Here is a 56,897-nt window from a genome sequence, read left to right on the forward strand (position 1 = left end):
ACGTGCGACGATCATCGCGTCCTGCATGGCTTGGCGGTCTAGCGGAAAGCCCCAAGCCGGCCGAGCAATCGCGAAGATTGCCGACAGGTGAGAGAGATAGTTTCCAACTGTCTGAGGCTTGCGGCCCTCCGAGATCTCATGTGCGAACTGAACCAGCGAGTCGCTTGTGATCTCGGCGCAAGGACGGGAAGCAAGATCGAACCCTTTTATCGTCTCCAGAACCTGCGACTTGGTCTTGCCGACTGCAGTTCGACTTTCGCTCAGGTATCGGTCAATTGCATCGCCAAGCGTCGCTGTGGGGGTGGTCGCGCGTTCGAGGCCGCCGGGTGTGGAAAGCTCTCTTTCCTTCTTTGCGATCCACTGCTTCGCCGCTTGCTCGCGATCGAAAGTCTGGGTGAAGGTGTGGCGCTTTCCATCTCGACGGATGACGACCGCTGCGCGATATGCTATCGAGCCGTTTCCTCGGCGCCTTTCGGTGATGCTTCCCATGTGGTGTACACCATGAGCTAATCCTGTACACCATTTGGTGTACACCATGCGAAAAATGGCGCGCAACAGGGAATAATGATGCTCAATCGTGTAGTGGCGAAGGTCTCTTAAGTGGCTGAAAAAGAAAAGAATGTAGATCTTTCAGTGGCTTCGCGCCTATCCGTTGCACCGATGATGGATTGGACGGTCAGTTCTTTATTTGTCTTATGAAATCAATACATAAGACAATCTTAGTATGTTCCAAGTACCTAATTTTCTTTTGGTGCGGGTCTGATGTGAATAGAGGGTGATCAAGGGATCAGGGCTTGCCCCGAGGTTTGGCTGTCCGCACATACCGGGTCAAAATCTAGTCGGAAAAATTGCCCTCAGATGTGTGTTATCCCTATGTTCATGCCGTGTCGACGCGATCGATGGACGACCTGGTGCAGGCCAAGGGTGGCACCGTGGTGTCGAAGAGTCAGGTCAGCCGACTATGCGAAGAGATCAACGAGCGTGTTGACGCCTTTCTGACACGGCCGAGGAGGACGTCCTGGTCTTTATGACCTTCCCGTCCCAACATCGCACTAAGCTACACAGCACCAATCCGATCGAGCGGGTGAACGGCGAGATCAAGCGACGCACGGACGCCATCGATATCTTTCCGAACGATGCATCGATCCGACTCCTCGTCGGCGCGATTCTGATGGAGCGGACTGAGGAATGGACCGTCTAGCGCGCCAGATAAATGACACTGGAAAGGCTCGCGCCAGTCTGCAATGATCTCAATGTCAGCCTGCATGCAGCGCAGCGCGATTGACGAGCTCGGTCCGCTTGAAAGCGCAAGGTCCGCGTGGAGTCACACCACTTTCCGGAACATCACTCCGGAGACGAATTCGCCTTCCCGAACACAATCAATGATTGCTATCATGTTCGCAACTTACGGGGGATTTGATGCGTCTAGGTAGTATATCCATTCGAAACTTTCGGCGTCTAAGTGATGTGTCCGTTGATTTCGAAAACAAGGAAACTGTTTTTGTTGGCCCGAACAACAGCGGCAAGACTTCTGCGACGGCTGCCATTCGCAGCTTTCTCGGGAACCGGGAATTCAAGATTCATGACTTCTCTATTGTTGCAATTGCCTCTATCGACGCATTCGCTCCAGGGAACGAAACTAACTTACCCCAAATAGAACTTGATCTCTGGTTTCACATCGATCCGGACTCAATCGCGTTCGGTCGGGTCTTTGCCCTAGCAACGAGCCTTTCCGCTGATTTCTCGGAAATCGGGATGCGGTGCGTGTTCACCGTGGATGACGTGCCGGAACTCTGGGAGCATTACGATGCAGCTTTCCCGCCAAAGGAAGATGGCACACGCAAGCGTCCCTTGAGTTTCTTCCTTGGAATGGAAGGCAACTTGAAAAAGTATTTCGGCATCAAAGTGTCTTCGCTGGAAAAGCTTGAACAGGAACTCGTGGCAACGCCACTTTCCGCACAAGAAGGCAAGAAGATTCTGAATTCTCTGCTGCGTGTCGATTTCGTTGATGCCCAGCGGAATATTGACGATGAGAATGCCGCGAGAAGCAATAGGCTGTCAGACGCCTTTGCGACATATTACCGGAGAAACCTCGAGCAGGCGGAACTGGCCGAAGAAGCTATCTCGATCATTGAACAGAATAATGAAAATCTGACCAGGCACTACGACGAACGTTTCAGACCCCTGATGACGATGATCGGAGGCCTTGGCCTTCCCTCCGACAACGACCGCGCGATGAAGGTCGTTTCGACACTCAGTTCGGAGGTTGCGTTGCGCGGCAACACCGAACTCTTCTACGTCGATGCCAGCACCAGCCATGAGCTTCCCGAGGCATATAACGGACTGGGTTTCAAGAATCTGGTGTTCATGGCCATTCAGGTCGATCATTTTTATCGGCAATGGCTCACGACCGAAGACAACCGTCCGCTGTGCCAGATGATCTTTATCGAAGAACCGGAAGTGCATTTGCACGCTCAGGTTCAACAAACATTCATTCGCCAGATGTGGGACGTGCTCACCGCCGACTCACCAGAAGGCGAAAGCAAGCCTCAGCTCACAATCACGACCCACTCGTCGCACATCCTGGATACCGTGGATTTCTCAAAAATCCGCTACTTCCGCCGGTGCCAGATCAACGGTGAACAGGAGGGAGTGAGCTATCAGGGAACAACCGTGCACAGCCTTCGACAATTTCAACCTGAGCCACTCGAATTGGGCGGCGATTTGATTGAGCCAGAGGAAGCACTTTCTTTTCTCAAAAAATATCTGAGACTTACGCATTGCGACTTGTTCTTCTCCGATGCTGCCATACTTGTTGAGGGGTCTGCTGAAAAACTGCTTTTGCCGCGCATGATCGACATATCGGCACCGGAACTTAACAAGAAGTATCTGACAATTCTGGAGGTAGGTGGGGCTTATGGGATGCGCTTCGCCGGATTGTTGGAATTCCTCGAAATTCCCTATTTGGTCATCACCGACATCGATTCCGTTGATCCCGCGAGCAACCGGGCGAGTTGCGTCGCTACCCATCCGGGAGCCGTTTCGTCGAACGCGACTCTGGGATATTTCCTTGGAGAGACGGGAGTCGCCGCACTCTCCGGCAAAACCTTCGACGAGTGTCTGCAAGCTGAAGGTATGCGTTTTGTCGCCTATCAAAAGCCGGTAGAAGTTAAGCGTCAGGACAATACTCAAACCTTCCACGGGCGAACCCTTGAAGAAGCCTTTGTCTTCGAAAACCTCGATCACTTCCATGCCGATGGACTCAGTATTGGCATTGACTTGCCGGATGGTCGAGCCGAATTGCAGGAGGCCGTCTGGAGACGCATTAAGAGCGATACTTTCAAAAAAACCGAATTTGCTATGGATGTCCTTGCCTTCGAAATGCCGGCGGGCGAGGACGAAGAAGCGAATGCGGGAGAGAAGCAGGACTGGAATGTCCCCCACTACATCGACGAAGGTCTAAAATGGCTGGAGACACGTCTCTCCCAAAACCAGGGAGCCGGCGAATGACGGCAAGACTCAAGCCAACTGAGGCCGATAAGAAAATTGCTGAGTGCATCGCCAAGGAGATTTCATTTTCGGTTATCGCAGGCGCCGGGTCGGGCAAAACCACATCCCTCGTTGAAGCTCTGAAAGGAATTCAGAAGTCCCGTGGGAACGAGCTTCGGAAAAACGGTCAGCGCGTGGTGTGTATCACATACACAAACCGTGCCGTTGGAGTGATTTCGTCGCGTCTGGGTTTTGATGACCTTTTTTACGTTTCCACTCTGCACGGGTTTCTTTGGGCAGAAATAGCGCGCTTTCAGGATGCTATTCGGGAGGCCCTTCGTGATGCGATCATCCCGCAGCATATGGAAAAGGCCCGTGAGAAAGACAACGGCGGGGCGTCTCAGACCGCTCAAAAGGCGAGGAAAGACCTTGAGCGCCTGACCGCCCAACTTACCGCGCTAAACGCGAATAAACCGCCGGTATCCTACGAAGAAACCGTTGTCAGCGACTATTCTAAATGCGCCCTGAACCATGATGATGTTATTGACGTCGCGGCCTATCTGATCACGAACAAACCGCTCTTGCGCAAAGGCCTCGGGTTCAAATACCCCTTCATCTTCGTCGATGAAGCTCAAGACACCTTCCCGCAGGTCGTCGAGGCGCTCAATGCTGTGTGCGCAGGTGAAGGGTTGCCAATCGTCGGATATTTTGGCGATCCGATGCAGCAGATTTACGATAAGCGTGCCGGAGATTTCGCCGGTTCAAAAGGCTCCGAAAAGATTCCGAAGGAAGAGAATTTTCGAAGCTCAACCTCGGTGATCGATCTTCTCAACAACTTCAGAACTGATCTGAAGCAGGTTGCGGGTGGGAAGAACTCCGGTGTTAAGGGCAGCGTCTTGATTACGGTCGCGCAGGCTCCCGACCCTGCCGGTCCACGGAAAACCTATACCGCTGAACAACTCAATGAGGTAACGGCGAAGTTCGAGGAGGCCGTCGAACAATGGGGATGGACCGATATCTCTCCTGTAAAGAACCTTTTTCTGGCACGCCAGATGATCGCCCGGAGGCTCGGATTCGTCACACTGCACAAGCTCTTTACAGGTGACTATTCGTCGTCCAGATCCCAATCCGACTATGAGGACGGCACACACTATCTTCTCAAGCCCTTCGTCGACGGCATTTTTTCTTTGGTCGATGCATCCCGCAACAACGATCCTAAGAAGCTGATTGAAACACTCCGAAGAATAAGCCCTGCTTTTGACGACACGGGTGCGAACAAGAGCAAAACCCTGAAACAGATGCTCGAAGAAGCCTCAAAACACGCCGCTGCTTTGGCGAAAAAATGGGAAGGCAATACGGTCAAAGAAATTTTGGAATACTGTAGCGCGAACGCGCTTTATCCAATTTCGGACCGCCTTGCAGGTCAGTTGGCTCGCGCTCCCCGCGAAGCTTATGACTCCGGCAATGAGGATCACCAAAGGGAAAAAGGAGATTGGCTGGCTGATGAATTCTTCAAGCTGAAGGCTGACGAACTCGAAAAATACATCGACTTTCTGGATGAAAATTCTCCTTTCAGTACGCAGCACGGCTCGAAAGGCGAAGAGTATGAAAACGTGCTGGTCATGATCGACGATATCGAGGCAGCCTGGAATACCTACAGCTTTTCGAAAGTTCTGACCCCTGGTGTCGCGGGCAATCCGACCGATCGGCAGCAAGAACTCACTCAAAAGCTGGCTTATGTCTGTTTTTCTCGGGCGGAAGTGAACCTTAGGATCTTGATGTTTTCGAAAGACGCGGAAGCGGCCAAAGGAGAACTGATCGAGCGCGGTCTGTTCCAGGGTGGCCAGATTTCAATTTTGTAGATACCGGATGGATCTCAATGAATATTCACTTTTTTACATCGATCGTTTTCAGGGGGATTTGAAATCTATGCGCTTACTCGTGTCAGCCGATGTTCATCTGGGATCGCCGATCCGCTCGGTCGCGATGCGCAATCCGGATTTGGGCGATCATCTGAAACAGGCAAGTAGGAACTCGTTCATCCGCATTGTCGATCTGGCCATATCAGAAAATGTCGAAGTTCTGGTTCTCGCCGGCGACATCTTTGATAATGATCAACCGGACTTGAAGTCGCGGGCATTTCTGATCTCGCAGTTGGCACGCGCCGCCGAAGCGGGTGTTCCCACAGTCCTGATCCGTGGCAACCATGATGCCCTTCTCGATCATAGAGCTCACGGAGACCTTGGCCCGAATATTCATCTGCTGCACAAGAACGAGCCCAGCGTGGAAATCGGTGACGTGTGGTTCCACGGACTGTCGTTCGACACTGCGCATGTCTCAAAAAGCTTCCTGCCCGACTACCCGGCGCCGGTAACTGGCCAAAGAAATGTTGGATTGATGCACACGTCGCTCGATGGCTCGCCCGCACATGATCCCTATGCTCCGTGCTCCGAGCAAGATCTGCTTGCGTATGGCTATGATCTTTGGTGCCTCGGCCACATCCATACCCCCTTCGAGCGCACATCAGGCCCGGTTCTCGCTGTCATGCCGGGCATTCCGCAGCCTCGCCATTTCGGGGAACGTACCGGCGGCACGGTCGCAATTGTCGAGCTTGATGACGACATGCCAAAAATCCAACGGCATCACGTCGGATATCTGAGATTTACCGAATGCGCTCTGGATTTCAGCCAATCCTCAGATGTTCAGGAAGTGTTGAGCGCGCTTCGGTCTGCGCTCCAAGGGGCGCAGCATCCCGACTACCACACAGCAGTGCGTCTGCAGGTGTCTACAGGCCATCATACAGCTGAGATACTGACGGCCCTTGCGAACGAATTGCTCGATAACATCGAGCGCGTGTTTATCGACAAAATCAAAGTGGTTGTCCCCAAACAACAGATTGACGCAAAGGCGGATGACCTGGTGCGCCTGATGCGGGCCGAGCTCACCGAACCGGGCTTACAGCTGGCCACCAAAGAGATCCTCGAAGAACTTAGAAACGCATTGCCCCGTGAAATTGCCGGCGAATTGTCTGAAAACGCCTTGGATGACCTTTTGGAGGAGGCCATCACTGAAGTCACGCTGTCTCTGCACTCAGGAGCCGCGGAATGAGATTGAACCGGCTTGAGCTCCTTCGCTATGGCCGTTTTGACGGTGGCGAGATCGTGCTCCCGGCTCCAGCTGGGGGCCAACCTGATGTTACCGTAATCTATGGACCGAATGAATCGGGAAAATCTACGGCCTTTAACGGATTTCTGGAACTTCTCTTCGGTATGAAAGCAGGAGCCCACCCGTACGCTTTCAGGTTTGAACGCAATGACCTTTTGGTTGGAGCGGAGCTGGATATCCCTGGGCGCGGTGTGACGGTTTTGCGACGCAATGGAAAACGCATCCAGTCCCTGCTGGATCATCAGGATCGCCCGGTCGATGAAGCCATTCTCTCGAGTGCGCTCCATGGCCTTTCCATGGAGGGCTATGTCGAAAGGTTCTCACTCAACGACGAAGGACTCCGCAAAGGCGGTGAACGGATTGCCGAGGCAAAAGGCGACCTGGGCCAGCTTCTACATGCGGGTGTATCTGGCCTGACCAGTATGGCGGTGACATTGGAAGGCATGACAGCCCGCGCCGAAAAGTTTCATAAGAAGAGCGGCCGAGGTACGGCGCTCAAGACCGGCAAAGACCGCTTGAAAGAGATCAATCAGGCACTGCGAACGGAACGTCTCACGCCGGATCGGGAGCGCACTCTTAGGAAAGACAGAGAGACCGCGCAAAAGGCATTCGAACAGGCGGATACCGATGTCACTCGGGCCCGAAAACGGCAGGCAGCGGGAGCGGCGGCGCAGACTTGGTATGACAAATCGGCGGAAATTCGGAAAATCGACGAGTTTCTTGCCGGTTTTCCGGAAGGTCCGAATTTGAAGAAGGGCACGGCCGGGCAAGTCGCCACACTCGTGACAACCCTGTCGGAGAAAGCAGAGAGTATCGCAGGCGCCGATGACAGAATTGCGCGCCATGAAGCGGTCATTTCAGAAAATGAGGCTGACCCGGCTGCCGGTCATCTCGAAGCGGAACTCTCAGAGCTGGATCAAATCAGGATCGATGGGGCTTCCCTCACCTCCCGGGCGGACACGGCCAGATCGGATCTGGAAAGGCGCACCGGTGAGCGCGATGACGCGGCACGCCAGATAAAACAGATTCTGACAGCGTTGGCGGTAAGTGACGAGCCTACAGAGGCCTTGGTCCTGACGACCGAAGAACTGGAGACACTCGCGGATGCGGTACAGGCCTGTCAGACCAGTGCCGGCGAGCTGCGAGCGGCTTCAAGCGTGTTGAAGACCGCACGCGATCAGCTGGGGGATGCTCCAACCGAACCAAAGGACTTGTCTCACCTGCAGATCGCGTTTGACGCATGGCAAAAAGTTTCGGACGTGTCTGGCCTTGAACATAACCTCGCATCGGAACGTGCCAGGCTGGCTAAAGCAGTGTCGGGTCTGCCTGCTTCCTGGAAGACACTTATCGAGAACGGCCTGCCTGCCCGCGAAAGTCTCGATGAAATCCTCAGGGAATGGAACACTCTGGTTGCCAACATCCTTTCCGCCACAGAAGATTTGGAAGGTCGGGAAGCGGACTACAAGGCCGCGCGCGCGAAACGCGAAGCCGACGAAAGCGCTCCGGATTCCATTGACGCGGCAGCGACGGAAAAAACCCGTCGTCAGCGTGACACAGCCTGGCAATCTCATCGCGGGAGTCTCTCCGACGAAACCGCGGAGCGTTTTGAGGAGGCCATGCATGCTGATGATGGCGCCCGAACGAGTTATCTGATGGGCACGGAGGCACGCAAACAGCTTGCAAACTCACGCGCACAGGAATCCACCGCAAGAGCCGCACGCGACACGGCAAAAGACAAGCTCGAAACACTCACCGGACAACACGATGCTTTGACCGAGCGGGCGGGCTCACTTGCGATCGCCCTGGGCTTTCCCACCGATACGGGGCCGGCTGCGTTTGCTGCGAGACTTTCCAGCCTGACGGCAGCGGCTGAGATCGCAACTGAGGTCACGATTACGGAGAATGCCTTGGAGGACCGCGCCAAGCGCCGCAAGGCAGCCATTGACGAACTGCTGGCAGAAGCCCGCCTAGTAGCCATTGAAGGTGAAGAAAGTGACCTCCCCGAGCGGGTTGGAAAGGCTCTCACACTTCAGGAAAGTGTCCGTAGGACATGGGAGAACTGGCGTCGCGGGGAACGTAAAATTGCCGATTACCAGAAAGCCGTTTCCCAAGCCGAGACAGATCATAAGGTAGCCTTGAGCCGACTGGAAACGCTGACTTCGGCACTGCCTCTTCCCGATCGCTCGGCCAGCGGCCTGAAGGCAGCACTGCCCCAGCTGCGCACGCTGCAGCAGGGACACAGCAATCACAGGAGCCTAGCGGGGCGTGTTGAAGCCCTAGAACGCGCCGTTGCCACCTTGGCAAGCAGCGCCGCACGATTGGCGGAAATCCTGGAGGAGCCTTACAGTCCGAAAGACGATCCACTTCCCATCATCAACCGCGCTCGTGCGCGTGTGACCAAAACCGCTGAAGCGGATCGTGTTAGAAAACGAGAAGAAGACCTTCTCGCCCAGGAGGTCACAGGCCGAAAGCGTGCGATAGCTGCCCGCGACGAAGCGAAGACCCAGCTGGAAAACTTGTTTGAAGGACAAGACGGTGAGGATCTTTCGCCGACGGAGCGCGTGGGAATTCTGGCTGAACGCGACGAGTTGCGCGAAGACCGGGCCAGTGCGGACACGAGCCGCAATCAAGCGCGCGACGGCGTAGATCTAACGCTCTTTGACGAAGAGCTGACGCGATTGCCTGATGTAACGCGGGAAGCGGAACTCCAGCAATTGCTTGACGATGCGCAAAAGGCACGAGATACCGCTTTAAAGGAAATGACTGAAAAGGAACGCCTTTACGAGGAAGCTTTTCATGCCGCTGACAACAGCGATCTGATCACTGAACAGGCCACGATCCTCGAAGAGTTGCGAAACGGTGCAAGGCAGGCGGCGGTCGCAAGGCTCGGGATACTGGCTGCGCGGGGTGCCTTGAAGCGCTTGGCTGCCGAACGAAGCAGCGCGATGCTGAAAGACGTGGAAGAAGCTTTCGTCACGATGACATCCAAGGAATGGGAAAAAGTCGTTGTCTGGAGTGAAACCGAGGGCGAAAAGCTGGTCGGCATCAAACCTGGGGGCGCCCCCGTAAAGGTCGAAAACATGTCCACCGGAACCATGGGTCAATTATATTTTGCCCTGCGCTTGGCCGGTTACCGCAGCTTCGCGCGTGATCCGGGGCCCCTCCCGATGGTTCTCGACGATATTATGGAAACCTTCGACGATACCCGCGCATCTGCCGCATTGAATCTCTGTGCCGAGATCGGACGGAGCGGTCAGGCAATCATTTTCACGCACCATGCGCACCTTTTGGAGCTTTCTCGCAAGAGTATTCCGGGTGTGTCCGTCGTGGAGATGCCGCATTAGGATTCTGCTGTTCACTCTTTCACCTGAAGTCTGATGACAAAGAAACAGCCCTTCAAAAATATGGACCGCTTTGGTTGTCGGTAAAGACCAGGACGATTGTCGGAGGCGCTGCCGCGATTTTCTCGTTGTTGTTGAACGCCACGGTCTGGCCATGGCCTTTAGGCTAATGATGTCGGCGCAGAAAAAATGGCGCAAGCTTGATGGTCAGAACCGCCTGCCAGAGATCATTCAGTGGATTGAATTCCGCGATGGCCTGCGCCAGCTTCACGCCGCCGCCTGATTGGCCATCACCAACTTTCGCGCATATCTCGGGCCAAAACGAAAATCTCAAGTTATTCGACTGCCTCGATGAGTGCCCGTCCTCGGGGGAGGGGTTCTCTCATGCCCGGCGGAGAAGCCCGCCGGGCTGATAGGGTTTCTCGCCTGCAGGTGCCTGGCGAATTGGTTGTTGAAGCAGCTCAGGTTGCGGAGCTATCGGTTTCCTTTCCTTGCTCAATAGTGCCGTGACTGCGATACGCGTCGAGCATCAAACGCGTATATTCGACCGTGCTCTGGGTCACGGTGCCCAAACCGGGCCATGCGAATAAGGGATCCGACCAAATAACTTCCAACTCAATCTCGATCCCAAGCAGTGCAGCCACTTCGATTGCAGCGGTCGGCTCCTTGTCCTCGGGCCAGTAGTGATCCTCGAAGGAAACAACCACGTCGAGATCGTCATCAACCCATATTTCGGCCAGACTTGCTCCCATGCGCTCGCTGGCATTGGTCGCATCCTCGAACAGGGCAGCCCGGATCAAATGGGTCACCTGGTCACTGTTGAGGTCAAGCTTTGGCCGCGGATCCACAATTGACACGATGGGTTCAATCTCTTGCCTTTCGGCGCGGGATTGCACTGGCACTGGTTTTTCATCGTTCGGTCCCAGCCAGAAGGCTTCTGGAAAAATGTTGATTGGTGATGCGCCGCAGCCGGGGCAGTGCCATTGGTTGCCAGCGATCTGTGGACCGGTGATCTCTGCATTGCAGTGAAGGCAGTACCAGAGGTTTGATTCCTCCATCTCCAAGAACGGATGGCGGACCTTTCCCTCTGCATCCGGCTTTGTGGCGCGCCGCGGCCAATCAGAAAATCGTCGCGCCTTGATGCTTTTCATCAACGCCTGGGCAATTCCGATTGCCTCTGCAAGCAGCACTCGATCGTTCATCGGGCTGTTTTGGGCGTGCTCGATGTCGACCTCAACACGAGGGGCGGCCGAAGGGTTTTCTGACAGCATTATTCGCCAACCGACACCTTCCATACGAACGTCGCCAAGCATCGTGCTCAACTCGTATGGATGCCCTCGTACTTCGCCTCGAGTGATAGCATCGGGGCCCCCGAAGATATGGTCAAAATTCGCACCCTCGTAGGACGTGATCCGTTGCACGAAGGCCTTTATCGCGGCGACTTGTGTTTCGGATGGGGCCCACTCTCCTTTTGAGCTGCCCGTCAATGCGTTCCAATGAGAAAAGCCCATTCGAGCAGCAATAAAGTCTAGCGCCACGTGCTGCGGCTGCCCCGTCGCTCTGGCGTAACGCTTTGCCAGAAGTTTCAATGTCTTAAGCTTATCGTTCTCTGTCATGATCCATGTCCAAGCTGGATCCGACTAGGTGCCCGCTGCTAATCAGACCCGCCGATGGCATGAAGTCTGCTGTTCAAAGTCAAAATCGCTGCAAAGCTTCGCGTGGCGGGCACACCGGCCTGCGAGTAAGGCCGTGGTTAACCTGTGCTATTTTCGAGCGTAGGTCAAGACTGATGAAATTGAGGCGTGGGAAGCCGAGCAGCTGAACGCCGTTTGCTCAACAAGGTGGACTAGGATGCCGACCTTGTTGAAAAATGAATTTCTGCGCCGCACGCCGAACGACCGCTTCCGGGAGCTCCGCCGCCCAGCCTTGGCTGCTCGCGAAGGTCTTCAAGGGGCCGACTGCGGCCCCGCGCACCACTCTCATGAATGTCCGGTTCCGCCGTTCAGGTCTCTGAAACCTTACAGTCGGCAAACGGCCCCGAAGCCGTCATTGCCTTGAGTAGGACGGATGGCAGCTTTTGTTCACTGGACCCAATTACTCGATCAACATGTTTCGACCAAGATCGAACTGAGGTTTAATGAACGACAGCGCAATAGTGATCGCCAATGCGAACGGTCTGGAAGGAGCCGGATGCGCCTGTGAACTATCTATTCGGCGTATCGATGTGCTGATTGTTTGCCATGAGGTTCGCGCGCTCGGCAATCGCTGCGCAACGTTCGATGAGGTCGTCGAAACGCTCAGCGTCTTCAAGCAGGAGGCCATCGCCGACCATATGCGCGTAGTCAGCCGCGAGCGCGGTACGAGCCTCTCCGGTTGGGACCAGTTGCAGATTGCCATGAACCGCGGCTTCATAGTCCACGGGTGTTCCGTCGGTTGACTTCTCCGGAAAGAACATGCGCTTGTGCCGCGCCACTGCAGGGGCGAGGGCGCGGTCGGAAATAGCCACATCCGCGACGCCAGCATCGTCGAGGCGCACCAGGTCATGCCAGTGGCGCGCGAAGCGCTCCCCGCGGAGCCGTCCCTGTACGCAGAAGACATGGATCGCCGTGGCCTTCTCCCAAAAGGTCCGCTCTGCATGCATCACGCGCGGTGTCGCGGCCGGAAAGGTCACGCCTTCGATCAGCCCGTTCGCGTCGCAGGTGACGTCACGCAGGCTCGCCGGTTCGCCCGTCGACCTCGCACCGAATTCCAGCATGACGCTGGGGGCGACATAGCCGGAGCCAGAAGAGGCGGCCTCGTAATCGATGAATAACTTGTCGCCATCTGCCCGTGTCGAGGCCGATAGCCCTTGCGCTGCAATGGCGTCCTGGATCAAGGGCTGCGTCCTCTCGACGACCCATTTCGGCAATCGATCCCGGACAGCTTTCGACCAGCGCTTTTCCTCGCTGCGCGTGGTTGGCAGGGCTTCGGCGCGTTCTCCCACCAGATCAGGTGCGATTGCCCGTATGTCATAGGTCAGATCAACATCTTCAGAAAAGCGCTGGATCACCCCATAGGCTTTGGAAAGGGAGGTTCCGCCCTTGAATACGAGGTGCTCACCAAGCTCGGAACTGAAGAGGGTCTGAAGGGCCCAGACAACCCAGACGTCCTTTTCGAGCAGGTGCGCGGGCCGCCCGGAGCGATCTGCAGCGACGGCCAGGGCTTCCTTGCTGTCTGCAGGCGGCAACGACAGGAAGGGTTCAGACATGCGCCGCCTTTCCGACACTGCGTGCAAGCCAGGTCGGGAACTGCGGTACTGCGGTTACCAATTCGTCAAACGCCGCTGCGGGCAGTTTCTGCTTCAGCGATCTAAGAGCTGTCTCTGCCTGTTCCGGCCCGAGCCAGGCCAGGGCGCGAACAGCACTGCCAGCCGGCCTTTTCCCGAGGGCGAGTTGCCATCGGGGGGCGTGGCGCAGTTCCACGAGTTGTTTGCCCAATGAGAGTGTGCGGCTGCGACCCGAGGTCAGGTACACGGAGCGAACAGGCACTTGCGTGGTCAGGCCGAGTGCATTCGCTTCGGCGGCGCCGGTTGGAACGATGACTTCGCCACGTTGCGCCGCGAGAGCCTCCACCGCCTGTTCTACGGTCGGAGCGCGCGTTCCAAACCGGCTTTTGATCGGTCGCAGGTAAACGCCGCGCCCGGCACGGATCAACTGGCCGCGCTCGGCAAGGCGCGACAAGGCCTGATCCACACCGGCACGGCTGCCGAGGTGCAGCAGGCCCTTTGCGGCAAGTGGCGCTCCTTCCGGAAGTCCCTCTGCATGGGTCAATATCTGTTCTGCAAGGTGCTGCATGATCATTCTCCTGTCAGAAATATATGCAGGTTTCTGACAGAATTCAATCCGTGCTGTTGAGCGAGATGAAGAGGGTGGTGGCTTCGTGCCGTGGGTAGCAGGCTGGCCTTCGGCGATTTTCAGATGGAACACGCTTACCGAAGACCCTGCAGTTGCAGGCATTCCTTGACGGCTGCAGCCCGCCTCTTGTCCAGGTACTCGGCCAGATCATCGATATGGACGCCTTTGGCGCATTTCTGCGACGCTTCCATGCGGACGAGAGGAAGGGCGATGGAACCAGCCGAGACTTTGCGGATGAACTTGTCGGTACTCAGACCGAAAAAATCCCTGGCGACATCCTCCGCAGGAATGATCGGTCGCCCGGAATACATCGCTATCAAGAGAAATGCCGTGTTCATGATCTCGGAGTGAAACACGATCGCAGAGACGGGAGAAGAGCGCGCAGCCTGTTGTCGGGGAGACGGATAGCATAGAGCGCAGATCGGACGGGTACGTTGGGGCTGGGGGATCATCTGAAGCGCGTGAAGGGGCAGGAGCCCATGCCCCGGTGGTCGTGCGTAAGGCGTACCTCGGTGCGCAAACATCCTCGGGTGATCGAATGCGAGCATCTTCGGTGCATTCGGCATGATGCCTTTCACGCCTTTGGACCCTTCGACATCAGTTGCTCCAGAGTTGGCGGTGAGTCCGTGTCGTTCTGGATCAGTGTCTGGGACCAAAGGATCGAGGTCTCGTAGAAACTCCGACACACCGTCTCACCGTCCTGGTCGAACCAGTGTGTTGCCTCTGGCAGAAGCTCAAATGGCAAGGGGTGGTGCGCGAACGGATTGTGAAAGACCTCGATTTCAGCCGACCACGGCTCACTCCCTATCGGCCAAAGGTTGCGATATGCATCGCTGGTCACATCCAGGCAGAAAGGGATGCCCCTGAGAGCGCCTGGCGTCCTGTCAAAGAAGTTGCCAATCCGCATGTATCGCAGTCCACGCGGTGCGCCCTGACCCGATACCGCAACGCGGTTGAGCTTGGCCATCGAACACGCGTTCGAAAAGATAACTGCGGAGAGTTCGGCATGGCCCGCATCGGCAAACAGGCCGGCGGGAAATCTGGCCTTGCCCTTGAGGTGGGATGCCTTCGTCGGACGCGCAAACATGCGCCCGTCGATTTCAACCTCTTCCGCTCCCTCGCCATAGAGATATCCGATCAGTCCTTCCCGGCTCCAGATCATCGATGCTGGTGCCTGAAAGTCCGCAATCGCCAGGGCGAAGGGCTGATCTTTTACATGCGGCAACTGATCATAGTTGCGAGCAAGCTTGTTGCCGATCGTTTTGGCAAAGCGCAAAGCTCCGGCGCCGAAAAACGCCTCCTCCCGGTCGGCTGGCAAGGCGCTCGGCGGCGCGTTCACATGGTTGTAAGGATCTGCCGGGTTGGCCGTCACGGCTTCCACCCATGCCGAACCGCCAAGCCTGTTTTCGATGCGGAAGTCCGGGGACTCATGTGGTTGGGTTACGAGCAATCCCTGCTCGCGAAACGTCGCCAGCAGCTGCGCCTCCCACAACCGCGTGTGAAAGTTGTTCGTCTGGCAATCTCCTGCCCAGTTTCGATCTGGCTTTGGAAGCGCGAGATAGAGCTGGTTGAGCGTCCATGCCGCGGGTTCATGGGAGGGCAGCCTCAACATTGCGAACACGTCGCTCGCTGTCCTTCCTTCCAGATCATAGAGCGCGGGCCGTTGCATGACGCCCGGGGGAACAGGCTCAGGAGGTTCTCCGTCCTTCAGGAGAGGCAGCAAGCGGGCCCGGGCTTCCTCTTCAGAGGCATAGCCTTCACGCTCGGTCGTCACCGTCCAGACGCGATCGGTTCGCCGCCTCATGACCAGAAAACCATAGGATCGATCGTTCAAATCGTGCCTGAGGATGCCACATGAAAGACTGTCTTCGCTGAGCCAGGCGCCGACAGGGGGCCGATTTCCGAACCCATGCCCCCTAGGGAGGGACAGCGCATAGATGCTGAATTCCCATTGCGGTAGCGCTCTCAAAACTTCGTTCCGTCAATTCAATTGGGGGGCGCCGATCGAGCGTTTCAAGTCTGCTCCCACGACGTCCAGAGATATCCAGTTCTAGTCTTTAAAACCCCTGGTGAATAGCCGTGAGGGGAAAGCCTTCCCCTTGGTCGGCACTGGCGTTGCCGACGCACCCCCATCAGCGGGGAGACCCCGCAATGCCCCCTGAGAGTGAAAGTGCGGGCGGGTTTTCCGTGACGGGTTGAGGGCTGGAGGAGAGGCCTCCGGCGCCCGTCGCGGAGATCATTCCGATGGCCAGAGAGCATCGCGCAGCCCGCAAGAGCGGCCCGCGCACGAACCTTTATGACGACATCACCGACAAGATCATCGCCGAGCTGGAGGAAGGCCGGCTGCCCTGGGTCCAGCCCTGGGGGACGGCGGCGGCGCAGGCGTCGCTCGCCATGCCGCGCAACGCCAGCACGTGTCGGCAATATTCCGGGATCAATGTCCTGATCCTCTGGGGCGCCGTGATCCAGCAGGGCTATCCAACCCAGCACTGGCTGACCTTCCGCCAGGCGCAGTCGCTTGGCGGCAATGTCCGCAAGGGCGAGCGCGGCACGACCGTCGTCTATGCCGACCGTTTCACGCCCGAAGACGAGAAGCGCCGTGCTCGGGAGACCGGGGAGGATGCAAACAGCATCCCGTTCCTGAAGCGCTTCACCGTGTTCAATGCGGCGCAATGCGAGGGTTTACCCGACGATATCGCCGTCGAGGCGCCGCCACCGCCGCCCGGGCTGATTGAGCCGCGGGTCGAGGAACTGATCAAAGCGACCGGTATCGACTTCCGGATCGGTGGCAACCGCGCCTTCTATGTTCCCGCGCTCGATTACGTGCAGGTGCCACCTCTGCAGGCCTATTTCGAGCCGATCAATTGGCACAGGACTGCCCTGCACGAGATGGGGCACGCGACAGGACATGCCTCACGGTTGGGGCGGGACTTCTCGGGGAATTTCGGCACGAAGACATACGCCTTCGAGGAACTGATCGCCGAGATTTCGAGCGCGTTCTGTTGCGCCTCGCTCGGGATCGTCCCGACCGTGCGCCACGCAGATTACGTGGGCTCATGGCTGGAGGTGATGCGCGAGGATTCCCGCGCGATCGTCCGCGCCGCCTCGCAGGCCAGCAAGGCGGCCGACTGGCTGCTGGCCCATCTGCCCGACGACAGCACCGATGTTGAGCGGCAGACCCCGACGGAAGAGAGGGCCGCAGCATGATCCTTCTGACGGCGTCACAACGCGCGCAGCTTTTGGCCAATGGTCGCCAGGCTGACACCGACCACATTCCGGTCGTGAAGTTCTTCAATCCCTTCGGCGCCGGTGTCTGGCTCGCGACCGAGCTCGACGAGGACTGCGACATCATGTTTGGCCTGGCCGACATTGGCTACCCCGAGCTTGGCTTCTGGAGCCTCAACGAACTGCGCTCGATCCGGCTGCCCTTCGGCATGGGTATCGAGCGGGATCTGCTGTTCACGGGGGACGTCCCGATCTCGGTCTGGGGCGAGGCCGCCCGCGAAACCGGCAGCATTCGGGAGGCCGAGCGTGTGCTTTATCGCTCTGGCCGCCTGCCAGGCGGGACACATCCCGATACGGAGCCCCCACGTTCCTGAGATCTAAGCTCTTCAGCTTCGGCGCCGCTCTCTTCGAAGGAAGAGGGCGGCGCTTCTCCTCGTGACGCGGTGAAAGTTCGGCGCCCGGCCGACTGCCCGTCGGAGAACAGCACCATGACACGAAACATGAGAACATCCGCCATCGAACCGCAGCCGCTCCGGTTCTCCGCCCAGGAGCAGGCCGTGGTCTACGAGGCCCGGCAGATCCTGCTGCGCCACCTCAATCAGAACCCTGTCCTGACGTCCTGGCAGGCGGTGCTCGACTATTGCGCCCTCACCATCAGGGGCGAAGTGGAGCGCTTCCATGTCCTCTATCTCGACCGCAGGAACCGGCTGATCTCTGACGAATGCCTGGCCATCGGCACGGTCGATCATGTCCCGGTCTATCCCCGGGAGGTGCTGCGGCGCTGCCTGGTACTCAATGCCTCGGCGCTGATCATCGTCCATAATCATCCGGCCGGCGATCCCGAGCCGTCGGCTGCCGACCTCGCGATGACCAAGGAAATCCGGAACGCCTGTGCGTCCCTGGGGGTGATACTCCACGACCACATCATCACCGGGGCTGGCTGGGAGACCAGCTTGCGCGCCCGCGGCGACCTCTGATGGGTATTCGCGATCATCCTCGGCTCGGCCATGAGAGGGAAAGGAGGGTGGGGGTTTCGTGACGGGCTGGTTGCCGGAGAGAGAGGCTCCCCGGCGTCCGTCATGGAGATACTGACATGGCCACTGCCACTCAGAAGATCACCCTGTCGTCCTCGCGCGACATCCCTTTCAACAAGCTGGTGCTCAGCCAGTCCAACGTCCGACGGGTGAAGGCCGGCATCTCGGTCGAGGAGCTGGCCGAGTCCATCGCCCGCCGCGGGCTGATCCAGTCCCTGCATGTCCGGCCCGAGCTCGACGCCGAAGGGCAGGAAACCGGCCTCTTCGAGGTGCCGGCTGGCGGCCGCCGCTATCGTGCGCTGGAGCTTTTGGTTAAACAGAAGCGCCTTAACAAGACCGCGCCGGTGCCCTGTACCGTCTCGGACGCCGGAGACGACATCCTGATCGACGAGGTGTCTCTGGCGGAGAACATCGAGCGCGCGCCACTGCATCCGCTCGATCAGTTTCGCGCCTTCCAGGTCCTTCGTGAGAAGGGCATGAGCGAGGAGGAAATCGCCGCGGCTTTTTTCGTCGACGCCAGGGTGGTGAAGCAGCGTCTGCGCCTCGTTTCGGTCTCGCCGGCGCTGCTCGAGACCTATGCCGAGGACGGCATGACGCTGGAACAGCTCATGGCCTTCACCGTTTCTGACGACCACGCCCGCCAAGAACAGGTCTGGGCGGCGATCAAGGACAGCTGGCAGAAGGAGCCTTACACGATCCGGCGTATGCTGACCGAGACCACGGTGCGGGCCTCCGACAAGCGGGCTCTCTTCGTCGGCATTGAGGCCTATGAGGCGGCGGGCGGCTATGTGCTGCGCGATCTCTTCCAGCAGGACGATGGCGGCTGGCTTCAGGACCCGGTGCTACTCGACCGGCTGACGGGCGAGAAGCTGAAGGCCGAGGCGGAGACCATCGCCGCCGAGGGCTGGAAGTGGATCGAGGTCGCGGCGGATTTCCCCTACGGCCATACCAATGGCATGCGCCGTCTGGCCGGCACCACCATCGACCTGACTGACGACGAACGTGCCGAGCGTGAGAAGCTGCGGGACGAGTTCGACGCGCTGGAGGCGGAGTATGCCGAGGCTGACGAGTTCCCCGACGAGGTTGATGCCCGCCTCGGCGAGATCGAGGAAGCGCTGGACGCCTTGGAATCTCGGCCGCTGCGCTATGACGCCGATCAGATGGCCCGTGCCGGTGTCTTCGTCAGCATTCGCCACGACGGCCAGCTCGCCGTCGAACGCGGCTATGTCCGTGCTGACGACGAGACGGTGGAAGGTCAGGAAGGGCAGGGTGCCGATGGGTGTTCTCCCGAGGGCGGCGAGTCCGGTGGTGTGCAGCGCTCGGTCATCATGGTGGGTGGCACGGCGACGGAATCCGAGGAGGACGATGAGGTCGAAACCATCCGGCCGCTGCCCGATCGCCTCGTCAGCGAGCTGACCGCGCATCGCACGCTGGCGCTCCGCGATGCCGTGGCGGCCAACCCGCATGTCGCGATGACGGCGCTGCTGCATCGGCTGGTCACCGATTGCTTCCTGCCGCACTCCACAAGGGGGTGCCTTGAGGCCCATGTCCGGGAGGTTCATTTCCCGGCACAAGCCGACGACCTCGGCGAAAGCGTCTCGGCGAAGTCCATCCAGGATCGGCACGAACGCTGGGGCGATCATATCCCGGCCGACGATGCGGCGCTCTGGGACTGGCTGGCTGATCAGGACGATGACACCCGGATGGAGTTGCTCGCCCATTGCGTCAGCTTCGGCGTCAACGCCCTGCACGAGAAGCCCAACCCCTATGGCGGCATGGGCGTCAGCCAGCACGGGCTAGACGTGCGCCTGTCCCAGGCCGACCGGCTGGCGCGGGCGACGGGCCTCGACATGGTGGCGGTGGGCTGGCGGCCGACCGTCGGCAACTATCTCGGCCGCGTGACCAAGCCGCGGATCATCGAGGCGGTGCGCGAAGGCGCCGGCGAACGGGCGGCGCAGCTCATCGACCATCTGAAGAAGGGCGATATGGCCAAGGAGGCCGAGCGCCTGCTGGCTGAAACCGGCTGGCTTCCGGAGCCGCTGCGCATGGTCGATCCCGATGCCGATATCGCCATGGATGCCGGGGGCGACACAGAGGCGGATGATCTGCCTGAATTCCTTGCCGGCGATGGCGAGGATGAAGACGCCACGGAGGACGAGGAGCAGTCCATGGTCGCCGCCGAATGATGCTCAGGCGGGGTGGCCTTTGCTGCCCCGCCACATCCCTTCCGTTTCCGCAACTTGCCCGGTCCCCGTGACCGGGCTTTTTCTTTGGAAAACCCTGATGCCCGCGACGATCGATATCGACCGGATATTCCGTGAAAACCGCGCCAGTCCGCCATCCGAACGCACGCTGCCTTGGGAGGAAACCCGCGATGGCATCACTGTGGTCGTGGAGCCGAAGCCGCATTGGGCGGATGACATGCGCGCCTTTCGTCTCGAAGCCCCCGAATACTGCCGCTACACCGATTGGGCCGCGAATGGCAGTCATGCCCGGTTCTACTGTCATATCGATACCAGCGGCGATGAGGTGATGATGAAAGCGCGCGCGATGATCGCCCGCGAGATTGCCGATGGACTCTGGGACTGAAGGCCCGTCCACGTCTTACGATAGTCGCCACCGTCTTCCTGTCATGGGCCTCCATGGTTCCAGTTCCAGCATCACCACGGTGCCGGTCATTATGTTCGACATCGGTGTCCGCCCCCGTCCTCGAACACGCTCCTGATGCCAGCGCGGCGGCAAGGCTGGCCGGGCGAAGCATCTGCAATGGGGAGATCGGGCGCCTGTCGGATGCAAGACACCACCCCCGCTTCCATTCGCTAACCTTGGTCTGATCCGTCTCTTTGACATTCAACCCCGGAGGGGTCGGCTTACGCATACGTGCCGCCCTCGGGGATTCGGAAAAAGTCCGAACGCCCGAGGGTGAGTGCAGATCCGGTCAGACACGTCGGGCGCCTGTCGCGTGGGGGATGGTCCCCCGCCTCCAGAGACAGGAGCCAATCCCGATGTCCTATGCAGATGCCACCGCTTTCGCCGCCAGCCTAGCCATCACTCTGATGGTCGTGATCGTCGTGTTCCAGGCCGGGGATGGAACCCACGGCGCCATGCCGGCCGACGAATTCGATGGCGATGAGGACATGGTGAAGCTGGAACTGGATCCATGGGAGTAAGGCGCGACAGCGCCTCATCCCCGACGGCCCGAGCGCGGTAGCCCGCGCTTCGGGCCTTCAGCCTTGCGATGATCCCCATCGTCGGTAGCGGAACCGGGAACAAGCCCGGTCAGAGAGGAAGAGTGCGGGCCTTTCGGCCGTGACGGGTTGAGGGCTGGAGAGAGAGGCTCACCGGCGCCCGTCATGGAGTGATCCCGATGACCTATGCTCGTTCCGAAACCTTCCGCTCCATCGGCCAGATTCTGACGGCCGATGTTCTACCCGCGCTGTATCGGTCGCAAAAGCTGCCGCTGCGCATCTCTTGCCTCGGTGTCGCCAGCTATGACGCCAGTGACGCGGCGAACAGCTTTGACCGCGTGATCCCGCTTGGGGAATGCCCGTCACCGGATGAGGCCATCCAGGCCGCAGTCTTGCGCCTGTCGCGTGGTGAGATTTGCACGGGGCCGAATAGCTTTCCGTATTTTCTGCCGCGCATCATGCTCATTCAGGACCGAGATCAGCGCCTGGTCCTCGCCGGCGAAATCCGCGCCGGCATTATCCTCTGGCAACAGCCGGTCGCATCTGATGCCGAGGCCCGCAGAATCGTGACCAAGGCCAGTCGCGTGCGCGGTATGGCGTTCCGGGCCTTGGATCCCGGGGACGCGAGACGGCTGCGTTACCGCGCCGCTGCACTGGAGGCACGGTTGGTTGATCCCTTCTGGCGCGAGACCGCGGCCGATCTGCTCCGCCTGCCACGGGCCGCCTGAGCTTCACCTTTTCAATCCCCTTCGGCTCGGTTTCACGCTGGGCCATGCCCGGAGACCATCATGGCCGACTATTTCACGCACTTTTCTTGCCTGCTTGACGTGGGTACCTCCGAAAACGCTGCCCGCGCACTCGATCTCTACAACGCACTGGCGGATGACAATGCCGCCGAAGATCCGCCATCCGACGGCTTCCTGCTCTCCATCCAGCCAGAACATGGTGGCACTCAGCTCTGGATGCGTTATGACGTCACCGGCGATCCCGGGCATGTCATCCAGTTCGTCAAACGCTGCGCCACCGAGTTCGGTCTGAGGGGGCTATGGGGCCTTCAATACGCAAACAGTTGTTCTCGGCCGAGAATCGACGGGTTCGGCGGTGGCGCGCATGTCCTTGATCTTGCTACCGGCGAAACGGTGGACTGGATCTATACCGATGGCTGGATGTCCACTGTGCTGGACGGAGGCGACCCCTATGCCTGATATCATCGAAACCACCGTCTATCGGTTCGACGAGCTGTCCGATGCGGCGAGGGAGAAGGCTCGCGCCTGGTATCGCGAGGGCGGCTTCGATTATGACTGGTACGATGCCGTCTACGAGGATTTCCAGCGTATTGCCGAAATCCTCGGCCTAAACCTCAAGACCCGATCCGCCCGGCTCATGGGCGGTGGGACACGCCAGGATCCTTGCATCTGGTTCCGCGGCTTCTGGAGCCAGGGCGATGGCGCCTGCTTCGAAACCTTCTATGCCTACCGCAAGGGCGTGCCACAGCGGATCAGGGAATACGCCCCGCAGGATACCGAGGTGCACCGCATCGCCGATGCCCTGCAGGCGGTTCAGCGGCGTAATTTCTATCAGCTTGGCGCCGAAGCCACCCATCGCGGCCATTATTATCACGAATACTGTATGGCGATCTCGGTGGAGCGAGACAGCCCGACCTGGCAGGACATGACCGCCGATGCCGAGGAGACGATCATCGAGGCGCTGCGCGATCTGGCTCGATGGCTCTACTGCCAGCTTGAACGCGAATACGATTATCTGTCGTCGGATGACGTCGTCGATGAGACCATCATCGCCAACGGTTACACCTTCACTGAAGCCGGTTGCCGCTTCGGATGATCCCGAGAAGACACCGACAAGCGCCCCGCCGTCCGGTCGGGGCGCTTTTTTTATGCTGTGCTTTGAGAGTGAGAGGTGGGCCGAAAAGGGGCAGGTCCGGGTGGGTGAGAGAGAGCCGTCCGGGTCTTCCCGTTCCTGCTCTCCGAGGTTCCCCGACATGAATATCTCATCTCCCGTGACCGGTCCGGCTACCCAGCCGGCCCCCGTGATCCTGGCCGCCGCCCATCTCATTCTTCCCCATCTCGAACGCGGTCAACGCGTCGATACTGCGGACCTCCGCAGTGCCATGGAAACTGCTTTCGGTGCGTCCGACACCAGTGGTGCCTGGGACTGGAAACTCGCCTATGAGGCCGGTGAGGTCGCCACGGTGCTGTTCCTGCGCAAATACGGAAAGGCGCTTTTCCGCAAAGCTGGTCCTCCGCTTTCCCGGCTCGATCCGCTGGCGAAGATCGCCGGGTTGCTGCCGACGCAGACCCGCCGCTCCGAAGAAAGCCAGAGCTTCCAGCAGTTCAGCACGCCTCTGCCTCTCGGCCTTGCCGCGCTGGCGGCGGCCGCGATCACGCCGGACGATGTGGTGCTGGAACCTTCGGCGGGCACCGGCCTGATGGCGATCCTGGCGCAGGCTGCCGGCGGTTCGCTGATCCTCAACGAACTTGCCGAGACCCGCGCCGATCTTCTCTCTTCCCTCTTTCCGGCCTTTCCCGTCACCCGGTTCGACGCCGCCCAGATCGACGATCATCTGACCCCGGCGGCTGTGCCGTCCGTGGTGCTGATGAACCCGCCGTTCTCGGTCATGGCCAATGTCGAGGGACGGATGGCGGATGCTTCCCTTCGCCATGTTGCCTCGGCGCTGGCCCGGCTTGCTCCTGGCGGACGGCTGGTCACGATCTCCGGCGCGAACTTCGGACCGGAAGCACCAGCCTGGCGCGACGCCTTCGTGCGCCTGCAGGACCGCGGCCGCGTGGTTTTCACCGCGGCGATCGATGGCGCGGTCTTCGCCAGACATGGCACCCGCATCGACACGCGGCTGACGGTGATCGACAAACTGCCCGCCGACGATCCGTCAGTCTTCCCGGCCTCGGCAGGAACCGCACCCGACGTTGTCACGCTGCTCGGCTGGATCGAAAGCCAGATTCCGCTGCGCTTGCCGGTGTCGCTGCCGAAGGTCGCTTCTCCCGTGCCGGCAGCTGCGCCGAAGACCGTGCGCGGTTATCTCGCTCGCGCCACAGCGTCCCGACCCGCCGCCGCACCAGCGTCTGATCCCGAGGGGGTGGAGCTCGAGTATGAGACCGTGGACTGGGCGCCGCCCGAGGGCGCGCGCTTGTCGGACGCGATCTATGAGGAATATGCGCTGCAATCGCTGCGCATTCCCGGCGCCGCGCCGCACCCGACCAAGCTGGTGCAATCCGCCGCCATGGCCTCGGTCGCGCCGCCAAAACCGTCCTACCGGCCCATGCTGCCGTCCGACATCCGCACCCGTCTGTCGGACGCGCAGCTTGAAACGGTGATCTATGCCGGTGAAGCCCATGCCGATCACCTCGCCGGTGCCTGGGCCGTGGACGAGCATTTCGACAATTTGAGCGCCGCGCCCGAGGATGCTGCCGGCGCTGTCCGGTTCCGTCGCGGCTTCATGCTCGGTGACGGCACCGGCGCCGGCAAGGGCCGTCAGTCGGCCGGGATCATCCTCGACAACTGGCTGCGGGGTCGCCGCAAGGCGGTCTGGATCTCCAAATCCGACAAGCTGATCGAGGACGCGCAACGCGACTGGTCGGCGCTCGGCATGGAGCGACTGCTGGTCACACCTCTGTCACGCTTCCCGCAGGGAAAGCCGATCACGCTGTCGGAAGGCATCCTGTTTACCACCTATGCCACGCTGCGCTCCGATGACCGGGGCGAGAAGGTTTCCCGCGTCAAGCAGATCGTCGAATGGTTGGGCAGGGACTTCGATGGGGTCATCATTTTCGACGAAAGCCATGCCATGCAGAATGCAGGAGGCGGCAAGGGAGACCGCGGCGATATCGCCGCCTCGCAACAGGGACGGGCGGGCCTGCGGCTCCAGCACGCGCTGCCCGATGCGCGCGTGGTCTATGTCTCGGCGACCGGCGCCACCACGGTTCACAATCTCGCCTATGCGCAGCGCCTCGGTCTCTGGGGCGGCGAGGATTTTCCGTTCCAGACCCGCGCCGAGTTCGTCGAGGCGATCGAAGCCGGTGGCGTTGCGGCCATGGAGGTCTTGGCCCGCGATCTGCGATCTCTCGGCCTCTATACCGCCCGCTCGCTCTCCTATGATGGGGTGGAATACGAGTTGGTCGAGCATCAGCTCACCGATGAACAGCGGCGCATCTATGATGCTTACGCGGCCGCGTTCGCCGTCATTCACAACAATCTCGACGCGGCGATGGAGGCGGCCAATATCACCGGCAGTGAAGGCACGCTGAATCGTCAGGCCAAATCCGCCGCGCGGTCGGCCTTCGAGAGCACCAAGCAGCGTTTCTTCGGCCATCTGCTGACCTCGATGAAAACCCCGACGCTGATCCGCTCGATCGACGCCGATCTTGAGGCAGGCCATGCGGCCGTCATCCAGATCGTCTCGACCGGCGAGGCGCTGATGGAACGGCGGCTGGCGGAGATCCCGACCGAGGAATGGAATGACATTTCCGTCGATGTCACGCCGCGGGAATATGTCGGCTCGTATTTGCAGCATTCCTTCCCGGTGCAGCTCTACGAACCATTCACCGACAGCGAAGGCAATCTTTCCTCGCGACCCGTGTTCCTGGACAGACAGCCGGTCGAAAGCCGCGAAGCTGTCGCCCGACGCGAAGAGATGCTCGAACAGCTTGGATCGCTGCCGCCGGTCCCGGGCGCGCTCGACCAGATCGTGCAGCGTTTCGGCACGGATGTGGTGGCGGAGGTCACGGGGCGGTCCCGCGGCATCGTGCGCAAGGGCGATGGCGTATCGGCCCGCCTGGTCGTCGAGAACCGCGCGCCCTCCGCGAACCTTGCCGAGACCTCCGCCTTCATGGATGACCAGAAGCGCATCCTGGTCTTTTCGGACGCCGGGGGCACGGGGCGCAGCTATCACGCGGACCTTTTGGCGCGGAACCAGCGCCTGCGGGTGCATTACCTGCTGGAGCCGGGCTGGAAGGCCGATGCCGCCATTCAGGGGCTCGGGCGCACCAACCGTACCAATCAGGCGCAGCCGCCGCTGTTCCGACCCATCGCCACGGATGTCAAAGCCGAGAAGCGCTTCCTCTCGACCATCGCCCGCCGCCTCGATACGCTGAGTGCGATCACACGCGGCCAGCGCCAGACCGGCGGTCAGGGGCTGTTCCGTCCCGAGGACAATCTGGAATCCGCCTATGCCCGCGACGCGCTTCGCCAGCTCTATCTGCTGATCGTGCGCGGCAAGGTCGAGGGCTGCTCGCTCGAACGCTTTGAAACCGCCACCGGGTTGAAGCTGATGGACAGCAACGGTGTGAAGGACGAACTGCCGCCGATCACCACCTTCCTCAACCGTCTGCTGGCGCTGACCATCGAGTTGCAGGGCATCCTGTTCTCGGCCTTCGAGCAGCTTCTGCAGGCGCGGATCGACGGGGCGATTGCGTCTGGCACCTATGACATGGGGCTGGAAACGCTGAAGGCCGAAAGCTTCATCGTCACAGACCGGCAGGTGATCCACACGCATCCGGGCACCGGCGCGGAAACCCGGCTTCTCACGCTCACCGAGCGCAAGCGCAATCAGCCGGTCACGCTCGATGCAGCCCTGGCGGAACTGGATGATCCCCGCGCAAGATTGCTCATGAACGAGCGATCCGGTCGTGCCGCCGTGCAGATCCCCACCACCAGCGTGATGCTGGACGATGGCGAGATCGAGCGCCGCGTCCGGCTGATCCGGCCGATGGAAGCAATGAACCTGCCCATGCGGGCGATGGGCGAGACCCACTGGGTAGAGGCCGAGCGCGCTGCCTTCGCCTCGGCATGGCAGGCCGAGTTGGACGAAGTGCCGGAGTTCACCGACAGCATCCTGCATATGGTGACAGGGCTGCTTCTGCCGATCTGGAAACGCTTGCCGCAAGACTCCTCCCGCGTCTATCGGCTCCAGACCGATGAGGGCGAACGCATCATCGGTCGTCGTGTCTCGCCGGCATGGGCCGCCAATGCTTCGACCAGTGGCGTCACCAGCAGCCTGACGCCGGATGCCGCCTATGCCGCGTTGATCGAAGGCCGAACGATCCTTGATCTCACCGAGGGGCTGCAACTGCGCCGCGTCCGGGTCATGGGCGCCAACCGGATCGAACTGACCGGCTTTACTGACGCGATGCGCGGCCGGTTGCGGGCCTATGGCCTCTTCAGCGAGATCATCTCGTGGAAACTGCGCTTCTTCGTGCCCGTCGATGCAACGGGACCGGAGATCATCGGTAAATTGCTTGACCGCTTCCCGGTGGAGCGCATCGGTGAGCGGGAGGCCGCGTAATGGCGCGTCTCAACGCTTCCGAACTGGCGCAGCGTCTCGGCCGAGAGGCCGAGGCGGTGTGCCGCCACTATCTCTCGAATGGGCGCAAGCAGGGCAATTACTGGCAGGTTGGGGATGTACGGAACAGTCCCGGCCGCTCCATGTTCGTCCGTCTGACCGGGCCGGAATCGGGCAAGGGCGCGGCCGGCAAATGGACCGATGCGCAGAGCGGGGAACATGGCGATCTGCTCGACGTGATCGGCGAAAGCCTCGGCCTCATCGATTTCGCGGACATCGCCGAGGAAGCCCGCCGCTTCCTCAGCCTGCCGCATCCCGAACCGGAGCCACAGTGCCGCAAGTTCCGAACACCGCCGGTACCATCCGGATCGTCCGAAGCGGCACGCCGCCTCTGGCACATGACCCGGCCATTGATCGGCAGCCTCGCGGAGACGTATTTACGCGGACGCGGCATTACGGATTTACGCAGAACCGCAAATCTGCGTTTCCATCCGAGCTGCTACTGGCGACCCGAGGGGGATGGGCCGACAGAGGCATGGCCCGCCATGATTGCCGCGGTGACCGACCTCGATGGCAGGGTCACCGGCGCGCATCGCACCTGGCTCATCCGCGACGGCTCCGGGAAAGCGCCGGTCTATCCGCCGAGAAAGGCGATGGGAGACCTGCTCGGAAACGCCGTCCGATTTGGCGAGGCGCGGGATGTCATGGCAGCGGGTGAGGGGATTGAAACCATCCTCTCACTGCGGCAGGCATTGCCGAAGATGCCGATGGTCTCCGCACTTTCGGCCGGACATCTCTCCGCCATCCAGCTCTCCCCGCATCTGCGCAGGCTCTATATCGTCCGCGACAACGATCCGGCAGGCGATGCCGCACGGGACAGTCTGGTGGACCGGGCCATCGAGGCCGGGATCGAGGCCATCACGCTTTCGCCCATGCTGGGAGATTTCAACGACGATCTCGTCAGCTACGGACTGGAGGCGCTTCGGGCGCAGATCCGGGTGCAGATCGCCCCCGAGGACGTCAGCCGCTTCATGGCGCTTGCGTCATAGCCAGAGAGGGCCGTGATCGGGGATAACCGATCCCGCCATGGGCAAGGGGGTGTTGCACCTCGGCAAGGGGACCGCGCCTTGGCCTTCTTGAGAGGGCGAGCGGCCCACAAGCGCTCCGGCCCGGCAATGGCAGCGCCCAACTGATTTCCGTCGGCGGCGGAGCCGCCTTTACAGCGCGAAACAAATCAGCCGGGCTTTGCCATCAAGGCCCTCGCAAAGAGCTCGGGCTGCCAGACCGGAGCGCCCGTGGGCTTGTCGTCGCCATGAAGGCCGCGACGGTCGCGGTCCAGCCGAAGGACACATCCCATGTATGCCCATGACGAATTCGAACCCGATCACAGCACGTCTCCCACCGGCCATGTCATCGAAGCGCTCGAACTCTATGGCTACCGTCCCGCCGAGGGCGAGGCCGATCCTCGGATCACACCCGAGGACACCGCCATCCAGGGCGCGGTTGCTGACATCTTCGACGCCCTGATCTCCACCATGGCCGACACCAGCCTCGATTTTGACCTCGACGAGCTCCTGTGGTCCACCGTCAACACCTTCCACCGCGCCGTCGAGAGGAGCAAACGCAAACTCGATGATAACGAGCAGGCCCAGAAGCGCCTTCAGCGCGAACAGGACGGAAGCGAGGTGAAATCCGTCCAGCTGGAGACCCTGATCGGCATCGGCCAGAACCTGATCGAACGTCGCGACAGCATGGAGACTTTCCGCGATACCGCCGCCGACCTCTACCTGCGCAGCACAGGCACGCCCTGGTCACCGCGCTCCGGATCACGGGTCAACCATCGCCAGATGACCTCGGCCATGATCGACAGTCGCGACTTCATCGCCGCAAAGCGCAGGGCCGACAACGAGGTGCTTTTGCCAGCCGGGCCGAAGATCGCCTTCTCGGGCGGCGACACCACCGATCACCGCACGATCTGGGCCAGGCTCGATCAGGTCCATGCCAAACACCCCGACATGGTGCTCCTGCACGGAGGTTCGCCGAGAGGGGCGGAACGCATCGCGGCCACTTGGGCCGACAACCGCAAGGTCGCGCAGGTCGCCTTCAAGCCGGACTGGACGAGACACGCCAAGGCTGCGCCCTTCAAGCGCAACGACCGGATGCTCGATACCATGCCGATCGGGGTCATCGTCTTCCCCGGAACGGGTATCCAGGAAAACCTCGCCGACAAGGCCCGCAAGATGGGTATCCCGGTCTACCGCCTCGCGGAGGGCAGCGCGTGAGCGCTGCCTGCAATCCATCGATACCATGCCCGGCAGAACTCTCGCCATGCCGGGCGATTTCATGCTATGTTCGCCTTGCGCCATGGTGGTGGTGGAAGGCGCGACCGTTCCAAGTCAAACGGGAGACTCCACCGTGATCGTTCTCGGAATCCTTACATCTTTCGCGGCCATTGCGGGCCTGTGCTGGTTGGTGTTCAACCTCGCGGTCTTCGCCCTGCCGTTCCTCGTCGGACTTCATACCGGCATTTGGGCCTATGGAACCGGCGCAGGCTGGTTCGGTGCAATCCTCGTCGGCGGATTCGCCGCAGGGTTGACGCTTGCCATCGGTCAGGCGCTGATCATGCTCGTGCGCCCGCTCTGGGCGCGGTTTGTCATCGCGCTGATCTTCGTGGTGCCGGCGGTGCTCGCTGGCTTCCACGCAACCCTCGGGATCGCCAGGGCCATGATGCCCTCGGAGACCTGGCAGATGATCTTCGCCGTCATCGGCGCTGGCGCTGTAGGCGTTTCCGCCTTTCTCCGCATTGCCGGTTCGGCAGCCGAGCCTTCGGACAGCTCTCCCGTAAGCGCCTGACACTGCAGGCGATCCGATGAGGCGGGGCCTGATCAGTGCTGGACTGTCATCCCAATCCTCAGATTGCCGGTATGGGGCGGTGTGCGGATCGGCTTGAGGCCCGCGTCGCTGCCCGTGGCCGTGCGGAGGGAATGGCGGAGCGTTCGAGCGGCAAGTCGCACCCGTGATTGCGGGGGCACGTCGGGCGGGGCACCTGGAGAACGACGCGCATGGCCTGTCGCGGGTGAACAAACCCGCCGGTGGAAAGGCCGGTCAGGCTGATGAGCATCCACGGTTGCCATCGTCTCCGTTCTGACCCGTCCCATGTCCGCTCTATCCGGCCCTTTCAATGGCCTGATCTGGCCGAAGATCAGCTCGCCTCGACCGGCTTGGCGCAACAGCGCCGCCATAACTTTCTTCCCCTGGGCTGCGCCCATTCCGCGCGGAACAAGAAAGTTCTGCCTTTGCTGTCCAGCCCCCGGCACGCCGGGGGTGCGCCGCCGGTCGTCTCCGGCCTGTCGATCGCCATCGGGCCGCAATGGTGCGGACCCGGAAACGGAAAACGGAGACTTAAAATGGCAACCATCGGCACCTTCAAGAAGACCGGCAACGAATTCACCGGCGAAATCGTCACCCTCAGCGTCCAGGTCCAGGGCGTGCGCATCGTTCCCGACACCCGCGCCACCGGCGAGAACGCCCCCAGCCACCGGGTCCTGGTCGGCCGCGCCGAGATCGGCGCCGCCTGGTCCAAGCGGTCCAATGAGGGCCGCGACTATCTGGGCCTCAAGCTCGACGATCCGAGCTTCACCGCCCCGATCTACGCCAACCTCTTCGACGACGAGGACGGCGAGAGCTACGCTCTGATCTGGTCCCGCCCCAACGGTCGCCGCGGCGAATAACGCCGTCGCGAGGCCCCGGTCGAAAGGCCGGGGCCGACCGCCAAGCCGGGCAACCGAATCAGTTCCCGAAATATGCGACGCCAAAGCGAAAACGCGATGTAAACACGTCAGAATTTTGATGGTGAAATTCCGATAAGCGACTATAATAGTCGTAGTTCTGGCGTTTGCGCCGGGCCGGATGGGAGGTGATCTGCATGATCACCGCCCGACAATCACGGGCCGCGCGGGCGCTTCTTGGCTGGACACAGGAGCAGCTGGCGGATGAGGCCCGGGTATCTTTGACCGCGCTCAAGCGCCTCGAGTCCGAAAGCGGGCTCGAGGTCTATGAGACCACGCGCGATCAGGTCCGACGGGCTTTCGAGGCGAATGGCATTCTGCTCCTGAACTCCGACCAGGGGATAGGAGTGATGCATGTTCAGGCGAAGGCTGCCTCGAAGGCCTGACCTTTCCGGCAGGTTTTGCAGAGAGCCGAATTGCGCTATTGCCGTGCTCACAAAACTGTCAACTGGCTGTGCTAAGGATGTGCAGCAAATGCCGTGGGGATGCGCGTGACGATCAGCAGCTTGCAGGATGTACCGCCGCAGGGGGACGTGGTGACTGAGTATGACCGTCATCACATGGCGCAGTATATGCGTTTGCTCGATGCTGCAGGCGAGGGCGCGAGCTGGCAGGAGGCCGCGCAGATCATTCTAGGTCTCGATGCGCAGAAAGAGCCAGAGCGGGTGCGTCTGGTCCATGACGCACATCTTGAACGCGCGCGTTGGTTGAGCTCGGAAGGGTATCGGCAGTTGGCGGCGGGGCGAACCGCCTGAGGAGGTGATGCGCCGCGCGCATCACCTGATGCCTTGGGGCGGGCTTCCCAAGTGATTGATCTCTTGGAATCCTTTCTTGTGATCAACCCAGGGGAGAGGCGATGCCATGCAACCTGATCGCTCGAATTGGCGTGACCAGGCCGCCTACGACTATCTTGATGATCTGGCTGCGCCGGACCTCGGCTGGGAATGCCTGCGCCGCAATCCCGAATATCAGCATGACTACGCGAAGCTCGCAGGAGAACCCCCGGAGAGGGTTGATCTGATGGATCAGGTCGGCCGTCGATGGGGGTTGTGCTTTCCCGATCCGGCCCGGGCTGTCCGCTTCCGTTGCGGAGGTGTTCTGGTGTCCGGCGGTCGATACAGGTGTCGTGGTGCTCGTTGCCGCCCCCGAGGCACTGGCCGAAGAGTCAGACGCCCCCGGTAGTGAAATAGTTGCCCCGACGGGCAGGGCGTCCCCCATTGGCAAGCACCTGCGCCACAGGCTGCCGGACGGGACATACCTGCATCTCGTCGCTCCCCTGAGAGACCGTGGTCGGCTTGTGGCCACCGTTCCTCTCGGCCTCGAGGGGCTCGACCGCATCGAAGCAATCCAGCGGCTCCTTGCGGATCAGCATCGACGTCGATCCATCCCCCGCGACACCCGTCTGACCGCGCAGCAGAAAGCACGCCTGCGGCGTGTCCTTCAAGCCTCCGACGCCGCCTTCCATGGCGCGACCCAGAAGCAGATCGCCGAGGTCTTGTTCCAGACAGGTCGCATGGACCGCGATGAATGGCAGGTCTCCTCGGCCCGCTTTGCCGTCTCCAGCCTCCTTCGCGAGGGGCGTGACCTGATCGCCGGCGGCTATCGCAAGCTCCTGCGTCACCAGCGCCGCCTCTAGGTCGGCGATCCCGCGCTGCGGTGTGCGGATTTACCCCTGCTACCTTCCCACTGCATCTGACCGGACGCGCTTCGCCATCGTGACCGTCATCAGCCGCTGTTTCGCGGCACTGGTCACACACAGTAGGGAGACGCCCGATGTCCGCTATCTCAACCGAACTTCCCCCGCGCTATCTGCGCACCAAGGAAGCCGCCCAGTTCCTGAGCCTGTCGGCTCGGACGCTGGAGAAGCACCGGACCTATGGCACCGGTCCCGCCTACCACAAGCTGGGCGGACGCGTGGTCTATGCGATCGAGGACCTGCAGGCCTGGGTCGGACGCGGCGCTGTCACCTCGACTTCCGACCCGCGCGGGCAGGTGCTGCCAGCGAAGCGCCACACGCTCCCGAACCTCCCGCAGCCCGGCCGCTTCGTGCGCTGACCTGGGGGCGACACCTTCATGACCGATGGACGCAGACCCCGTTCCGAGCGTGGACAGCTCGATCTGTTCCGCGCGCTGCCCGGGGATTTCGCCCCAAGAGATGCGCAAGACCTCATGGCCTATCCCTTTTTCTCCCTCGCCAAATCCAAACGGGTCGCACCGATCGACTTTGCCGCTGGCAGCGTCAGCATACGGGTCGAAGCGGTTCCCGATCACGGTATGGCCACGATCTGGGATGCCGACATCCTGATCTGGGCGGCGAGCCAGATCGTCGAGGCGCGTGACGCGGGGCTGCGCACCTCCCGGCTGATGGGGGCCACCCCATATGAGATCCTCACCTATGTTGGTCGCGGAACCAGTGCACGGGATTACCAGCGCCTGAAGGCGGCGCTGGATCGTCTGCAGTCGACGACGATCTCCACCTCGATCCGGCAGCCTGCGGAAGGGCGTCGCCATCGCTTCTCCTGGATCAACGAATGGCAGGAGCGCAGCGACAGGGAAGGGCGCCCGGACGGCATCGAGCTGATCGTGCCCGACTGGTTCTACCGGGCCGTGCTCGACAATGCACTCGTCCTCACCATTGATCGGGCGTATTTCGACCTGACTGGCGGGCTCGACCGTTGGCTCTATCGCCTGGTGCGCAAGCATGGTGGCAGGCAACCGGAAGGTTGGCGTTTCGACTTCCATCATCTTCACCAGAAGTCCGGGGCGCTGTCCCCCTTCAAGCGCTTCGCCTTCGAGCTTCGCGACATCATCCGGCGGCAGCCGCTACCGGGTTATACGCTCTTTCTCGAGACAGAGGTTGGTGGCCGCAAGCTGCTGGCTTTCGAGCCTGCGCCGGGCTGTGGAAAACCTGTGAATGGGCTCGTGCTATCGGGAACCCGGGCTATCGTGCTATCGGGAACCGGAGGCTCGTGCTATCAGGAACCCAAACAGGGGGTAACGCACGGAAACGAAATCGGAAATCGCCCCCTTAACTTAGAGTCTAACAAAGAGTCTAACTTTGAAGAGCGCGCGCGTGATGTGGAAAACCTCATCCGTGCCACCGCAAAAAGCCTCAGCCAGGCCGGCAAGACGAAGGCCGCCGTCGCCCCATCGGTGCCGCGAACGGCTTCCGATCAGGGTGTCGCAGCAGCCTCCGATCATCCAGATGCGCCCCGCCTTCCTCTCGAATTGCCGGGAGATGGCGAATGATCATCGCCATGCTTAATCAGAAGGGTGGCGTCGGCAAGACGACGCTGGCGCTCCATATTGCTGGTGAATTGGCGATACAGGGCAAGCGTGTCACCCTGATCGATGCCGACCCGCAAGGCTCCGCCCTGGACTGGTCGCAGCAACGCGCCCGCGAAGGTCTGCCGCGGCTCTTCGGCACCCTCGGCCTGGCCCGTGACACCCTGCACCGCGAAGCCCCCGAACTTGCCCGCACAGTCGATCATGTCGTTATTGATGGCCCACCGCGTGTTGCGGGGCTCATGCGCTCAGCGCTGCTCACCGCCGATCTGGTGCTGATCCCGGTACAGCCCTCGCCATTCGATGGCTGGGCCTCTGCCGAGATGTTGTCCCTCCTTGCGGAGGCCCGCATATATCGGCCGGAACTTGTAGCTCGCTTCCTGCTCAACCGCTGTGGCGCGCGCACCGTCATCGCCCGGGACACCGCCGAGGCGCTGGCGGATCACAATCCTCCTGTGCTTGCCAGCACGATTGGTCAGCGCGTCGTCTTTGCAGATGCGGCGCAAACCGGTCGCCTCGCCAGTGACATTGACCGTCAATCGCCTGCTGCCCGAGAGATCGCGGCGCTGACGTCTGAAATCGGGCGCCTCGGTCTTGGGAAGGTGGCGGTATGACCGGGCGCAATGACAAGTGTGGTTTCGCCGCGCGGCCAGTCGATGCCGAGACCTGGATCAAGGCTGGCGAGGCGCCATCCGCACACGGTCGCGCGGCGGCGATCTATACGGCCCGGCTCACCATCGACATCACCCCGGACCTGCGCGGTCGCATCAAGGTCGCAGCTTTCAGCCGCGGCGTCACTGTCGCTGACATGCTGCGCGAGTTGCTCGGGCGCGAATATCCAGAACCCGAAGGAGAACCTCAATGACCGGCTTTGTGATTTCCGGCGTGACCGGAGACGGATCGTTCGACGCCCGTTTCCGCGGCGCGCTGACGCGCGTGGAACTGACCTGGGTGGAGAAGCGGATCGAGTTCTGGATCCGGTTCGGCGACGGGGCAGGGGAGCAAATACTCGACCAGAGACGCCGCATTGTCTTCTTCCGTCCCGGCTCAGTGTTTGCCTTCGTCCGCTGGGTGGCGAATGACTACGGAACCGTCGTCTCGCGCATCGACATCGTGCGGACGATGGCGCCCGGCCGTTCCTATCAGACGCTGCCCTTCGTGCGTCCCGGTGGCGAGATTTTGTTGAAGATCGAAGGCTGGCCCAAGGTCGAAGAGGTCCTGCGCCATATCGATGCAATCGAGAGTCTCGGCATCGATGCCGCCGACGTCGATCCCGATCACTGGCGCCATGTCGGCCACTGGATGAAGGCGGGCGAAGCGCCGCGACCCTATATGGCGGAACGCCATGCCGCATGGCTCCGGCGTCGGGAGATCGGAAAATGACCCGTGCCCGCTACATCATGGTGACGGTTGCGGCGCTCGCCGCCGTCATCGCCGGCAGCATTCCGACTGCGCCACGGCTGGTCTGGAACGCCTCGGCCAGTGTGCCGATTGGTTACTACACCATCGCGCCAGCGGACCGGCTCGAGGTGCCAGATCTGGTCGCGGTCATGCCGCCCGAACCCCTTGCGGTTTTCATGGTCGCGCGCGGCTATGTCGGTCGCGATGTGCCGATCCTGAAGCACGTCATCGGGCTGCCGGGACAACGGGTCTGCCGTGATGGCGCTGCGATCACCGTCGATGGCAGACACCTGGGGGAGGCGCGAGAGCGCGACAGCCAGGGCCGCGATCTTCCCGTCTGGCAGGGCTGCCGCACCATCGTAGAGGGCGAGGTCTTCCTGATGAACCCGGCGGTCTCTGACAGTTTCGATGGCCGCTACTTCGGTCCGTTCCCCACCTCGGCAGTGATCGGCCGGGCCAGTCCACTGTTCACCGACGAGGGTGGCGATGGCCGCCTCGTCTGGCACGCGCCGGAGCGGTGACGCGCGTCCATGGCGGGACGTGCCAGCGGCCTGCCTCCCATTCACCGCATGAGGAAGGAGCTTCCAATGCCACAGATCGGCCAATTCACACGCACCCCGTCCGGCTATTCCGGACAGCTTCGCACGCTCTCGCTCGACCTGGAACTGACCTTTGTTCCCACCGACAATGTCGATACCGAGAAGGCCCCTGCCTATCGTATCCACCTCGGTGACGAGGAGGGCCCGGAGGTTGGCGCGGGCTGGAAACACACCGGCGAAACCGCAGGGGCGTTCGTTTCGGTCCTGCTCGATGATCCGGTTTTCCGGCATCCGATCCGCGCCCGCCTGTTCCAGTCGGATGAGGAGGGCAGGGACTGGGGGCTGCACTGGACCCGCCCGAAGAAGCGCGATGAGCGGGACTGACGATGATCATGTCCTGCACCCGTCCCGCCTCGGGGAGAGGTGGCATCTGCCGCCGCATACTCCTTCTTCTTTCCGGCTTCCTCATCCCGGTCACCGCCACGCAGCCGCTCTTGGCGCAAACCGGTGTGCCCGAACACGCAATCGCCGCGCATCCCTACGCCGCCCAAGTCACCGAGGCATCGCAGCGCTTCGGCATTCCGACGACATGGATCATGGCCGTGATGCGGGCAGAGAGTGCGGGCGATCTGCGTGCGGTTTCTTCCGCTGGCGCGATGGGGTTGATGCAGGTCATGCCCGACACCTGGGCCGGGCTGCGCATCCGTCATGGACTTGGCCGAGACCCTTACGATCCGCGTGACAACATCCTCGCGGGCACGGCCTATCTGCGCGAGATGTGGGACCGCTATGGCAATGTCGTGGCGATGTTGGCGGCCTATAATGCCGGTCCGGCTCGCTACGACGAATACCGTTTGGCGGATCGTCCGTTACCCGCCGAGACGCGCGCCTATGTCGCTGCGCTTGCGCCCGTGTTGCTTGGCGAGCGGCCATCGGGCACCGCTATCACTGCAGCCCGGCAACTCGATTGGCGTGAGGCGGCGCTCTTCATCAGCCGCGAAGACGGCGCGTCTGCGACCGATCCTGTATTGCCTCACCGGACCGTCGGCGGCGCTGCTTCACCCGTCCCGGCGTCGCCCCAGACGGGCATCACCCCGCAGCCTGAAGGCCTCTTTGTCCAGCGGGAGACTGGTGAGGTCCGGCCATGACCCGCGCGACGACACTTCGCATTCCGTCGTGCTCTGGCGTGTCTTGGAGGGCGCGAGGGGTGGAGGCGGGCACCACGACCGAAGGATGGCAGGATAAAAGGGCGCACGGTGCGCGGCGGTTGGGCGGTTGTTTTTGTTCATGTTTTTGCTGCGTTCCGCACCGTGTGGCGCATGCGCGCACCGTGCGCTATCCGCCTAAGGTTTTGAAAATGATCGCTGTTTCGCACCGTGCGGGGATTTCCCATGCCCGATGATCGCGAGTTCCGCATCCGCCCGGGGCGTATCCGTTCGACACGGGCGCAGCAGGCCCGGCCCTTTGTCGCACAGGCCCTGGCTGCGGCGAAGAAGGCCGGTGGTGGTGTCTCGCGGGCCGGGCGCGTCACTCCGGGCAATCGGTCCCGTTTCGGGCGCGGTCAGCGCGCCAGCATTCAGGCCAACCGCCTCATCACCGCCCGCACGCGCGGCGCGGTGGTCAAGGCGCGTGTGGTGCGGCACAGCGGGACGTCCGCGCCTCTCGGAGCCCACCTCGATTACCTGCGCCGGGACGGCGTGACCCGGGACGGGGAGAAGGCCAGGCTCTTCGGTCCGGAAACGGAGGATGCCGAAGGCCGGGCCTTCGCCGGGCGGTGTCGCGATGACCGTCATCATTTCCGCTTCATCGTCTCGCCCGATGACGCGCCGGACATGTCCGACCTGCAATCCTTCACCCGCGATCTCGTCGGGCGGATGGAGCAGGATCTCGACACGTCGCTTGACTGGGTCGGCGTCGACCACTGGAACACCGCCTATCCGCATGTCCATCTGATCGTCCGGGGCGTGCGCGACGACGGCCAGGATCTCGTGATCTCGCGGGACTACATCAAGGAGGGGATGCGCGACAGGGTACGGGATCTCATCACCCAGGAACTGGGCCCGCGCAGCGATCTCGACATCCGCCGGACGCTTGAACGTCAGATCGGGGCCGAGCGCTGGACGCAGCTCGATCGTCAGTTGCTGCGGGATGCGGGGCGTTCGCGCATCCTCGACATGGCGCCGGATGCGGATCGGCAGCCGGATGCGCTTCACCAGCTGAAGGTCGGGCGTCTGCGCCGGCTGGAAGTGCTCGGCGTTGCTGACCAAATCGGCAAGGCACAATGGCATATCAGGGACGATGCCGAGGTGGTCCTGCGCGAAATGGGGGAGCGTGGCGACATCATCAAGCGGATGCATCGGGCTCTGACGGAACGCGGGATCGAGCGCGGGTCCTCAAGCTTTGTGCTTGCCGCGGAGAGGCTCGATGTTCCCGTCATCGGTCGTCTGGTCCAGCGGGGTCTCGATGACGAGCTGAAAGGGACGGCCTATGCCGTCGTCGATGGTGTCGATGGCCGGAGCCACCATATCCGTCTGCCTCATCTCGACGCTGCCGACGACAGCGCTCCCGGCTCGATCGTAGAACTCCGCACCTATGACGATGCGCGCGGCCAGCGTCGTGTCGCACTGGCGGCCCGGTCCGACCTGGACCTTGCCGCGCAGGTCTCCGCGTCGGGGGCCACCTGGCTCGACCGGCAGGCCATCGCGCGCGACCCGCTCGCTCTGTCGGACCGGGGCTTCGGTGCCGAGGTCCGGCAGGCCCTGGAAGCCCGGGCCGATCATCTGATCTCGGAGGGGCTCGCCGAGCGGCAGGGCGGCAGGGTGGTCTTGGCCCGGCGTCTGCTCGGAACCTTGCGCGACCGGGAGTTGCAGGCGGTTGGCACGCAGCTCTCGGCGGAAACCGGGTTACCGTTCAACAAGGCGGATCCGGGTGACTACGTCAGCGGCCTCTATCGCGAGCGTCTCACACTGGCTTCGGGCCGTTTTGCGATGATCGAGGGCTATGGCGCGGACGGCGCGCTCGGTTTCCAGCTCGTGCCCTGGTCCCCCTCCCTCGAAAAGCACCTCGACCGGGATGTCACCGGCGTCGCCCGCGGGGACGGCGGGGTCGATTGGGACTTCGGCCGCAAGCGCGGTCTTGGCCTCTGATCAAAACACAGGAAAGGAGCGACAGTCATGTCCGCAACAAAAATCCTCTGGGGGCAGATCTCCATCGTCTTCCTCATCATTCTGGCCACCACCTGGGGCGCGACGCAATACGTGGCCGCGAGCCTCGGCTATCAGGCACAGCTGGGCCCGCCCTGGTTCGTGCTGTTCGGGACGCCCGTCTACTATCCTCCCGCCATCTTCTGGTGGTGGTATTTCTATGAGGCCTACGCGCCACCGGTCTTTGCGACAGGTGGGATCATCGCCGCCTCGGGGGGCTTCATCGTGATCGGGGTGGCCATCGCTATGTCGGTCTGGCGCGCCCGCGAGGCCCGCAACGTCGCGACCTATGGATCAGCCCGATGGGCCGAGAAAGGCGAGGTGAAGGCGGCCGGTTTGCTTGACCCGGATGGTGTGGTCCTCGGTCGCTATGAGCGGCAATATCTGCGCCACGATGGGCCGGAGCATGTGCTCTGTTTTGCGCCGACACGATCCGGCAAGGGGGTAGGGCTCGTCGTACCCTCTCTTCTCACCTGGCCCGGCTCGGCCATCGTTCATGACATCAAGGGGGAGAACTGGCAGTTGACCGCCGGGTTCCGCGCCCGGCACGGTCGGGTCCGGCTGTTCGATCCGACCAATCCGAACTCTTCGGCCTACAACCCCCTGCTGGAAGTGCGCCGTGGTGAGTGGGAGGTTCGCGATGTCCAGAACATTGCAGATATTCTTGTCGACCCCGAGGGAAGTCTGGAGCGGCGGAACCACTGGGAGAAGACCAGCCACAGCTTGCTCGTCGGTGCGATCCTGCACGTCCTCTATGCCGAGAAGGACAAGACGCTGGCAGGTGTCGCCAATTTCCTGTCCGACCCGCGGCGTCCCGTGGAGTCCACACTCCGGGCGATGATGCGGACGTCGCATCTGGGCGAGAGGGGGCCGCATCCCGTGGTCGCCAGTGCCGCCCGTGAATTGCTCAACAAGTCCGAGAATGAACGCTCCGGTGTGCTTTCGACGGCGATGTCTTTCCTTGGCCTCTATCGAGACCCCGTGGTCGCACAGGTCACGCGCCGCTGCGACTGGCGGATCGGCGATATTGTCGGGGGCACGCGACCAGTCACGCTCTACCTCGTGGTGCCGCCTTCGGACATCAATCGCACCAAGCCGCTCATCCGACTGATCCTCAACCAGATCGGCCGACGCCTGACCGAGGATTTGCAGGGCAAGGACGACCGTCATCGGCTGCTTCTGATGCTCGATGAGTTCCCGGCGCTTGGCCGGTTGGATTTCTTCGAGAGCGCGCTGGCCTTCATGGCGGGCTACGGGCTGAAGAGCTTCCTCATCGCCCAGTCGCTGAACCAGATCGAGAAGGCCTACGGCCCAAACAACTCGATCCTCGACAACTGCCATGTCCGGGTGAGCTTCGCGACCAATGATGAGCGTACGGCCAAGCGGGTGTCCGACGCTCTCGGCACCGCCACCGAGATGAAGGCGATGAAGAACTACGCCGGGCACCGTCTGGCGCCCTGGCTCAGCCATCTCATGGTGTCCCGATCGGAAACTGCGCGGGCCTTGCTCACGCCCGGAGAAATCATGCAACTGCCGCCGTCCGACGAGATCGTCATGGTGGCTGGCACGCCGCCGATCCGGGCGACGAAAGCACGGTATTACGAAGATGCGCGGTTTACTGAGCGGGTCTTGCCGCCACCCGACCTAGTGGATGAAGGCGCGTCCGGGAAGGATGACTGGAGCAGTCTGGCCGTCCCAACGCAGGGCGACGAGCCGGAGCCAGTCTCCGAGACGGGATCGGAGGATGAGGACCCGACTGCGTCAGAGCGCCGTCTTCAGCCGGAGCTGGCGCAGACTCAGCCCGTTGACAGGCAGACACCTCTCGAGAACGAGTTTGAATTCGACCCACCAGAGGATGAAGAGGATGGCGCTGTCCGCAATCGCCGCATCATGCAGCAGATGCGAGGTGTCGCGCGTCAGGTTTCCCTCAATCCCGACGACGGGATGGAGCTTTGATCATGACCACCAGCCGCAAGAAGACGAAGATCTCGGTCTACCTCGATCCCGAGGTCATGCAGATGCTGGCAGACTTCGCCGCCCGGCGTGATCGATCCCAATCGATGGTGGCCGAGGCCGCGATCGCATCCTTCCTCTCTCCGGATGACGCAGAGCGCCGCGAGGCGGTTTTGGCCCGACGCCTGGATCAGATTGACAGGCGGATCACCCGGCTGGAACGCGATGTCGGGATCTCCGTCGAAAGCCTGGCAGTGTTCATCCGATTCTGGCTTGCGACGACACCGGCCCTGCCGGAACCCGCAGCCAAGGCGGCGCGGGCAAAGGCTGGGGAGCGCTACGAGGCGTTTATCTCAGCTCTCGGTCGGCGCCTGGCCCAGGGGCCGAAGTTGCGGCAGGAGGTATCGGAGGATGTGGAAGGGGGTGGGGGATGAGAAGACAGGTAGGCAAGCGGACGCCAGGTGCTTTTTGTCGTAGGCTGTGCAGATGTACACGGTCAACAAGCCCACGTCGGTCGGCCCTTCGGGAATTTTATTCTAGATCTATAGCGCTGCTTCGGGAATGGTCGTTTCTTCCATGCATTGCATTATGGGAATACTCCGCCCTGGCGACAGCCTCGTAGTGTGCGTCCCAGACCACATGTGTGCGGCTGGTGTCAGCTTATTTGCTTGGCGAGGGAGAATTATTTGTATTGAGGTGAATGATCGTTCCTGTTGATTGCTCTCAGAAGACAGTGTAGATTCCGTTATGCTCACTTGGGGCTGGCGCGCTGTAAGGTACAGGTCGGCGCAGCAGGTGGAAACCAACCCAGCGAACCTGATCCGGGCCCATTGGATCCTGGTTTGCGAGAGTTTTTGGACATTCATCGGTTTGCTCAATCAGCTGCGCGCTTTCCGACTCCTGCTATAGGGCCCACGGCTTGAATTTGGATTCGGAGGTACGCCAGAGGAATGAGCAAAATGAACCTGAACACTGATGTGCGGTCAGCCGAAGACTTCCCTGTCAAGCTCGAAAACCTGTCAAAAGGCGTCGACCGAATTCTGGAACGATGGACCGGCGAAAATCGCCCGACCAAGCTGACTCTCTTGAACGATCTTGCCGCCGCAATCTCCCCAGGCTCAAACTGGGGCGCGCTGAAAGCAAAGCAAACGAAGCAAATTCGCCTGCCGACAGGGCAGAACACCAGCTTGGTTCCAGAGGTCGATCGAAGCGCCAGAGAATTACCGGCACGATTGGCCGAACTGAAAAACACCGGGAATGGAATAGACCTCGCCTATCTGGTTGAAGAAGCCCGCCCGCTATTTGCGATGCGGCACGCCGGCGACCCGATCATTGGCTTGGAACTCAGCGTCGTGGAAGGGAATGGGTACAGCGAGGCATCCATCTACGCAAAATTGATCCTGAATCGTGGGGGCGCCATTCGCATCGCCGAAGCCTATGCATCAGATCTTGAAGCGATCGCTGCGCAACTCGTCTACAACGCCATCCAAAATCTGAATTCCATCGAGCTGTACCCCACCTTGGCGCAGAGTGCTTGCAATGCGCTTCGGATCGTTGTCGGTCCCTTCGATTGCGTGCTGTCTATTCCGGAATTCTATGGGCGTATGCCTGACGAAAGCCATGCATCTCAAGGGGTGCGGGTCCTTCTTGATGAGGGCGATACGCCCTCGGCCACCGATCTAGATCTGGCACTGCGCCTAGCATCAGCAGTGGCCCCGCATCTTGGTCAGAAACAATTTGCGGAACATGGGAGCGTCCGGTTCAGGTTGTCCCAGCCACTCATGCAGGTTTGGGAACCGATTGGGTTTACGGCACCTGACCCTCTCGATGATCGGCCTATGTTCTGGGTCCCCGACGGCGAATACTGGACGCACGAAGGAGATCATTACCTCCTCGATCACAACATTTGGACACAGAGCACACTCGGCGAGCCGCTCGATCTAGCTTTGGCCCTGATCAATATTGACGATCCGGATGTCTACCTGAAAGTCGCGCTGACCCCGATGCCAAAGTCGCCGAAAAAGTCCGGCAAGTTGCCAGAGAACTGGCGGGGCGGATTTCATCGCGACTTTCAGGTCCTGCGGATACGTGCGGGCCAACCAACGCAAGAACTTCGCCTGGACGCAGAAACGAAAAAGCGCTTCGACGCGGGTTTTCTTGGATGGGCGATGCATGAAGGGCACGAGGTAATCGACGACAGAGCCCTGACCAGCACTGAAGCTCTTATCCCGCGGGACCTGAGGCGTGCCTCACAACACCTCCTTCAGGTGGAGGCGATTATGAATGGCGTCGACCCCAGAGACAAAGAACTGTTGCGACGCATCAGGGAAGGAAAAGGTGACGAGCAGGCTGGCTAGAGATCAGACCGGAACGGAAAAACGAGGCAAGTTTTTGCCTCGCTCGACCCGGTGATACCCTTGTTAGAATTATTGAACGACGATGCTCTCACCAAGCGCAAAAGCAGCCAACGCAGGATAGCGCGAAAACACTCCCTGCTCTGCTGAAGCAAGTGCGGAAAGCCGAGACTGCGCATCAGCAATCGAGCTCGGGTCATCGGGGTTCAACTGACGAAAGATCGCAAGGACGGGCATGGCGACCTCAACGGTCGTTGCAAGTGTTCCGCGTTCACTAAACTCGTTGTTGAAAGCTCCGTTGTTGATATCGTCGACCAGAGCAAAAGCTTCCCTACAAATTGCCGGATATTCCATGATCAAAGGTTTTCCTTACTTTGGCTTTCGCCGCACCTATAACCAATCTGTTGCGAGCGAAGTCATTATTTGGTTTAAGACGCAAGTCGTCTCGATCTCTCGATTATTGTTGCAGACATTTCAATCCTTCGAAGCTGTTGGCGAAGTGGGGCACAATCTGGATAGGCTTCCCTAAACAGACTTGCTAGCTCGCGAAGAGCTTCGACAAAGTCACCAGCAGCAGTCATTGACTTCTGAAAAACCTTATCATCATCAGTTTCTCTATAGTACACTTCAAAAAACTCAGGGCCCTCGAGTTGCCCCGGGCCAATCTCCAGACTCAACCAAGCCTCGAGATCTGAACGAAGCGCGCTCAAACGTGTATAAACCCCATCCGTCGCATACTGCGATGACATCACGGCCTTAATCACCCGCCCCGCCTGCACATGACCATCAATTCCAAGCTCGCCCACAGGACGGCGGAGAGAACACCCGGGGTTATAGTTATAGGGTACGGTAGCCTTACTCGCAGAGGGATAGATCATCCCTTTGCACCTTGCGCGCCGTTCGTCCTGTTTTGTCTTCGCCATTGAGCTGAGAAACGTCTCCCACGAAGACACAGATTCGCCCGTCCAGTTTTCGCTAACGACCGGAGCTGGCATGGCACAGATCTTCGCCACGAGAGCTTCAAGGTCGTACCCAGAGCGTGTGTCGATCCCAACATAGAGATCACATTCGTAGGGGCGGTACATCCCAGGCCATGACGCCTTTGCGATCCTCCAACCATTGCGATCCGCCCAAGCGGCGCGTTCTGTCTCGTCGGGCACATTGCTGTAAGGCTCGTCGATCAGGACAAATTGCCCGCTAGCCGGCTCTACCCAGTCTGTGGAATGGTCGATGTTGGGGAGTTTATCGGTGTCCAGAACTCTGGGATATTTCTTGCGGTCTCGATTTGGACGCAATCCGGTATGCTCCATGAAACGAAGCGACCGCTCGGCAGCGCAAAGCTGATCCCTCGCGTATTCCTGCGTAGGGGAGATGTCATCACAGACGAAATGGTCTTCGGCAACCATTCGAAGGTTCCCGAAGCCGCGGACGTATTTGAGCGCACTTTGGGGGCAGAGGCCGAGGATCGGCGTGGAAAGCTCAATCCGCAATGTCTCCCGCCCACAGCGGTGGCCCTGCTTCTTGTTGCTCCAGTAGATCGTCAACAAGACATAGGGCTTGGAGTTCGCGAAACCACTGGTCGGCAAAGTGCGTTGCGCATGGCGAAAGTTGACACAATCCGCAGACTTGGCAGCGAGATCAAGCGCATCAGAATGCTTGATTCCGTTTGCCTTCTTGAGCTGTTTGGCAAGGCGTTTCACCCCAACAAGGGTGGTAGGTCGAAGACTATCGATCAACATAGCTATCTCCCGGCTTGACACCGAACGTCACTCGCCGACCGCCCTACAAGCCAGAGTGTTAGCTGATGGGATCGCTAGAAAAATCTTCGGGCAGTGCTGCCTGCAGCTTCGGAACGGCGAGTGCCATGCTCCTGCCAAGAACGTCTTAATGATAGCGTGAAACACGAGATTATGCAACCCACACATTACAAGTCACACCCCTCAAGAAAGCTCTATTGGCCTCAAAGAGCCGCAATCGTGGAGCAGAGGGCGGACGAAACAGCGACCATATTGCGTAGTGGGACAGATAGAATGGGTAATCAAGCAAACGTCTTTAGATTTGCTAGAATCGCGTGTGGGTTCGTCGATGCGCTGCTGATCGACCGGCGGATTTATCGCTGATGGGTGAGTCTCGCGACCGAGAGTGGCTGTTTTCCAGAATGGCGCGCCTATCATCTACCGACCATATAGAGGCAATGAAATTAGGTTTTTGTTCCGGCTCCGCGGTAACCTTGGCGCTTATAGCGTGTGAGTGATCTTTCAAGATGCCAATGGTCGGTGCCCCGCAGGAACTGCACTTCCTCTCATCTGATTCTTCATTTCAAGGTGCGCCTCACTGCATATCGTTGCCCGTTCAGAACTGAGGGGCAAAGTCGCCGTTTTCCTGTCTTTACACGCTAGGCTACTACGCCCCTCGGAAACCTGTTGAGCCATAGGCATCTACGGCTTTCTTAATCGACCCCGATCCAGGGCGGCCTGTTGGAGGCGCCTGCAAAGGAGCGGGGCCGGCATGGCGAAGACCGATCAGAGACCAGAGGTAATCCAGAGAGGCGCGCGGATGCTGCGCACCGCGCTCGGGCCGGCGATCGCCGGGTTTCTGGACGACCCCATGAACGTCGAGGTGATGCTCAACCCCGATGGGCGGCTCTGGATCGACCGACTTTCCGAGGGGATGGCAGACAGCGGCAAGACGCTTAGCGCAGCGGACGGCGAGCGCATCGTTCGACTGGTCGCGCATCATATTGGCGTTGAAGTTCATGGCCTGTCCCCACGCGTCTCTGCGGAGCTACCGGAAACAGGAGAGCGCTTCGAGGGGCTGTTGCCGCCCGTGGTAGCGGCTCCGGCATTCGCCATTCGCAAGCCTGCTGTCGCCGTGTTCAGCCTCGAGGACTACGTCGCCGCCGGGATCATGACCTTGATGCAGGCCGAGGCGCTGCGCCGGGCGGTTGCGGACCGTGCGAATATCCTGGTGGCTGGCGGCACCTCGACCGGCAAGACCACGCTAACCAATGCGCTGCTCGCCGAGGTGGCCAAGACCTCCGATCGGGTTGTGATCATCGAAGATACCCGAGAGCTGCAATGCGCCGCGCCGAACCTCGTGGCGATGCGTACAAAGGACGGTGTTGCCAGCCTGTCGGATCTGGTGCGGTCCTCGCTGCGTCTGCGCCCCGATCGTATTCCGATCGGTGAGGTACGTGGCGCCGAGGCGCTGGACCTTCTCAAGGCCTGGGGCACCGGACATCCGGGCGGCATCGGCACCATCCATGCCGGTTCCGGCATCGGTGCGCTGCGCCGCCTCGAACAACTCATCCAGGAAGCCGTCGTCACCGTGCCACGCGCCATGATCGCGGAGACCATCGACCTCGTAGCCGTCCTGTCCGGACGTGGCTCCCAACGTCGTCTGGCCGAACTGGCCTGTGTCGAGGGCCTCGGGCCGGACGGCGACTACCGAATTTCACCCGTCAATTCAGAACCCAACACCACGCACGAACCAGGAGACCTCGAATGATCCGTCACGCCCTACGCATCCGCCAACACATCGCCACTGCGGTCGTCGCCACTTACGTCAGCCTGTTCATCGCACCGGCCGCTCATGCCTCCGGGTCCTCCATGCCCTGGGAAGCGCCTCTGCAATCCATTCTCGACTCCGTCGAAGGGCCGGTGGCCAAGATCGTGGCGGTGATCATCATTATCGTCACCGGTCTGACGCTGGCCTTTGGCGATACCGGCGGTGGCTTCCGGCGGCTGATCCAGATCGTCTTCGGGATTTCCATCGCCTTCGCGGCCTCATCCTTCTTCCTGTCGTTCTTCAGCTTTGGTGGCGGAGCGCTGATCTGATGGCGGTGAGTTTCGAGGCCCTCGACGCAGTTCCGGGGTTCAGCGTTCCGGTTCACCGCGCGCTCACCGAGCCGATCCTGCTCGGCGGCGCACCGCGCTCGGTCGCGATCCTGAACGGCACCCTGGCCGGGGCGGTCGGTCTCGGCCTCCAGCTCTGGTTCGTCGGCATCCTGATCTGGGCGCTCGGCCATATCGCCGCCGTCTGGGCGGCCAGGCGCGATCCGCTCTTCGTCGAGGTCGCCCGCCGCCATTTGCGTATTCCCGGTCATCTCTCGGTGTGAACCCCCATGATGAATCTCGCAGAATACCGTCGCACCGCCTCGCGCCTCGCCGACTACCTGCCTTGGGTGGCGCTGGTCGGGGAGGGCGTGGTCCTCAACAAGGATGGCTCGTTTCAGAGGACGGCGAAGTTTCGGGGGCCCGATCTGGACAGCGCCGTCGCGGCCGAACTGGTCGCGGTCGCCGGCCGGCTGAACAACGCTTTCCGTCGCCTCGGTTCCGGGTGGGCGATCTTTGTGGAAGCACAGCGCTCTGAGGCCGCGACCTATCCGGTGAGCACCTTCCCGGATGCGGCATCGGCGCTGGTCGATGCCGAGCGCAAGGCCGGTTTCGAGGAGGAGGGGAGCCATTTCGTCTCCGGCTATTTCCTGACGCTCCTCTGGCTTCCGCCTGCCGAGGACGCGGCGCGTTCGGAGTCCTGGCTCTACGAGGGCCGCGAGACCTCAGGTGTGAACCCCTGGGAACAGGTGCGCGGTTTCATCGACCGCACCGATCGCGTGCTGGCGCTGCTCGACGGCTTCATGCCGGACCGCCACTGGCTCGATGACGCCGCTACGCTGACCTACCTGCATTCGACGATTTCGACCAACCGGCACCGCGTGCGCGTGCCCGAGGTGCCGGTCTATCTCGACGCGCTCCTGCCCGACCAGCCGCTGACCGGCGGCCTGGAGCCGCGTCTGGGCAATCACCATCTCCGCGTCCTGACGATCACCGGCTATCCCGGCGCCACGACCCCGGGCCTGCTCGACGAGTTGAACCGGCTGGCCTTTCCCTATCGCTGGTCGACTCGGGCCATTCTCATGGACAAGCTGGATGCGACGAAGCTGCTGACCCGGATACGCCGTCAGTGGTTTGCCAAACGCAAGAGCATCGCCGCGATCCTCAAGGAGGTGATGACCAACGAGCAATCCGCTCTGGTCGATACAGATGCCGCGAACAAGGCCGCTGACGCGGATATGGCCTTGCAGGAACTCGGCGCGGATGTGGCTGGCATGGCCTACGTCACTGCGACGATCACGGTCTGGGATGAGGACGTTCGCCGCGCTGACGAGAAGCTGCGGCTGGTCGAGAAGATCGTCCAGTCCCGCGATTTCAGCGTCATGGTCGAGACGGTCAATGCGGTCGATGCCTGGCTCGGAAGTCTGCCCGGACATGCCTATGCCAATGTCCGCCAGCCACCGATCAGCACATTGAATCTCGCCCATATGATCCCGCTCTCGGCGGTCTGGGCGGGGCCGGAAAAGGATGAGCATTTCGGCGACTCTCCATTGCTCTACGCCAGGACCGAAGGCTCTACCCCGTTCCGGTTTTCTCTTCATGTCGGCGATGTTGGTCACACCCTCGTCGTGGGCCCGACTGGGGCGGGCAAGTCCGTGCTGCTGGCACTGATGGCGCTTCAGTTCCGCCGGTATCCGCGCAGCCAGATCTTCGCCTTCGACTTCGGCGGCTCGATCCGCGCCACCTCGCTCGCCATGGGCGGTGACTGGCATGACCTCGGCGGAGAACTGACCGACGCGGACGAGAATTCCGTCTCGCTACAGCCGCTGGCCCGCATTCACGAGACGTCGGAACGTGCCTGGGCGGTCGACTGGATCGTTGCCATCCTGACGCGCGAGAACATCCAGATTACCCCCGATGTGAAGGAACATCTCTGGACGGCGCTGACCTCGCTGGCCTCGGCCCCTGTCGGCGAGCGGACCATGACCGGGCTTGCGGTCCTGCTGCAGTCCAACGACCTGAAGCAGGCGCTGCGTGCCTATTGCGTCGGTGGACCCTATGGCCGGCTGCTCGATGCCGAGACCGAACGGCTGGGATCGGCGGATGTGCAGGCCTTCGAGATCGAGGGGTTGGTGGGAACCGGCGCGGCGCCCGCCGTCCTCTCTTACCTGTTCCACCGGATCGGTGATCGGCTCGACGGACGCCCCACGCTGCTCATCATCGACGAGGGCTGGCTCGCACTCGATGACGATGCCTTCGCGGAGCAGCTCCGCGAATGGCTGAAGACGCTGAGGAAGAAGAATGCTTCGGTGATCTTCGCGACGCAGAGCCTCAGCGACATCGACGGCAGCGCCATCGCGCCTGCGATCATCGAAAGCTGCCCGACGCGGCTCCTGCTGCCGAACGAGCGGGCCATCGAGCCCCAGATCACCGCGATCTATCGCCGCTTCGGCCTCAATGACCGGCAGATCGAGATCCTCGCACGTGCTACGCCCAAGCGCGACTACTACTGCCAGTCGCGGCGCGGCAACCGGCTGTTCGAGCTGGGTCTCAGCGACGTTGGGCTCGCACTCTGCGCGGCATCGTCCAAATCGGATCAGGCGCTGATTGCCGAGATCTGCGCCGGGCAGGGCCGAGACGGCTTCCTCGCCGCCTGGCTGAAAGCACATGGCCTGGATTGGGCCGCCGACCTGATACCCGACCTCACCAATCTCGCCATCGACGCAGAGGGGGCCTCTCCGGCCACCGCTGTTGTTGAGGACGCCGACATCGACCTTGAAGAAGAGGAAGTCACACCATGACACGCAAGATTACGTTTCGGTCCGCTGGCACGTCGCTGCTCGCCCTCGCGCTGGCGATGCCCATGGCCATGTCGCCCATCGTAGCGCCGCCCGCGCACGCGCTCTTCGGCATCGGCGGGGGGCCTTTCATCGTCTACGACCCGACCAACCACGCGGAAAATCTCCTGACCGCGGCGCGGGCTCTGGAGCAGATCAACAACCAGATCGCACAGCTCCAGAACGAAGCGCAGATGCTGATCAACCAGGCACTCAATCTCGCTAACCTGCCGTATTCCGCGCTCCAGCAGATCCAGCAGAACGTCAGCCGCACGCAGCAGCTCCTGGCGCAGGCGCAGAACATCGCCTTCGACGTGCAGAGCATCGACCAGATGTTCCAGCAGGACTATGGCAACCTTTCCCTGACGGCGACCGACCAGCAACTGATCGCCGAGGCCCGGTCCCGTTGGGAGAACACCGTCGGTGGCCTGCAGGATGCGATGCGCGTGCAGGCCGGTGTCGTCGGCAACATCGATGCCAACCGTGCTGAGATGTCCGCGCTCGTGGGGCAGAGCCAGAACGCGGTCGGTGCTCTGCAGGCCACGCAGGCGGGCAACCAGCTCCTCGCACTGCAATCGCAGCAGCTCTCGGACCTTATCGCGGTGATCTCGGCAAACGGTCGCGCCAACGCGCTGACCGAGGCCGAGCGCGCTACCGCTGCAGAACAGGGCCGCATCCAACGCGAGCGCTTCCTGACGCCGGGCGCGGGCTACCAGCCCGGCAACGCGCAGATGTTCAACTGAGGCCGGGAGGGGAGACGATGGAGGGGAAGATGCTGGCCCGGATCGCGGCCATCGTGTTCGTGGCGATCGCGATCACCGCCACGGTGATCGAGATGACACGCGAGGAAGCTCCCGTGCCGGCCAGCACCGCGCCCGCGCTCCAGCCGTCTGCCGATCCTCTCCGCGCGACGCTGCGCCGGTGCCAGCAGCTTGGCGAGGCCGCTTCCAGCGATGCCGATTGCCTCGCCGCCTGGGCCGAGAGCCGTGACCGGTTCCTCGGCCAGACGTCGGCTCCCGAAGCGCCACAGCGGTCGGGAGGCCAGTAAGCCATGGGTGGAACCGGCGTCATCGACAACTTTCTGGGCATCTTCACCAGCTATATCGACAGCGGGTTTGGGCTGCTCGGGGGTGAGGTGGCCTTCATAGCCACCACGCTGATCGTCATCGACGTGACGCTGGCGGCCCTGTTCTGGGCCTGGGGCGCCGACGACGACATCATTGCCCGGCTGGTGAAGAAGACGCTCTTTGTCGGGGTCTTCGCCTATATCATCTCCAACTGGAACAACCTCGCCCGGATCGTCTTTGAGAGCTTCGCGGGCCTCGGTCTGATGGCCTCGGGCACCGGGTTTTCCGCCGCAGATCTTCTGCGCCCCGGCCGCGTGGCCCAGACCGGGCTAGAGGCCGGACGACCGCTGCTCGAAAGCATCTCCGATCTGATGGGCTGGGTCGCGGTCTTCGAGAATCTCGTCCAGATTCTCTGCCTGTTCTTCGCCTGGGCGCTGGTGATCCTCGCCTTCTTCATCCTCGCGGTGCAGCTGTTCGTCACCCTGATCGAGTTCAAACTCACGACCCTCGCGGGATTCGTGCTGATCCCCTTCGGCCTCTTCGGCAAGACCGCCTTCATGGCCGAGCGCGTGCTGGGCAACGTCATCTCGTCCGGCATCAAGGTTCTGGTCCTCGCCGTGATCATCGGCATTGGCTCGACGCTCTTCGGCCAGTTCACCGCGGGTTTCGGGGGCGTGACGCCGACCATCGATGACGCCATGGCGATTGTTCTCGCCGCTCTGTCTTTGCTGGGCCTCGGTATCTTCGGCCCCGGCATCGCCTCAGGTCTGGTGTCCGGCGGTCCGCAACTCAGCGCGGGGGCGGCCATAGGCACCGGCCTTGCCGTTGGTGGCGCTGCGATCGGGGCCGGAGGTGCGACCATGCTCGCAGCGCGGGGGGCCGGGTCCGCGCTCTCCGGTGGCGCCGCCCTGGCACGCGGCGGCGCGGGCGCGGCGGGCGCTGCCTCGAGCGCCTACACGCTCGGCTCGATGGGCGGAGGTGGTCTCGCCGGCGGGATGGCTGGTGTGGCGCGCGCCGGGGCCGCTGCCGTGGCATCACCACTCAAGAAGGCCTCCTCTCGCGCGGCTGGCGAGATCCAGTCCAGCTACGCTGAGGGCGTCAAGCGCGGTGTTGCGGCGACGGGCGGAACCACCTCGATGGGCACGGTCGGCGGCGCGGCAACCGAGCTTGGCAGCTCCGGTCCGTCCACCTCCGATGGCCCGCCGGCCTGGGCGAAGCGCATGCGCCATAGCCAGGCCGTGAGCCATGGCGTGCGCGCTGCCGCTCATGCCGTCCGGTCGGGCGACAGCCATGGCTCGGGCTCCTCCGTCAATCTCTCCGAAAGGGATCGCTCATGAACCTCTTCAGGCGCTCCGCCACCCATTATGGCAAGACACCTCAGCCAGAGACGCCTTACCAGAAGGCCGCGCAGGTCTGGGATGAGCGTATCGGCTCCGCCCGCGTTCAGGCCCGCAACTGGCGCTACATGGCCTTCGGCAGCCTGATCCTCGCGGCGGGTTTTGCCGGCGCCCTGGTCTGGCAATCCGCGCGTGGCACCGTCGTGCCCTGGGTCGTTCAGGTCGACGCGCTCGGCGAGGCCCAGGCTGTCGCTCCGGCTTCCGCCGACTACGAGCCGACCGATCCGCAGATCGCCTTCCATCTTGGCCGTTTCATCGAACAGGTTCGTTCCATCCCCGCCGACCCGATCATCGTGCGGCAGAACTGGCTGCGCGCCTATGAGTTCACCACGGACCGTGGCGCGGCCGCTCTGAACGATTTCGCTCGTGCGAACGACCCGTTCACCCGCGTCGGCCGTCAGCAGATCGCCGTCGAGGTGTCCTCGGTCATCCGGGCCTCGCCGGGATCGTTCCGCGTCGCCTGGACCGAGCGGCACTACGAGAACGGTCAGCTTTCCGCGACCGAGCGCTGGACCGCGATCCTGACCGTCGTGATCCAGACCCCGCGCAGCGCCGAGCGCCTGCGCGCCAATCCCCTCGGAATCTATGTCAATGCGATCTCCTGGTCGCGGGAGATGAGCCAATGACTGAAACGCATGTTCGTGCAATCAGGTCTTCGAGCGTCAACAAGCCCAACTTGGTGGCCTTGCTGCTGTGCTCGTCCTTTCTGGCGGGGTGTGCCAGTAACCGGGTGCCGGAATTCAGCTACGACGAGTCCGTGCCGCCGCTGCCCACTCCGCCCGCCTCGGCTGCCGAGGAACGTCCTCGGCCCCTGCACACGCCGCCGGTCTGGACAGTGGCGCATGGCGGAGCGGCGGCTGGCACACCGTCAGGCCGTATTGAAAACGCCAATGCCGCCGCCCGGATCGAACCGCGCCGGGAAGGCTATTACAATGCGATCCAGATCTATCCCTGGTCGGAAGGAGCCCTCTATCAGGTCTATGCCGCGCCGGGTCAGATCACCAACATCGCATTGGAGCCGGGCGAACGTCTGACCGGCGCGGGCCCGATCGCCGCGGGAGATACCACGCGCTGGGTCATCGGCGACACGGAGAGCGGGTCCGGATCCACTGCCCGCGTCCACATCCTCGTCAAACCGACGCGGGACGACATCTCGACCAATCTGGTGATCAGCACTGACAGGCGGGTGTACACGATCGAGCTGCGTGCGCGCGAGGCGCTCTACATGCCCTCCGTCGCCTGGGCCTATCCGGCAGCGCCCCGTGGCGGTCGACAGGCTGTGGCAACCTCGCCGACCATTCCGGCGCCCTCTGCCCGCAATCATCGCTACGGCTTGCAGATCCAGGGGGAAAGCCCGCCCTGGCGTCCGGTCTCGGTCTTCGACGACGGCCGCCGCGTCTATGTCGTCTTCCCTGCTGGCATAGCCCAGGGCGAGATGCCGCCGCTCTTCGTGCTCGGCGCCGACGGAGAACCGCAGATCGTCAACAGCCGTATCCACCGGAACGTGCTGATCGTGGATCGCCTCTTCGGTGCGGCGGAGCTCCGGCTGGGAGCAGGAGACCGCCAGCAGGTGGTCCGGATCGTGCGCATGGAGGAACGCGAGGCGGATGCGCAAACGGAGGGTGATGCGCAAAGGGGAGGGGCGTCATGAGTGACACCGATCCTGCAGCGCCGATGCGTCTGCGCCCCGATCCGCCGCGCGTGACGAGGCTGTCGCGCAAGGTTCTGGCCGGTGTCGGGGCGGTCGCGCTGTTCGGCATTGGGGGCGCGCTGATCTATGCGCTTCAGACCCGTGAGGCAGGGCCGGGAGGTGGAGAACTCTATTCCATCGACAACCGACCGGCCGCGGACGGCCTGGAGGGGTTGCCGTCCGACTATACCGGACCGGTTCTGGGACCCGCACTGCCCGGTGACCTCGGGCGGCCGATCCTAGATGTACAGGAGCGGGGAGTGCCCGTGGGCCCTCCGCCGATTGCGGGCCCGACCGTCGATCCGGAAGCGGAGCGCCGCAGGGCAGAGGAGGACGCCGCGCGTCTGAGCGGTGTCTTCTTCCAGACGGCGTCTGGCAGGGCAACGACGGCCGGGGGCGGCGTGAACCTTCCGGGCCTGGGTGGCTCCGGGCAATCCGAGGGGAGCCGATATACGGCTTTCCTCAACGGTCCGGTGGACCGGCAGACCGTCGCGTCGGATCGCATTCAGCCGCCAGCCTCGCCGTACATCCTTCAGGCGGGAGCTGTGATTCCGGCCGCGCTCATCACCGGCATTCGCTCCGATCTCCCGGGCCAGATCACCGCGCAGGTCACCGAGAATGTCTATGACAGCCCGACCGGATCGCTGCTGCTGATCCCACAAGGAACCCGCATCATCGGCCAATACGATGACGGCGTGACGTTCGGCCAGCGACGGGTGCTGCTGGTCTGGAACCGCCTGATCCTTCCCGGCGGTCGATCCATTGTTCTCGAACGTCTGCCGGGGGCGGATGCGAGCGGCTATGCTGGCCTCGAAGATGGCGTGGACTATCACTGGTGGGATCTTATGCGCGCGGCCGGTCTGTCCACGCTGCTCGCGATCGGCGCGGACCTCGCCACCGATGACGAAGACCGTCTGGTCGAGGCGATCCGCGATGGCGCGGTGGACACGATCAACCAGGCCGGCCAGCAGATCGTCCAGCGTCAGTTGCAGGTCGCGCCGACACTGACCATCCGCCCGGGGTTCCCGGTCAGGATCATCGTCACCCGCGATCTGGTATTCGAACCGGCAGGAGATTGATCATGTCGAAACTAAAGCTTGGGCCGCTGCCCGATGACAAGCCGGTGAAGGTAACAGTGGAACTGCCGGCGAACCTGCATCGCGATCTGGTCGCCTATGCCGAGGTGCTGGGACGGGAGACAGGCCAACCTATCGCCGATCCTGTCCGGCTGATCGTTCCCATGCTCGAACGCTTCATGGCGACGGACCGCGGGTTTGCGAAGGCGAGGCGGTCGAAGTCAGTTCTTGGTCCCCCTGATTGATTGTGTCATTCGATTGAGCCTTCGCCTTGCCTTTGGCCATATTTAGTAGTCGCCTTAATGCCGGATTGTCATTCGCTGGGGACCAGACTGCAGAGAATGGTAGAATCTCATCCTTGATCGGCCGATAGACAATGCCTGGGAATTGCGCGACCGTCATTGCCTCACTGACGAGGGTTAGCCCCCGGTCAATTGCCACCAGTGGCAGTAGATTGTCCCGACCGACAGAATGTACATGAATAGCTGGATGAGATCCAAGGTCAGCCAATCTGCGCACCAAATGATCATGAATCTCTTGTCCCGGCGGAGCTTCACTCACGATGAATGCCTCCGTAGCCAACTGCTGCCATGTAAGTTCGGTCTGGGGAACTAACGCGTGATTATCCGGGAGAACGATGAAAATTCTCTCCGACCATAGATGGATCTGTTCGCAGCCCGACCACTCCTTGGAACCCGTAAGGAATGCAATATCGAGTTCGAACTGACGAATGGCTGCAACGTGATCATATGGGTTTCCATCAACGAGCTCGACGTCCACTCTGCTATGCCATCGACCATAGTTACTCAGCAATTCAGTGAGGAAC

At 61.5% G+C, this 56,897-nt stretch carries 55 protein-coding genes and 2 pseudogenes (2 of these 57 running past the window's edge); 48 read left to right on the forward strand and 9 right to left on the reverse strand.

Features of this window, described 5'->3' with window-relative positions:
• Positions 1–489: the start of a site-specific integrase gene (locus tag AC2IR1_RS10950; RefSeq protein WP_486476307.1), read on the reverse strand. It extends 585 nt beyond the left edge of the window; the window shows 489 of its 1,074 coding nt (coding positions 1–489); its start codon is at positions 487–489; the stop codon falls past the left edge of the window.
• 410 nt (positions 490–899) lie between these two features.
• On the opposite strand from AC2IR1_RS10950, the gene AC2IR1_RS10955 reads away from it, so the two are divergent.
• The 7 genes and pseudogenes from AC2IR1_RS10955 to AC2IR1_RS10985 form a co-directional block, all read left to right on the forward strand.
• Complete coding sequence (locus AC2IR1_RS10955; protein ID WP_486476308.1) at positions 900–1,031, forward strand: transposase; 132 nt, start codon at positions 900–902, stop codon at positions 1,029–1,031.
• Positions 992–1,285 (forward strand): annotated as a pseudogene (locus tag AC2IR1_RS10960) (transposase); the annotation flags it as partial. The gene AC2IR1_RS10955 and the pseudogene AC2IR1_RS10960, both read left to right, overlap by 40 nt.
• A 134-nt stretch (positions 1,286–1,419) precedes the next feature.
• Complete coding sequence (locus tag AC2IR1_RS10965; protein ID WP_486476309.1) at positions 1,420–3,510, forward strand: ATP-dependent nuclease; 2,091 nt, start codon at positions 1,420–1,422, stop codon at positions 3,508–3,510.
• Positions 3,507–5,351, forward strand: a complete 1,845-nt coding sequence (locus AC2IR1_RS10970) for a UvrD-helicase domain-containing protein (protein ID WP_486476310.1) — start codon at positions 3,507–3,509, stop codon at positions 5,349–5,351. Before AC2IR1_RS10965 ends, AC2IR1_RS10970 begins: the two co-directional genes overlap by 4 nt.
• Before the next feature lie 7 nt (positions 5,352–5,358).
• Positions 5,359–6,597: a metallophosphoesterase family protein gene (locus AC2IR1_RS10975; RefSeq protein ID WP_288960732.1), complete on the forward strand. Its 1,239-nt coding sequence runs from the start codon at positions 5,359–5,361 to the stop codon at positions 6,595–6,597.
• The gene (locus AC2IR1_RS10980; protein WP_486476311.1) at positions 6,594–9,998 is read left to right on the forward strand and encodes an AAA family ATPase; all 3,405 of its coding nucleotides are present in this window, start codon (positions 6,594–6,596) and stop codon (positions 9,996–9,998) included. The genes AC2IR1_RS10975 and AC2IR1_RS10980 overlap by 4 nt, the downstream gene beginning before the upstream one ends.
• Positions 9,999–10,140: 142 nt before the next feature.
• Positions 10,141–10,278: pseudogene (locus AC2IR1_RS10985) on the forward strand (IS256 family transposase); the annotation flags it as partial.
• 178 nt (positions 10,279–10,456) lie between these two features.
• On the opposite strand, the gene AC2IR1_RS10990 reads toward AC2IR1_RS10985, so the two are convergent.
• From AC2IR1_RS10990 to AC2IR1_RS11010, 5 genes are all read right to left on the reverse strand, one after another.
• Complete coding sequence (locus tag AC2IR1_RS10990) at positions 10,457–11,611, reverse strand: hypothetical protein (protein ID WP_288960021.1); 1,155 nt, start codon at positions 11,609–11,611, stop codon at positions 10,457–10,459.
• 587 nt (positions 11,612–12,198) lie between these two features.
• Positions 12,199–13,242, reverse strand: a complete 1,044-nt coding sequence (locus tag AC2IR1_RS10995) for a nucleotidyl transferase AbiEii/AbiGii toxin family protein (protein WP_486476312.1) — start codon at positions 13,240–13,242, stop codon at positions 12,199–12,201.
• Entirely contained in the window at positions 13,235–13,828 is a 594-nt protein-coding gene (locus AC2IR1_RS11000; RefSeq protein ID WP_288960019.1) for a DUF6088 family protein, read from the reverse strand. The genes AC2IR1_RS10995 and AC2IR1_RS11000 overlap by 8 nt, the downstream gene beginning before the upstream one ends.
• A gap of 134 nt (positions 13,829–13,962) precedes the next feature.
• Entirely contained in the window at positions 13,963–14,466 is a 504-nt protein-coding gene (locus AC2IR1_RS11005) for a pyocin activator PrtN family protein (RefSeq protein WP_486476313.1), read from the reverse strand.
• Positions 14,463–15,722 (reverse strand): hypothetical protein, encoded by a 1,260-nt coding sequence (locus AC2IR1_RS11010; protein ID WP_288960018.1) that lies wholly within the window; start codon positions 15,720–15,722, stop codon positions 14,463–14,465. The genes AC2IR1_RS11005 and AC2IR1_RS11010 overlap by 4 nt, the downstream gene beginning before the upstream one ends.
• A gap of 410 nt (positions 15,723–16,132) precedes the next feature.
• Here AC2IR1_RS11010 and AC2IR1_RS11015 point away from each other — a divergent pair, with 410 nt between their 5' ends.
• The 30 genes from AC2IR1_RS11015 (at position 16,133) to AC2IR1_RS11160 (ending at position 44,174) form a co-directional block, all read left to right on the forward strand.
• Positions 16,133–17,095 carry an ArdC family protein gene (locus tag AC2IR1_RS11015; RefSeq protein ID WP_288960017.1) on the forward strand — a complete coding sequence of 321 codons (963 nt, stop codon included), beginning with the start codon at positions 16,133–16,135 and terminating at the stop codon, positions 17,093–17,095.
• Complete coding sequence (locus AC2IR1_RS11020; RefSeq protein WP_288960016.1) at positions 17,092–17,487, forward strand: DUF2958 domain-containing protein; 396 nt, start codon at positions 17,092–17,094, stop codon at positions 17,485–17,487. The genes AC2IR1_RS11015 and AC2IR1_RS11020 overlap by 4 nt, the downstream gene beginning before the upstream one ends.
• A gap of 114 nt (positions 17,488–17,601) precedes the next feature.
• Entirely contained in the window at positions 17,602–18,090 is a 489-nt protein-coding gene (gene radC, locus AC2IR1_RS11025; protein ID WP_009573752.1) for a RadC family protein, read from the forward strand.
• 116 nt (positions 18,091–18,206) lie between these two features.
• Positions 18,207–20,333 carry a ParB/RepB/Spo0J family partition protein gene (locus AC2IR1_RS11030; RefSeq protein WP_486476314.1) on the forward strand — a complete coding sequence of 709 codons (2,127 nt, stop codon included), beginning with the start codon at positions 18,207–18,209 and terminating at the stop codon, positions 20,331–20,333.
• A gap of 97 nt (positions 20,334–20,430) precedes the next feature.
• Positions 20,431–20,736: a hypothetical protein gene (locus AC2IR1_RS11035; RefSeq protein WP_288960014.1), complete on the forward strand. Its 306-nt coding sequence runs from the start codon at positions 20,431–20,433 to the stop codon at positions 20,734–20,736.
• A gap of 416 nt (positions 20,737–21,152) precedes the next feature.
• A complete protein-coding gene (locus AC2IR1_RS11040) occupies positions 21,153–21,317 on the forward strand; it encodes a hypothetical protein (RefSeq protein WP_486476315.1) in 165 nt (54 codons plus the stop codon).
• Between the two features lie 197 nt (positions 21,318–21,514).
• Entirely contained in the window at positions 21,515–22,063 is a 549-nt protein-coding gene (locus AC2IR1_RS11045; protein WP_486476316.1) for a hypothetical protein, read from the forward strand.
• A gap of 60 nt (positions 22,064–22,123) precedes the next feature.
• The gene (locus AC2IR1_RS11050; protein ID WP_486476317.1) at positions 22,124–22,540 is read left to right on the forward strand and encodes a hypothetical protein; all 417 of its coding nucleotides are present in this window, start codon (positions 22,124–22,126) and stop codon (positions 22,538–22,540) included.
• The gene (locus AC2IR1_RS11055; protein ID WP_486476318.1) at positions 22,533–23,177 is read left to right on the forward strand and encodes an antitoxin of toxin-antitoxin stability system; all 645 of its coding nucleotides are present in this window, start codon (positions 22,533–22,535) and stop codon (positions 23,175–23,177) included. The genes AC2IR1_RS11050 and AC2IR1_RS11055 overlap by 8 nt, the downstream gene beginning before the upstream one ends.
• Positions 23,178–23,334: 157 nt before the next feature.
• Entirely contained in the window at positions 23,335–27,651 is a 4,317-nt protein-coding gene (locus tag AC2IR1_RS11060; protein WP_486476405.1) for a strawberry notch-like NTP hydrolase domain-containing protein, read from the forward strand.
• Positions 27,651–28,697 (forward strand): DUF7146 domain-containing protein, encoded by a 1,047-nt coding sequence (locus AC2IR1_RS11065; RefSeq protein ID WP_486476319.1) that lies wholly within the window; start codon positions 27,651–27,653, stop codon positions 28,695–28,697. The genes AC2IR1_RS11060 and AC2IR1_RS11065 overlap by 1 nt, the downstream gene beginning before the upstream one ends.
• Before the next feature lie 306 nt (positions 28,698–29,003).
• Positions 29,004–29,930 (forward strand): DUF2493 domain-containing protein, encoded by a 927-nt coding sequence (locus AC2IR1_RS11070; RefSeq protein WP_486476320.1) that lies wholly within the window; start codon positions 29,004–29,006, stop codon positions 29,928–29,930.
• A gap of 46 nt (positions 29,931–29,976) precedes the next feature.
• Positions 29,977–30,501 (forward strand): hypothetical protein, encoded by a 525-nt coding sequence (locus AC2IR1_RS11075; RefSeq protein WP_486476321.1) that lies wholly within the window; start codon positions 29,977–29,979, stop codon positions 30,499–30,501.
• Positions 30,502–31,055: 554 nt separating this feature from the next.
• The gene (locus AC2IR1_RS11080; protein WP_078527672.1) at positions 31,056–31,379 is read left to right on the forward strand and encodes a DUF736 domain-containing protein; all 324 of its coding nucleotides are present in this window, start codon (positions 31,056–31,058) and stop codon (positions 31,377–31,379) included.
• 194 nt (positions 31,380–31,573) lie between these two features.
• Positions 31,574–31,822 (forward strand): helix-turn-helix domain-containing protein, encoded by a 249-nt coding sequence (locus AC2IR1_RS11085; protein ID WP_009573769.1) that lies wholly within the window; start codon positions 31,574–31,576, stop codon positions 31,820–31,822.
• Positions 31,823–31,921: 99 nt separating this feature from the next.
• On the forward strand, positions 31,922–32,191 hold the full coding sequence (locus tag AC2IR1_RS11090) for a DNA -binding domain-containing protein (RefSeq protein ID WP_486476322.1): 270 nt from the start codon (positions 31,922–31,924) through the stop codon (positions 32,189–32,191).
• Between the two features lie 106 nt (positions 32,192–32,297).
• Positions 32,298–32,618, forward strand: coding sequence for a transcriptional regulator domain-containing protein (locus AC2IR1_RS11095; RefSeq protein ID WP_486476323.1), 321 nt, complete (start codon positions 32,298–32,300; stop codon positions 32,616–32,618).
• Positions 32,619–32,733: 115 nt separating this feature from the next.
• Positions 32,734–33,072, forward strand: a complete 339-nt coding sequence (locus AC2IR1_RS11100; RefSeq protein ID WP_486476324.1) for a DUF2285 domain-containing protein — start codon at positions 32,734–32,736, stop codon at positions 33,070–33,072.
• A 137-nt stretch (positions 33,073–33,209) separates the two neighbouring features.
• Complete coding sequence (locus AC2IR1_RS11105) at positions 33,210–33,491, forward strand: helix-turn-helix transcriptional regulator (protein WP_009573772.1); 282 nt, start codon at positions 33,210–33,212, stop codon at positions 33,489–33,491.
• 18 nt (positions 33,492–33,509) lie between these two features.
• Positions 33,510–34,685, forward strand: coding sequence for a replication initiator protein A (locus AC2IR1_RS11110; RefSeq protein WP_486476325.1), 1,176 nt, complete (start codon positions 33,510–33,512; stop codon positions 34,683–34,685).
• Positions 34,682–35,335, forward strand: a complete 654-nt coding sequence (gene parA, locus AC2IR1_RS11115) for a ParA family partition ATPase (protein ID WP_486476326.1) — start codon at positions 34,682–34,684, stop codon at positions 35,333–35,335. The genes AC2IR1_RS11110 and parA overlap by 4 nt, the downstream gene beginning before the upstream one ends.
• Positions 35,332–35,586 carry a ribbon-helix-helix protein gene (locus AC2IR1_RS11120; protein ID WP_486476327.1) on the forward strand — a complete coding sequence of 85 codons (255 nt, stop codon included), beginning with the start codon at positions 35,332–35,334 and terminating at the stop codon, positions 35,584–35,586. Before parA ends, AC2IR1_RS11120 begins: the two co-directional genes overlap by 4 nt.
• A complete protein-coding gene (locus AC2IR1_RS11125) occupies positions 35,583–36,104 on the forward strand; it encodes a DUF2840 domain-containing protein (RefSeq protein WP_486476328.1) in 522 nt (173 codons plus the stop codon). The genes AC2IR1_RS11120 and AC2IR1_RS11125 overlap by 4 nt, the downstream gene beginning before the upstream one ends.
• Positions 36,101–36,643, forward strand: a complete 543-nt coding sequence (locus tag AC2IR1_RS11130) for a S26 family signal peptidase (RefSeq protein WP_486476329.1) — start codon at positions 36,101–36,103, stop codon at positions 36,641–36,643. Before AC2IR1_RS11125 ends, AC2IR1_RS11130 begins: the two co-directional genes overlap by 4 nt.
• Before the next feature lie 66 nt (positions 36,644–36,709).
• The gene (locus AC2IR1_RS11135; RefSeq protein WP_486476330.1) at positions 36,710–37,045 is read left to right on the forward strand and encodes a DUF736 domain-containing protein; all 336 of its coding nucleotides are present in this window, start codon (positions 36,710–36,712) and stop codon (positions 37,043–37,045) included.
• 2 nt (positions 37,046–37,047) lie between these two features.
• Positions 37,048–37,809 (forward strand): lytic transglycosylase domain-containing protein, encoded by a 762-nt coding sequence (locus AC2IR1_RS11140; protein WP_486476331.1) that lies wholly within the window; start codon positions 37,048–37,050, stop codon positions 37,807–37,809.
• A gap of 243 nt (positions 37,810–38,052) precedes the next feature.
• Complete coding sequence (locus AC2IR1_RS11145; RefSeq protein WP_486476332.1) at positions 38,053–39,807, forward strand: relaxase/mobilization nuclease domain-containing protein; 1,755 nt, start codon at positions 38,053–38,055, stop codon at positions 39,805–39,807.
• A gap of 27 nt (positions 39,808–39,834) precedes the next feature.
• Entirely contained in the window at positions 39,835–41,820 is a 1,986-nt protein-coding gene (locus AC2IR1_RS11150; protein ID WP_486476333.1) for a conjugal transfer protein TraG, read from the forward strand.
• A gap of 2 nt (positions 41,821–41,822) precedes the next feature.
• The gene (locus AC2IR1_RS11155; protein ID WP_486476406.1) at positions 41,823–42,251 is read left to right on the forward strand and encodes a CopG family transcriptional regulator; all 429 of its coding nucleotides are present in this window, start codon (positions 41,823–41,825) and stop codon (positions 42,249–42,251) included.
• Positions 42,252–42,776: 525 nt separating this feature from the next.
• Positions 42,777–44,174 carry a hypothetical protein gene (locus AC2IR1_RS11160; RefSeq protein WP_486476334.1) on the forward strand — a complete coding sequence of 466 codons (1,398 nt, stop codon included), beginning with the start codon at positions 42,777–42,779 and terminating at the stop codon, positions 44,172–44,174.
• Positions 44,175–44,243: 69 nt separating this feature from the next.
• Here the strand turns inward: AC2IR1_RS11160 and AC2IR1_RS11165 are convergent, their stop codons facing one another.
• Both AC2IR1_RS11165 and AC2IR1_RS11170 read right to left on the reverse strand, forming a co-directional pair.
• Positions 44,244–44,525, reverse strand: coding sequence for a hypothetical protein (locus AC2IR1_RS11165; protein ID WP_486476335.1), 282 nt, complete (start codon positions 44,523–44,525; stop codon positions 44,244–44,246).
• A gap of 74 nt (positions 44,526–44,599) precedes the next feature.
• Positions 44,600–45,910, reverse strand: coding sequence for a DUF5623 domain-containing protein (locus AC2IR1_RS11170; RefSeq protein WP_486476336.1), 1,311 nt, complete (start codon positions 45,908–45,910; stop codon positions 44,600–44,602).
• Positions 45,911–46,727: 817 nt separating this feature from the next.
• Between AC2IR1_RS11170 and trbB the strand changes: the two genes are divergently transcribed.
• The 11 genes from trbB to AC2IR1_RS11225 are packed head-to-tail and all read left to right on the forward strand — an operon-like array spanning position 46,728 to position 56,316.
• Positions 46,728–47,678, forward strand: a complete 951-nt coding sequence (gene trbB / locus AC2IR1_RS11175) for a P-type conjugative transfer ATPase TrbB (protein ID WP_486476407.1) — start codon at positions 46,728–46,730, stop codon at positions 47,676–47,678.
• Complete coding sequence (locus AC2IR1_RS11180) at positions 47,675–48,007, forward strand: TrbC/VirB2 family type IV secretion system protein (protein ID WP_486476337.1); 333 nt, start codon at positions 47,675–47,677, stop codon at positions 48,005–48,007. The genes trbB and AC2IR1_RS11180 overlap by 4 nt, the downstream gene beginning before the upstream one ends.
• Positions 48,007–48,288, forward strand: a complete 282-nt coding sequence (locus AC2IR1_RS11185; protein ID WP_486476338.1) for a VirB3 family type IV secretion system protein — start codon at positions 48,007–48,009, stop codon at positions 48,286–48,288. The genes AC2IR1_RS11180 and AC2IR1_RS11185 overlap by 1 nt, the downstream gene beginning before the upstream one ends.
• A gap of 6 nt (positions 48,289–48,294) precedes the next feature.
• A complete protein-coding gene (trbE, locus tag AC2IR1_RS11190) occupies positions 48,295–50,805 on the forward strand; it encodes a conjugal transfer protein TrbE (RefSeq protein WP_486476339.1) in 2,511 nt (836 codons plus the stop codon).
• Positions 50,802–51,584, forward strand: a complete 783-nt coding sequence (gene trbJ, locus AC2IR1_RS11195; protein WP_486476340.1) for a P-type conjugative transfer protein TrbJ — start codon at positions 50,802–50,804, stop codon at positions 51,582–51,584. The genes trbE and trbJ overlap by 4 nt, the downstream gene beginning before the upstream one ends.
• Before the next feature lie 17 nt (positions 51,585–51,601).
• A complete protein-coding gene (trbK-alt, locus tag AC2IR1_RS11200; RefSeq protein WP_486476341.1) occupies positions 51,602–51,889 on the forward strand; it encodes a putative entry exclusion protein TrbK-alt in 288 nt (95 codons plus the stop codon).
• A 3-nt stretch (positions 51,890–51,892) separates the two neighbouring features.
• Positions 51,893–53,245: a P-type conjugative transfer protein TrbL gene (gene trbL, locus AC2IR1_RS11205; RefSeq protein WP_486476342.1), complete on the forward strand. Its 1,353-nt coding sequence runs from the start codon at positions 51,893–51,895 to the stop codon at positions 53,243–53,245.
• The gene (gene trbF, locus AC2IR1_RS11210) at positions 53,242–53,931 is read left to right on the forward strand and encodes a conjugal transfer protein TrbF (protein WP_486476343.1); all 690 of its coding nucleotides are present in this window, start codon (positions 53,242–53,244) and stop codon (positions 53,929–53,931) included. Before trbL ends, trbF begins: the two co-directional genes overlap by 4 nt.
• The gene (trbG, locus tag AC2IR1_RS11215; RefSeq protein WP_486476344.1) at positions 53,928–54,956 is read left to right on the forward strand and encodes a P-type conjugative transfer protein TrbG; all 1,029 of its coding nucleotides are present in this window, start codon (positions 53,928–53,930) and stop codon (positions 54,954–54,956) included. The genes trbF and trbG overlap by 4 nt, the downstream gene beginning before the upstream one ends.
• Positions 54,953–56,074: a TraB/TrbI/VirB10 family type IV secretion system protein gene (locus AC2IR1_RS11220; protein ID WP_486476345.1), complete on the forward strand. Its 1,122-nt coding sequence runs from the start codon at positions 54,953–54,955 to the stop codon at positions 56,072–56,074. Before trbG ends, AC2IR1_RS11220 begins: the two co-directional genes overlap by 4 nt.
• A 2-nt stretch (positions 56,075–56,076) precedes the next feature.
• A complete protein-coding gene (locus AC2IR1_RS11225) occupies positions 56,077–56,316 on the forward strand; it encodes a DUF2274 domain-containing protein (protein ID WP_486476346.1) in 240 nt (79 codons plus the stop codon).
• On the opposite strand, the gene AC2IR1_RS11230 is transcribed toward AC2IR1_RS11225, so the two are convergent.
• Positions 56,249–56,897, reverse strand: the 3' portion of a protein-coding gene (locus AC2IR1_RS11230; protein ID WP_486476347.1) for a LysR family transcriptional regulator. The gene runs 332 nt beyond the window's last position; only the last 649 of its 981 coding nucleotides appear in the window; its start codon lies beyond the right edge, outside the window; the stop codon is at positions 56,249–56,251. The two genes, AC2IR1_RS11225 and AC2IR1_RS11230, sit on opposite strands and share 68 nt — an antisense overlap.

This window comes from Pseudooceanicola sp. NS-SX8 (assembly GCF_057380755.1).

Coding starts and splice junctions, on each gene's coding strand:
- AC2IR1_RS10955 (WP_486476308.1), top strand. CDS start 900: ATGGACGACCTGGTGCAGGCCAAGGGTGGCACCGTGGTGTCGAAGAGT.
- AC2IR1_RS10965 (WP_486476309.1), top strand. CDS start 1,420: ATGCGTCTAGGTAGTATATCCATTCGAAACTTTCGGCGTCTAAGTGAT.
- AC2IR1_RS10970 (WP_486476310.1), top strand. CDS start 3,507: ATGACGGCAAGACTCAAGCCAACTGAGGCCGATAAGAAAATTGCTGAG.
- AC2IR1_RS10975 (WP_288960732.1), top strand. CDS start 5,359: ATGGATCTCAATGAATATTCACTTTTTTACATCGATCGTTTTCAGGGG.
- AC2IR1_RS10980 (WP_486476311.1), top strand. CDS start 6,594: ATGAGATTGAACCGGCTTGAGCTCCTTCGCTATGGCCGTTTTGACGGT.
- AC2IR1_RS10990 (WP_288960021.1), bottom strand. CDS start 11,611: ATGACAGAGAACGATAAGCTTAAGACATTGAAACTTCTGGCAAAGCGT.
- AC2IR1_RS10995 (WP_486476312.1), bottom strand. CDS start 13,242: ATGTCTGAACCCTTCCTGTCGTTGCCGCCTGCAGACAGCAAGGAAGCC.
- AC2IR1_RS11000 (WP_288960019.1), bottom strand. CDS start 13,828: ATGCAGCACCTTGCAGAACAGATATTGACCCATGCAGAGGGACTTCCG.
- AC2IR1_RS11015 (WP_288960017.1), top strand. CDS start 16,133: ATGGCCAGAGAGCATCGCGCAGCCCGCAAGAGCGGCCCGCGCACGAAC.
- AC2IR1_RS11020 (WP_288960016.1), top strand. CDS start 17,092: ATGATCCTTCTGACGGCGTCACAACGCGCGCAGCTTTTGGCCAATGGT.
- radC (WP_009573752.1), top strand. CDS start 17,602: ATGACACGAAACATGAGAACATCCGCCATCGAACCGCAGCCGCTCCGG.
- AC2IR1_RS11030 (WP_486476314.1), top strand. CDS start 18,207: ATGGCCACTGCCACTCAGAAGATCACCCTGTCGTCCTCGCGCGACATC.
- AC2IR1_RS11035 (WP_288960014.1), top strand. CDS start 20,431: ATGCCCGCGACGATCGATATCGACCGGATATTCCGTGAAAACCGCGCC.
- AC2IR1_RS11040 (WP_486476315.1), top strand. CDS start 21,153: ATGTCCTATGCAGATGCCACCGCTTTCGCCGCCAGCCTAGCCATCACT.
- AC2IR1_RS11045 (WP_486476316.1), top strand. CDS start 21,515: ATGACCTATGCTCGTTCCGAAACCTTCCGCTCCATCGGCCAGATTCTG.
- AC2IR1_RS11050 (WP_486476317.1), top strand. CDS start 22,124: ATGGCCGACTATTTCACGCACTTTTCTTGCCTGCTTGACGTGGGTACC.
- AC2IR1_RS11055 (WP_486476318.1), top strand. CDS start 22,533: ATGCCTGATATCATCGAAACCACCGTCTATCGGTTCGACGAGCTGTCC.
- AC2IR1_RS11060 (WP_486476405.1), top strand. CDS start 23,335: ATGAATATCTCATCTCCCGTGACCGGTCCGGCTACCCAGCCGGCCCCC.
- AC2IR1_RS11065 (WP_486476319.1), top strand. CDS start 27,651: ATGGCGCGTCTCAACGCTTCCGAACTGGCGCAGCGTCTCGGCCGAGAG.
- AC2IR1_RS11070 (WP_486476320.1), top strand. CDS start 29,004: ATGTATGCCCATGACGAATTCGAACCCGATCACAGCACGTCTCCCACC.
- AC2IR1_RS11075 (WP_486476321.1), top strand. CDS start 29,977: ATGCCGGGCGATTTCATGCTATGTTCGCCTTGCGCCATGGTGGTGGTG.
- AC2IR1_RS11080 (WP_078527672.1), top strand. CDS start 31,056: ATGGCAACCATCGGCACCTTCAAGAAGACCGGCAACGAATTCACCGGC.
- AC2IR1_RS11085 (WP_009573769.1), top strand. CDS start 31,574: ATGATCACCGCCCGACAATCACGGGCCGCGCGGGCGCTTCTTGGCTGG.
- AC2IR1_RS11090 (WP_486476322.1), top strand. CDS start 31,922: ATGCGCGTGACGATCAGCAGCTTGCAGGATGTACCGCCGCAGGGGGAC.
- AC2IR1_RS11095 (WP_486476323.1), top strand. CDS start 32,298: ATGCAACCTGATCGCTCGAATTGGCGTGACCAGGCCGCCTACGACTAT.
- AC2IR1_RS11105 (WP_009573772.1), top strand. CDS start 33,210: ATGTCCGCTATCTCAACCGAACTTCCCCCGCGCTATCTGCGCACCAAG.
- AC2IR1_RS11110 (WP_486476325.1), top strand. CDS start 33,510: ATGACCGATGGACGCAGACCCCGTTCCGAGCGTGGACAGCTCGATCTG.
- parA (WP_486476326.1), top strand. CDS start 34,682: ATGATCATCGCCATGCTTAATCAGAAGGGTGGCGTCGGCAAGACGACG.
- AC2IR1_RS11120 (WP_486476327.1), top strand. CDS start 35,332: ATGACCGGGCGCAATGACAAGTGTGGTTTCGCCGCGCGGCCAGTCGAT.
- AC2IR1_RS11125 (WP_486476328.1), top strand. CDS start 35,583: ATGACCGGCTTTGTGATTTCCGGCGTGACCGGAGACGGATCGTTCGAC.
- AC2IR1_RS11130 (WP_486476329.1), top strand. CDS start 36,101: ATGACCCGTGCCCGCTACATCATGGTGACGGTTGCGGCGCTCGCCGCC.
- AC2IR1_RS11135 (WP_486476330.1), top strand. CDS start 36,710: ATGCCACAGATCGGCCAATTCACACGCACCCCGTCCGGCTATTCCGGA.
- AC2IR1_RS11140 (WP_486476331.1), top strand. CDS start 37,048: ATGATCATGTCCTGCACCCGTCCCGCCTCGGGGAGAGGTGGCATCTGC.
- AC2IR1_RS11145 (WP_486476332.1), top strand. CDS start 38,053: ATGCCCGATGATCGCGAGTTCCGCATCCGCCCGGGGCGTATCCGTTCG.
- AC2IR1_RS11150 (WP_486476333.1), top strand. CDS start 39,835: ATGTCCGCAACAAAAATCCTCTGGGGGCAGATCTCCATCGTCTTCCTC.
- AC2IR1_RS11155 (WP_486476406.1), top strand. CDS start 41,823: ATGACCACCAGCCGCAAGAAGACGAAGATCTCGGTCTACCTCGATCCC.
- AC2IR1_RS11160 (WP_486476334.1), top strand. CDS start 42,777: ATGAACCTGAACACTGATGTGCGGTCAGCCGAAGACTTCCCTGTCAAG.
- AC2IR1_RS11165 (WP_486476335.1), bottom strand. CDS start 44,525: ATGGAATATCCGGCAATTTGTAGGGAAGCTTTTGCTCTGGTCGACGAT.
- AC2IR1_RS11170 (WP_486476336.1), bottom strand. CDS start 45,910: ATGTTGATCGATAGTCTTCGACCTACCACCCTTGTTGGGGTGAAACGC.
- trbB (WP_486476407.1), top strand. CDS start 46,728: ATGCTGCGCACCGCGCTCGGGCCGGCGATCGCCGGGTTTCTGGACGAC.
- AC2IR1_RS11180 (WP_486476337.1), top strand. CDS start 47,675: ATGATCCGTCACGCCCTACGCATCCGCCAACACATCGCCACTGCGGTC.
- AC2IR1_RS11185 (WP_486476338.1), top strand. CDS start 48,007: ATGGCGGTGAGTTTCGAGGCCCTCGACGCAGTTCCGGGGTTCAGCGTT.
- trbE (WP_486476339.1), top strand. CDS start 48,295: ATGATGAATCTCGCAGAATACCGTCGCACCGCCTCGCGCCTCGCCGAC.
- trbJ (WP_486476340.1), top strand. CDS start 50,802: ATGACACGCAAGATTACGTTTCGGTCCGCTGGCACGTCGCTGCTCGCC.
- trbK-alt (WP_486476341.1), top strand. CDS start 51,602: ATGGAGGGGAAGATGCTGGCCCGGATCGCGGCCATCGTGTTCGTGGCG.
- trbL (WP_486476342.1), top strand. CDS start 51,893: ATGGGTGGAACCGGCGTCATCGACAACTTTCTGGGCATCTTCACCAGC.
- trbF (WP_486476343.1), top strand. CDS start 53,242: ATGAACCTCTTCAGGCGCTCCGCCACCCATTATGGCAAGACACCTCAG.
- trbG (WP_486476344.1), top strand. CDS start 53,928: ATGACTGAAACGCATGTTCGTGCAATCAGGTCTTCGAGCGTCAACAAG.
- AC2IR1_RS11220 (WP_486476345.1), top strand. CDS start 54,953: ATGAGTGACACCGATCCTGCAGCGCCGATGCGTCTGCGCCCCGATCCG.
- AC2IR1_RS11225 (WP_486476346.1), top strand. CDS start 56,077: ATGTCGAAACTAAAGCTTGGGCCGCTGCCCGATGACAAGCCGGTGAAG.